A 54,081-nucleotide genomic window follows, 5' to 3' on the forward strand; every position below is an offset into this window, starting at 1 on the left:
TCCCCGAGCCTGAGCGTGCCATCGACAAGCCGTTCCTGATGCCGATCGAAGACGTGTTCTCGATCTCTGGCCGCGGTACCGTTGTTACTGGTCGTGTCGAGCGTGGCATCGTCAAGGTCCAGGAAGAAATCGAGATCGTTGGTATCCGTGCCACGACCAAGACTACCTGCACCGGCGTTGAAATGTTCCGCAAGCTGCTAGACGAAGGTCGTGCTGGTGAGAACGTTGGCGTGCTGCTGCGCGGCACCAAGCGTGATGATGTCGAGCGTGGTCAGGTTCTGGCCAAGCCGGGCACCATCAAGCCGCACACTAAGTTCGAAGGCGAAGTGTACGTGCTGAGCAAGGAAGAAGGCGGTCGCCACACTCCGTTCTTCAAGGGCTACCGTCCGCAGTTCTACTTCCGTACTACTGACGTAACCGGTAACTGCGAGCTGCCGGAAGGCGTGGAAATGGTCATGCCGGGCGACAACATCAAGATGGTTGTCACCCTGATCGCTCCGATCGCCATGGAAGACGGCCTGCGCTTCGCGATTCGCGAAGGTGGTCGTACCGTTGGTGCCGGCGTGGTTGCCAAGATCATCGAATAATCAATCGGTGGTAAAAAAGGGCCCCCTGGGGCCCTTTTTCTATTATTGATCATTTATTGACACCCCCTGGACGCATCCGTACAATTGCGCCTCCTTTTACCGGGCGTATTGCGTTTGGTAGGGATGGCTAATTGGAGTCTGAGGTCAAAATGCAAAACCAACAAATCCGTATTCGGTTGAAGGCTTTTGACCATCGCCTGATCGATCAATCAACCCAGGAAATCGTGGAAACCGCGAAACGTACTGGTGCTCAGGTGCGTGGTCCGATACCACTGCCGACCCGCAAAGAGCGGTTCACCGTTCTGGTTTCTCCGCACGTCAACAAGGACGCGCGCGACCAGTACGAGATCCGCACTCATAAGCGTGTGCTGGACATTGTTCAGCCAACCGACAAAACCGTCGATGCGCTGATGAAGCTTGATCTTGCGGCTGGCGTGGAAGTGCAGATCAGCCTCGGCTAAAACCTTGAGTTTTAGTCGTGTAACGCTCTGAAATGGGCGGCCATAGCGGGTGAAAGCCCCGTACACTCAAGAGGTTACAATATGACTATTGGTGTAGTCGGTCGTAAGTGCGGCATGACCCGCATTTTCACCGAAGATGGTGTCTCTGTTCCGGTTACGGTCATTGAGATCGAGCCGAATCGTGTCACCCAGTTCAAGAATGAAGAGAGCGATGGCTATCGCGCCGTGCAGGTCACTGTCGGCGAGCGTCGCGCCTCGCGTGTCTCCAAGGCTCAGGCTGGTCACTTCGCTAAGGCGAATGTCGCTGCCGGTCGTGGGGTCTGGGAATTCCGCCTCGATGGCGAAGAGTTCCAGGCGGGCGATCAGATCAATGCCGAGATTTTTCAGGCTGGACAGATGGTGGATGTCACCGGTCAGTCCAAGGGTAAAGGCTTTGCCGGCACCATCAAGCGCTGGAACTTCCGTGGTCAGGACAATACACACGGTAACTCCGTATCCCACCGCGTTCCGGGTTCGATTGGCCAGTGCCAGACTCCGGGTCGTGTTTTCAAGGGCAAGAAGATGTCCGGGCACATGGGCGCCGAGCGCGTAACCGTGCAGTCCCTGGAAATCGTGCGTGTCGATGCCGAGCGTAACTTGCTATTGGTCAAGGGCGCAGTGCCCGGCGCCACTGGTGGTGACGTGATCGTGCGTCCGGCCGCCAAGGCTCGCGGGTAAGGGGGAGTTCACATGCAATTGAATGTTAATGGCGCACAAGCCATAGAAGTCTCCGAGCGTACCTTTGGTGGTGAGTTCAACGAGACGCTGGTGCACCAAGCAGTCGTCGCCTACATGGCTGGCGGCCGTCAGGGTAGTAAGCAGCAAAAGACTCGCTCCGATGTGTCCGGTGGCGGCAAGCGTCCCTGGCGCCAGAAGGGCACTGGCCGTGCACGTGCCGGTACTTCGCGTGGACCGATCTGGCGTGGCGGCGGTGTAACTTTCGCAGCTCGTCCGCAGAACCATGAGCAGAAACTCAACAAGAAGATGTACCGCGCAGCGCTACGCTCCATTCTTTCCGAGTTGGTTCGTTCCGAGCGTCTGGTAGTCGTTGAAGATTTCGCCGTCGACAGCCCTAAGACCAAGCTGCTTGCTAACAAGCTGACTGGTATGGGTCTGAATGACGTACTGATCGTTTCCGATGCTGTCGATCAGAACCTGTATTTGGCGGCTCGCAACCTGCCGCACGTCGATGTTCGTGACGTTCAAGGTTCCGATCCAGTCAGCCTGATCGCCTATGACAAGGTGTTGATCACCGTGTCGGCTGTGAAGAAATTCGAGGAGCTGCTGGGATGAACCAGGAACGCGTATTCAAAGTCCTGCTTGGTCCGCACGTCTCCGAGAAGGCAACCATGCTGGCTGACAGCAAGAGCCAGTTCGTTTTCAAGGTTGCTACTGATGCAACCAAGCTGGAAATCAAGAAGGCCGTCGAAAGCCTGTTCAACGTGAAGGTCGCCAAGGTCAGTACCCTGAATGTTCAGGGTAAGACCAAGCGTACCGCTCGCGGTCTGGGCAAGCGCAACGACTGGAAGAAGGCATACATTGCGCTTCAGCCGGGCCAGGATCTCGATTTCTCCGGCAACGCTGAGTAAGGAAGGGGTGCATCATGGCAATCGTTAAATGCAAACCGACTTCCGCAGGCCGCCGTTTTGTGGTCAAGGTGGTCGGTCAGGAGCTGCACAAAGGCGCTCCTTATGCTCCGCTGCTCGAGAAGAAGTCAAAGTCCGGCGGCCGTAACAACAACGGCCGTATCACCACTCGTCACGTTGGTGGTGGTCACAAGCAGCATTACCGTCTGGTCGATTTTCGTCGCAATAAGGATGGCATTCCCGCTGTCGTTGAGCGCATCGAATACGATCCGAACCGTACTGCGCACATTGCGTTGCTGAAGTATGCCGACGGCGAGCGCCGCTACATCATCGCCCCCAAGGGCGTAAGTGCTGGCGATCAGTTGGTGTCTGGCATCAATGCGCCAATCAAGGCTGGTAACAGCCTGCCGCTGCGCAACATTCCGCTGGGTTCTACCATCCACGGTGTGGAGCTGAAGCCGGGCAAAGGTGCCCAGATCGCTCGTTCCGCTGGTGCGTCGGCTCAGTTGGTGGCGCGTGAGGGTGCATACGTGACGCTGCGTCTTCGCTCCGGCGAAACACGCAAGGTGCTGGCTGAATGCCGCGCCACTCTGGGTGAGGTATCGAACGCCGAGCATAGCCTGCGTTCGCTGGGTAAAGCCGGTGCCAAGCGCTGGCGTGGCGTTCGTCCGACCGTTCGCGGTGTGGCGATGAACCCGGTCGATCACCCGCATGGTGGTGGTGAAGGTCGTACCTCTGGTGGTCGTCATCCGGTGTCGCCGTGGGGCTTCCCGACTAAGGGCGCGAAGACTCGCTCGAACAAGCGCACCGATAACATGATCGTCCGTCGCCGCAAGTAACTAGAGGGATACGACAGTGCCACGTTCTCTGAAAAAAGGTCCTTTTATCGATCTTCACCTACTGAAGAAGGTCGAGGTGGCAGCGGAAAAGAATGATCGCAAGCCGGTGAAAACCTGGTCGCGTCGTTCGATGATCCTGCCGCAAATGGTCGGTCTGACCATCGCTGTGCATAACGGTCGCCAACACGTCCCCGTTCTCGTGAACGAAGACATGGTCGGTCATAAACTCGGCGAGTTCGCTGGTACCCGCACCTATCGCGGGCACGTAGCGGACAAGAAAGGCAAGCGCTAAGGGGTAAGGAAAGATGGAAGTAGCCGCTAAGTTGTCGGGCGCTCGCATCTCCGCCCAGAAAGCCCGCCTGGTCGCCGACCAGATCCGCGGGAAAGGGGTGGGCGAAGCGCTCAACCTGTTGGCTTTCAGCAGTAAGAAAGCCGCCGAGATCATGAAGAAAGTGCTGGAGTCGGCCGTGGCCAACGCCGAGCACAACGAAGGCGCTGACGTGGACGACCTGAAGGTTTCCACTGTTTTCGTCAACGAAGGGCGTTCGCTTAAGCGCATCATGCCGCGTGCCAAAGGCCGCGCTGATCGCATCGTCAAGCGGTCTTGCCATATCACTGTCAAGGTTGCGGACAAGTAACGGAGTCGATCAGATGGGTCAGAAAGTACATCCCACTGGCATTCGCCTGGGAATCGTCAAGGAGCACACCTCCGTCTGGTACGCAGACGGTCGTACGTACGCCGATTATCTGCTTGCAGATCTGAACGTGCGCGAGTACCTCCAAGACAAATTAAAAAGCGCGTCCGTAAGCCGTATCGATATCCATCGCCCGGCTCAGACAGCACGCATCACCATCCACACCGCTCGTCCCGGCATCGTGATCGGCAAGAAGGGTGAGGATGTAGAGAAGCTGCGTCAGGACCTGACCAAGCAAATGGGTGTGCCTGTGCACATCAACATCGAAGAAATCCGCAAGCCGGAGCTCGATGCAATGCTGGTAGCACAGAACGTTGCTCAGCAGCTGGAGCGTCGTGTGATGTTCCGTCGCGCCATGAAGCGCGCCGTACAGAACGCGATCCGCATTGGTGCCAAAGGCATCAAGATCCAGGTGAGCGGTCGTCTGGGTGGGGCTGAAATCGCCCGTACGGAATGGTATCGGGAAGGTCGTGTGCCGCTGCACACCCTGCGTGCCGATATCGACTACAACACCTACGAAGCACACACCACTTACGGTGTGATCGGCGTCAAGGTCTGGATCTTCAAGGGTGAGGTCATTGGTGGCCGCCACGAAGAACTCAAGCCGCAAGCGCCTGCGCCTCGTAAAAAAGCTGCCAAGTAAGGAGTACGCCAAATGTTGCAACCAAAGCGTACAAAATTCCGCAAGCAGATGACTGGCCACAATCGTGGTCTGGCTCAGCGCGGTAGCAAGGTCAGCTTCGGCGAGTTCGCTCTGAAGTCTGTTTCCCGTGGTCGTCTGACTGCCCGCCAGATCGAGTCCGCACGTCGTGCGCTGACTCGTCACGTCAAGCGTGGCGGCAAGATCTGGATCCGCGTGTTCCCCGACAAGCCTGTCACCAAGAAGCCTCTGGAAGTCCGGATGGGTAAAGGTAAGGGTAACGTCGAGTACTGGGTAGCCCAGATTCAACCGGGCAAGGTGCTCTACGAGATCGAGGGTGTTTCCGAAGAGCTGGCGCGTGAGGCTTTCGCCCTGGCTGCTGCAAAGCTGCCGCTCGCCACCTCCTTTGTTAAGCGGACGGTGATGTGATGAAAGCGAATGAGCTTCGTGAAAAATCCGCTCAGCAGCTGAACGAGCAGTTGCTCGAGCTGCTGCGCGACCAGTTCAATCTGCGTATGCAGAAAGCAACTGGCCAGTTGGGGCAGTCTCACCTGCTCTCACAAGTCAAGCGCGACATCGCTCGTGTCAAGACTGTGCTCAACCAGCAGGCAGGTAAGTGATCATGGCTGAAGTTGAAAAGACTGTCCGCACGCTGACTGGCCGCGTCGTCAGCGACAAAATGGACAAAACCATCACCGTATTGATCGAGCGTCGCGTCAAGCACCCGATCTACGGTAAATACGTGAAGCGTTCGACCAAACTGCACGCACACGACGAAACCAACCAGTGCCGTATCGGTGACAAAGTCACGATTCGCGAGACTCGTCCTCTGGCGAAGACCAAGTGCTGGATGCTGGTTGATGTCGTTGAACGTGCCGTCGAAGTCTAAGGGCTAGGGGTCGGAGAAATTATATGATTCAGACTCAATCAATGCTCGATGTGGCGGACAACAGTGGCGCTCGTCGTGTCATGTGTATCAAGGTCCTGGGCGGTTCACACCGCCGTTATGCCGGCATCGGTGACATCATCAAGGTTACCGTCAAGGAAGCGATTCCGCGTGGCAAGGTCAAGAAAGGCCAGGTGATGACCGCTGTTGTGGTCCGTACCCGTCACGGTGTTCGTCGTCCGGACGGTTCCATCATTCGCTTCGATGGCAACGCTGCTGTTCTGCTGAACAACAAGCAAGAGCCTATCGGTACCCGTATTTTCGGGCCGGTGACGCGTGAGCTTCGTAACGAGAAGTTCATGAAAATCGTCTCGCTCGCGCCTGAAGTGCTCTAAGGAGTAGCCGCATGCAAAAGATTCGTCGCAACGACGAGATCATCGTCATCGCCGGCAAGGACAAGGGCAAGCGCGGTAAGGTGCTTCGGGTTCTCGCTGACGACCGCTTGGTCGTTGGTGGCATCAACCTCGTAAAGCGTCATACCAAGCCGAACCCAATGTCGGGCGTTCAGGGCGGTATCGTCGAGAAAGAGGCGCCTCTGCACGCCTCTAACGTCGCTATTTTCAATGGTGAAACCAACAAGGCTGATCGCGTTGGCTTCAAGATTGAAGACGGCAAGAAAATTCGTGTCTTCAAGTCGACCCAAAAGCCGGTTGAAGCTTGAGACTGCTAGGTAGATAACCATGGCACGACTAAAAGAAGTTTATCGGAAGCAAATCGCTCCCAAGCTGAAAGAAGAGCTTCAGCTTGGCAACGTGATGGAAGTTCCGCGCATCACCAAGATCACCCTGAATATGGGTATCGGCGAAGCGATCGGTGATAAGAAAATCATCGATAACGCAGTTGCCGACCTGGAGAAGATCACCGGTCAGAAGGTCGTGGTGACCCACGCTCGGAAATCCATTGCGGGCTTTAAGGTTCGTGAAGGCTGGCCGATCGGTGTCAAGGTCACGCTGCGCAATGATCGCATGTATGAATTCCTGGATCGTCTGCTCGCCATTTCCCTGCCTCGGGTTCGCGATTTCCGCGGCCTGAATGCCAAGTCCTTCGATGGTCGTGGCAACTACAGCATGGGTGTAAAAGAGCAGATCATCTTCCCGGAAATCGATTACGACAAGATCGATGCCCTGCGTGGTCTGGACATTACGCTGACCACTACTGCTCGGACGGACGAAGAGGGGCGCGCGCTGCTGCGTGCTTTCAACTTCCCGTTCCGTAACTGATAGGAGTAGGAAATGGCTAAGCAAAGCATGAAGAACCGTGAGCTGAAGCGTCAGCAAACGGTTGCTAAGTACGCCCAGAAGCGTGCAGCGCTGAAAGCTGTCATCGCTAATCCCGAGTCGTCTCCTGAGGCGCGTTGGGAGGCCCAGGTCGCCCTGCAGAAGCAGCCGCGTGATGCCAGCGCTTCGCGTCTGCGCAATCGTTGCCGTCTGACGGGTCGTCCGCATGGTGTGTATCGCAAGTTTGGTCTTGCGCGCAGCATGTTGCGTCAGGCCGCAATGCGTGGCGACGTACCGGGCCTGGTAAAAGCCAGCTGGTAACGAGGTTCCGGCATTGCTACCGGAACTGCCGCTATCGAATCAAGCCCCTCATGGGGCTTGATTCGTTTCTGGACTGTCTCTAGAATGTCCGGCTCGCCCGACTCACGCCTTTCGAGGCGCGTTCATCTAGTAGGCGACACGAGCCCTCGCGGGCTTATTTTTTAGAATTAGGAGCCAAGAGCCCATGAGTATGCAGGACCCGTTAGCGGACATGCTAACTCGTATCCGTAATGCCCAGATGGCCGAAAAGTCCGTCGTAAGCATGCCGTCTTCCACTTTGAAGGTGGCTGTAGCCAACGTTCTTCAAGGTGAAGGCTATATCGCAGGATACAACGTCAGCAGCGATGCCAAGCCGCAGCTGTCTATCGAGCTGAAGTACTTCGAAGGTCGTCCGGTTATCGAAGAGCTGAAGCGCGTAAGCCGTCCTGGCCTTCGCCAGTACAAATCCGTTGATCAGTTGCCGAAAGTTCGTGGCGGTCTGGGTGTTTCGATCGTGTCCACCAATAAAGGTGTGATGACTGATCGTGCTGCTCGCGCTGCTGGCGTTGGCGGCGAAGTGCTCTGCACAGTGTTCTAAGGGGGGATAAGCATGTCTCGCGTTGCTAAGAACCCCGTCAAGCTGCCCGCTGGTGTTGAATTCAACATGTCTGGCCAGCAGCTTTCGGTGAAGGGTGCCAAGGGCGCTCTTGAACTGAACGTACACTCCTCTGTGGAAGTGATCCATGAGGCTGGTGAGCTCCGTTTTGCTGCGCGTAATGGCGATCAGCAGAACCGTGCCATGGCCGGTACCACCCGTGCGCTGGTTAACAACATGGTGATTGGCGTCAGCCAAGGCTTCGAGCGCAAGCTTCAGCTGGTTGGTGTTGGTTACAAGGCGCAAGCCAAAGGTCAAGTGCTGTCCCTGGCTCTCGGCTTCTCGCACCCGGTGGAATATGAGCTGCCGCAAGGCGTTACCGCTGAGACCCCCAGCCAGACCGATATCCTGATCAAGGGTGTCGATAAGCAACTGGTCGGTCAGGTGGCTGCTGAAATCCGTGACTTCCGTCGCCCTGAGCCTTACAAGGGCAAAGGCGTACGTTACTCGGACGAAGTGGTCCGTCGTAAAGAAGCTAAGAAGAAGTAGGGCATAGCAAATGAGCGTAAAGAAAGTTACTCGTCTGCGTCGCGCTCGCAAGGCACGCCTGAAGATGCGCGAGCTGGAAGTCGTACGCCTTTGTGTGTACCGCTCTTCCCAGCACATCTACGCCCAGGTCCTTTCGGCCGACGGCGGCAAGGTCCTGGCCAGTGCCTCGACTCTCGACAAAGAACTGCGCGGCGGTGCCACCGGCAACGTCGACGCTGCCAAGAAAGTTGGTCAGCTGGTCGCTGAGCGTGCTAAGGCCGCAGGTGTCACCCAGGTGGCGTTCGACCGTTCTGGCTTCAAGTACCATGGTCGTGTCAAGGCACTGGCTGATGCTGCTCGTGAAGGCGGGCTGGAGTTCTAAGTTATGGCATATAACGAGCAAAAGCGCGACGAAGGCTACATTGAGAAGCTGGTTCAAGTTAACCGCGTCGCCAAGACAGTAAAAGGTGGTCGCATCTTCACCTTCACCGCACTGACTGTAGTAGGTGATGGTAAAGGTCGCGTAGGTTTCGGTCGTGGCAAGTCCCGCGAAGTGCCGGCTGCCATTCAGAAGGCCATGGAAGCGGCTCGCCGCAACATGATCCAGGTTGACCTGAACGGTACTACCCTGCAGTACGCGACCAAGGCCGCGCATGGCGCCTCCAAGGTTTACATGCAGCCTGCTTCGGAAGGTACCGGTGTCATCGCCGGTGGTGCAATGCGCGCCATTCTTGAAGTCGCTGGCGTGCAGAACGTCTTGGCCAAGTGCTACGGCTCTACCAACCCGGTCAACGTGGTTCACGCTACGTTCAAAGGTCTGAAAGCCATGCAGTCGCCTGAGTCGATCGCTGCCAAGCGTGGCAAGAGCGTTGAGGAGATTTCCTGATCATGGCTAACACCGTCAAGGTCACGCTGATCAAAAGCGTCAGCGGTCGTATTCCTAATCACAAGCTTTGCGTCAAGGGTCTCGGCCTGCGTCGCATTGGTCATACCGTTGAGGTTCAGGACACTCCTGAAAACCGCGGCATGATCAACAAGGCTTACTACATGCTCCGTGTGGAGGGCTAAGCCATGCAACTGAACGATCTGCGTTCTGCGCCGGGCGCCCGTCGCGAAAAGCTGCGTCCGGGCCGTGGTATCGGCAGCGGCCTCGGCAAGACCGGTGGCCGTGGTCACAAAGGTCAGACTTCCCGCTCCGGCGGCAAGATCGCTCCCGGGTTCGAGGGCGGCCAGCAGCCGTTGCACCGCCGTCTGCCGAAGTTCGGCTTCGTCTCGCTGAAAGCCATGGATCGCGCCGAGGTGCGTACATCCGAACTGGCAAAGGTTCAGGGCGACGTAGTTACTCTGCAGAGCCTCAAGGATGCCGACATCATCAATCAGAACGTTCAGCGTGTAAAAGTCATGCTGTCGGGCGAGGTTGGTCGTGCGGTAACTCTGAAGGGCATCGCCGCCACTAAAGGTGCGCGTGCGGCTATCGAAGCAGCTGGCGGCAAGTTCGAGGAATAAATGGCTAAGCAAGGTGCTCTCTCCGCTCTGAGTAACGGCGGGCTGTCCGAACTCTGGGCTCGTCTGCGTTTTCTGCTGATGGCGATCATCGTCTATCGGATTGGAGCGCATATCCCGGTGCCGGGTATCAATCCCGACAGGTTGGCCGAGCTGTTCCGTCAGAACGAAGGGACCATCCTTAGCCTGTTCAATATGTTTTCCGGTGGTGCGCTGGAGCGCATGAGTATCTTTGCGTTGGGGATCATGCCGTACATTTCGGCGTCGATCATCATGCAGCTCATGACCGCCGTCAGCCCTCAGTTGGAGCAGTTGAAGAAAGAGGGTGAGGCCGGTCGCCGCAAGATCAGCCAGTACACGCGTTACGGTACGCTGGTGCTTGCCGTGGTGCAGGCTATTGGCATGTCGGTCGGCCTCGCCGGACAGGGAGTCGCATTCAGCAATGACTTCGGCTTCTACTTCGTGGCAATCACCACCTTTGTGGCTGGTGCGATGTTCATGATGTGGCTGGGCGAGCAGATCACCGAGCGGGGTGTCGGTAACGGCATTTCGATGTTGATCTTTGCAGGTATCGTTGCGGGTCTTCCGGGTGCGCTGGGGCAGTCCTTCGAGTCCGCGCGGCAGGGTGATGTGAATATCATCGCGCTGCTGGCTGTTGGGCTGGTGGCTGTTGCCATCATCGGTTTTGTGGTCTTCATCGAGCGTGGGCAGCGGCGTATCGCCGTGCACTATGCCAAGCGTCAGCAGGGTCGTAAGGTCTTTGCTGCGCAGACGAGCCACCTGCCGCTGAAGGTCAACATGGCTGGAGTTATTCCGGCCATCTTCGCCAGTAGCATTCTGCTGTTCCCGGCTTCGCTGGGACAGTGGTTCGGTCAGTCGGAGAGCATGGGTTGGTTGGCTGATATTTCTCAGTCGATCGCTCCTGGTCAGCCGTTGAATATCCTGTTGTTCAGCGCCGGTATCATCTTCTTCTGCTTCTTCTACACGGCATTGATGTTCAATCCGAAAGATGTTGCGGAAAATCTGAAGAAGTCCGGTGCGTTTATCCCGGGGATTCGGCCTGGCGAGCAGTCGGCGCGCTATATTGATGGCGTATTGACTCGCTTGACCATGTTCGGCGCCCTGTACATGACGGCTGTATGCTTGCTGCCTCAGTTCCTTGTGGTTGCTGCAAATGTGCCGTTCTACCTTGGCGGGACATCGTTGCTGATTGTGGTCGTGGTTGTAATGGACTTCATGTCTCAAGTGCAGTCGCACCTCATGTCTCACCAGTACGATTCCCTGATGAAAAAAGCCAACCTGAAGGGCTATGGCAGCGGAATGCTCCGCTGAAGGTAGTTCGTAAGGTTCCAGGAGTTGTCATGAAAGTTCGTGCATCGGTCAAAAAACTGTGCCGCAACTGCAAAATCGTCCGTCGCGAAGGCGTCATTCGGGTGATCTGCAGTGCAGAACCGCGTCACAAGCAGCGCCAAGGCTGATTGTGAGCTAAGGCTCGAGCCCGGTAGCTAGTGCGCTGCCGGGTTGATTATTTGTTATTACAGCGTTAGTATCTCGCGCCCTTTTCTTGGCTTCCGGGGCGTTGGGTAGCTGTCAATTGGAGTTTCACTGAATGGCCCGTATTGCAGGCGTAAACATTCCAGATAACAAGCACACTGTTATCTCGCTGACCTACATCTATGGTGTTGGTCGCACTCGCGCGCAGACTATCTGCGCAGCTACCGGCGTAAACCCGGCAGCGAAAATCAAAGATCTCTCCGACGAGCAGGTCGAACTGCTGCGCGGCGAAGTGGCAAAGTTCATCGTTGAGGGTGATCTGCGTCGCGAAGTCAACATGAAGATCAAGCGCTTGATGGACCTAGGTTGCTACCGCGGCCTGCGTCATCGTCGTGGTCTGCCGGTGCGCGGTCAGCGTACCAAGACCAACGCCCGCACCCGTAAGGGCCCGCGCAAGCCGATCCGCAAGTAATCGCGTAGGAATTTAAGTAATGGCAAAACCTGCTGCTCGTCCTCGTAAAAAAGTCAAAAAGACAGTGGTTGATGGCATCGCCCATATCCATGCGTCTTTCAATAACACCATCATCACGATCACCGATCGCCAGGGCAACGCATTGTCCTGGGCTACTTCCGGTGGCTCGGGCTTCCGTGGTTCGCGTAAAAGCACCCCGTTCGCTGCTCAGGTAGCTGCTGAGCGCGCCGGTCAGGCCGCTCTGGAATATGGTCTCAAGAACCTTGATGTCAACGTCAAAGGTCCAGGCCCGGGTCGTGAATCCGCTGTTCGTGCTTTGAACGGTTGTGGTTATAAAATCGCCAGCATCACCGACGTGACGCCGATCCCGCATAACGGGTGCCGTCCGCCGAAGAAGCGTCGCGTGTAATCAGGAGACAGTGAAGAATGGCTCGTTATATTGGTCCCAAGTGCAAACTGTCTCGTCGTGAAGGCACCGATCTCTTTCTGAAGAGTGGTGCGCGCGCGCTCGAATCGAAATGCAACATTGAAACCCCGCCAGGTGTTCACGGCCAGCGCCGTGGACGTCTGTCTGATTACGGTACTCAGCTGCGTGAAAAGCAGAAGGTCCGTCGTATCTATGGCGTGCTCGAGCGCCAGTTCAGCGGTTACTACAAGGAAGCGGCTAGCCGCAAGGGCGCTACCGGCGAGAATTTGCTGCAACTGCTGGAGTGCCGTCTGGATAACGTGGTTTACCGAATGGGCTTCGGCTCTACTCGTGCTGAATCGCGTCAGCTGGTTTCCCACAAGGCAATCAGTGTAAATGGCAAGACCGTGAACGTTCCGTCCTACCAGGTCAAAGCTGGTGACGTGGTTGCCGTTCGCGAGAAGTGCCGTAACCAGCTGCGTATCGCCCAAGCCCTGGAACTGTGCGTACAGCGCGGTCGTGTTGAGTGGGTCGAAGTAGATGCCGACAAGAAATCCGGCGTTTTCAAGAATGTTCCGGCTCGCAGTGATCTGTCCGCCGACATCAACGAAAACCTGATTGTCGAGCTCTACTCCAAGTAAGGGCTAGAAAATAGGTGTATCCATGCAGATTTCGGTAAATGAGTTCCTGACCCCCCGCCATATCGATGTGCAGGTGGTCAGTCCGACCCGTGCCAAGATCACGCTCGAACCTCTCGAGCGTGGTTTCGGCCATACCCTGGGCAACGCGCTGCGTCGTATTCTGTTGTCCTCCATGCCCGGCTGTGCTGTGGTCGAGGCTGAGATCGACGGTGTGCTCCACGAGTACAGCGCTATCGAGGGCGTGCAGGAAGATGTCATTGAAATCCTGCTCAATCTCAAAGGTATCGCCATCAAGCTGCACGGCCGTGATGAAGTGACCTTGAGCCTGGTGAAGAAGGGCGCGGGCGCTGTTACCGCTGCCGATATCCAGCTGGATCACGATGTCGAAATCGTCAATGGCGATCATCTGATCGCCAACCTGGCGGCTAATGGTTCGATCAACATGAAGCTCAAGGTCGCTCGCGGCCGTGGTTACGAGCCTGCTGATGCGCGTCAGAGCGACGAGGACGAAAGCCGTAGCATCGGTCGTCTGCAGCTCGACGCCACCTTCAGCCCGGTCCGTCGCGTGGCTTATGTGGTCGAAAACGCTCGTGTCGAGCAGCGTACCAACCTGGACAAGCTGGTCATTGACCTGGAAACCAATGGCACTTTGGATCCCGAAGAGGCGATCCGTCGTGCCGCGACTATTCTGCAGCAGCAGCTGGCCGCATTTGTCGACCTCAAGGGAGACAGCGAGCCGGTAGTAGTTGAGCAGGAAGACGAGATCGATCCGATCCTGCTGCGTCCGGTTGATGATCTGGAGCTGACCGTTCGTTCGGCCAACTGCCTCAAAGCAGAAAACATCTACTACATCGGTGATCTGATTCAGCGCACCGAAGTCGAGCTGTTGAAAACGCCGAACTTGGGCAAGAAGTCTCTGACCGAAATCAAAGACGTTCTGGCCTCTCGTGGTCTGTCCCTGGGCATGCGTCTCGACAATTGGCCGCCGGCAAGTCTCAAGAAGGACGATAAGGCTACGGCCTGATCGCCCATAGTCACCGAACTGATCGTTTGGTAAGGAATTTCAATCATGCGTCATCGTAAAAGTGGCCGTCATCTCAGCCGCACAAGCGCACACCGCAAGGCCATGTTCCAGAACATGGCGGTGTCGCTGTTCGAGCACGAACTGATCAAAACAACCCTGCCTAAGGCCAAGGAACTGCGTCGCGTTGCCGAGCCGCTGATCACCCTGGCCAAGGAAGACAGCGTCGCCAACCGTCGCCTGGCTTTCGACCGTACTCGCTCGAAGGCTATCGTTGGCAAACTGTTCAATGACCTGGGTCCGCGTTATGCCACCCGCCAGGGTGGTTACCTGCGTATTCTCAAGTGCGGTTTCCGCGCTGGGGACAATGCGCCCATGGCTTATGTGGAGCTGGTTGACCGTCCGGTTACCGGAGAAATCGAAGCAGCTGAGTAAGCTAGCTTCGTCAAGAAAACCGAGCCTTCAGGCTCGGTTTTTTTTCGTCTAAAGATTTTGGCTATCGGTAGCGTTGATCTTGATCATTAGAGTGTATTGGTTGCGATTCATATGATGGCACTCAACCAGCCGGTGACGTGACCGACACTGGATAGTTCTCGAATTGCCACGGAGTAGTAGCCATGACCGATCAGCCCAAACTCACTACCGTCGCCGGTGCCCCGGTAGCCGAAAACCAGAATTCCATGACCGCCGGTCCGCGCGGTCCCATGTTGCTGCAGGACGTGTGGTTTCTAGAGAAGCTCGCACATTTCGATCGTGAAGTGATCCCTGAGCGGCGTATGCATGCCAAAGGCTCTGGCGCCTTTGGTGAGTTCGTTGTTACTCATGACATTACCCGCTACACCAAGGCGGTAATTTTCTCGGAAGTGGGCAAAAAGACACCGATGTTTGCGCGGTTCTCTACCGTTGCCGGCGAGCGCGGTGCTGCCGATGCCGAACGTGACATCCGCGGCTATGCCCTGAAGTTCTACACCGAGCAAGGCAACTGGGACATGGTCGGCAACAACACGCCAGTGTTCTTTTTCCGCGATCCACTGAAATTCCCCGATCTGAACCATGCGGTCAAGCGCGACCCGCGCACCAACATGCGTAGTGCCAACAATAATTGGGACTTCTGGACCGGCCTGCCGGAGGCGCTGCACCAGATTACCTATGTGATGGGCGACCGTGGGATACCGGCCTCCTACCGGCACATGCATGGTTTCGGCTCGCACACCTACAGCTTTATCAGCGCCGATCACCAGCGGTACTGGGTCAAGTTCCATTTCAAAACCCAGCAGGGCATCAAGAACCTCACCGACGCCGAAGCAGCAGCTATCGTTGCTGGCGATCGTGAAAGCTCTCAGCGTGACCTGTTCGAGGCAATCGAGCGTGGCGATTTCCCTCGCTGGACCATGTACGTACAAGTAATGTCCGAAGCTGAGGCGGCAAGCTATCGTTTCCATCCGTTCGATCTGACTAAGGTCTGGTCGAAGAAGGATTACCCGCTGATCGAAGTGGGTTACTACGAGCTCAACCGCAACGCCGACAATTACTTCCAGGATGTGGAGCAGGCGGCATTCACGCCCGCGAACGTGGTGCCGGGCATCAGCTTCTCGCCGGACCGCATGCTTCAGGGGCGCCTGTTTTCCTACGGCGATGCGCAGCGCTACCGCTTGGGCGTCAACCACCACCAGATCCCGGTGAACGCGCCGCGCTGCCCAGTGCACAGCTTCCATCGCGATGGCGCGATGCGGATCGATGGCAACCACGGTGGTCGCTTGCATTACCAGCCGAACACTTACGGGGAATGGCGTGAGCAGCCAGACTTCAGCGAGCCGCCGTTGGCGCTCGAAGGCGCCGCCGCCCGTTACGATTACCGGTTGGACGATGCGGACTACTTCACTCAGCCAGGCGATCTGTTCCGGTTGATGGAGGCGGACGAGCAGCAGCGTCTATTCGAGAACACAGCGCGGGCGATGGGGGATGCGGCACGGCATATCAAGCTGCGGCATATCAAGCACTGCTACTTGGCTGATCCAGCCTACGGTACCGGTATCGCCAAGGCGTTGGACCTCCCTGTCGAGGAAGCGCTGGCTTAAGCCTTCTGTGACGAAATAGCCCGCAGCATGCTGCGGGCTTTCGTATCGGGTCGGATTTACGATAGGGCCCGGGGCAAACCTGTAGCGTTCATTTATGCCGGGCTTGATCACGCTCAAGCAACGGCTTAAGAAAGTGACCGGTATGCGACTGCGGCATCTCGGCAACGTTTTCGGGGGTGCCCGTAGCGATGATCTGACCGCCTTTCGAGCCCCCTTCGGGGCCGAGATCCACCAGCCAGTCCGCCGTCTTGATCACGTCCAGATTGTGCTCGATGACTACCACCGTATTGCCGTGATCGCGAAGGCGGTGCAACACATCCAGCAACTGCTGGATATCGGCGAAGTGCAACCCCGTGGTGGGCTCGTCGAGGATGTACAGCGTCTTGCCGGTATCCCGTTTGGACAGCTCGCGCGACAGCTTGACCCGTTGTGCCTCGCCTCCTGATAGGGTGGTCGCGCTCTGTCCGAGCTTGATGTAGGACAGCCCCACATCGATTAGCGTCTGCAGCTTGCGTGCGACGGCTGGCACCGGATCGAAGAATTCCCGCGCCTCTTCGATGGTCATATCCAGCACTTCGGTAATGCTTTTGCCTTTGTACTTCACTTCCAGCGTTTCGCGGTTGTAGCGCTTGCCCTTGCACACATCACAGGGCACGTAGATGTCCGGTAGGAAGTGCATCTCCACCTTGATTACGCCGTCGCCCTGACAGGCTTCGCAGCGTCCGCCCTTGACGTTGAAGGAGAAGCGTCCAGGACCGTAGCCACGCGAGCGAGCTTCTGGCACGCCGGCAAACAGTTCGCGGATCGGCGTGAACAGTCCGGTATAGGTCGCCGGGTTAGAGCGTGGTGTGCGTCCTATCGGGCTCTGATCGATGTCCACGACCTTGTCCAGATGCTGCAGGCCATCGAACGAATCATGGGGTGCCACCTCGAGCGTCGTCGCGCCGTTCAAGGCCGTGGCGGTGATCGGAAAGAGTGTGTTGTTGATCAGCGTCGACTTGCCCGACCCGGATACTCCAGTGATACAGGTGAGCAGGCCGACTGGAATTTCTAGATCGACGTTGCGCAGATTGTTGCCGCGTGCGCCCTTGAGCCTGAGCAGCTTGCTCGTATCGCGAGGGGTGCGTTGCGCGGGGTAGAGAATATTTACCCGGCCGGAAAGATAGCCGCCGGTCAGCGAGACGGGATTGTTCATTACCTCGTCCGGCGTGCCTTGCGCCACGATCTGTCCACCATGCACGCCGGCGCCGGGGCCTATGTCGACCACGTAGTCGGCGAGGCGTATGGCGTCTTCATCATGCTCGACGACAATCACCGTATTGCCGATGTCGCGCAGGTGACGCAGGGTGCCGAGCAGGCGTTCATTGTCGCGCTGATGGAGGCCGATAGAGGGTTCGTCGAGGATGTACATGACCCCGACCAGACCGGCACCGATCTGGCTGGCCAGGCGGATGCGCTGAGCTTCGCCGCCGGACAGGGTGTCGGCGCTGCGGTCCAGCGTCAGGTAGTCGAGGCCTACGTTGACCAGGAACTGCAGCCGTTCGCGAATCTCCTTGAGAATCTTGTCGGCGATCTCACCGCGACGTCCGGTGAGCGAGAGGTCACCGAAATACTCGGTGGCATCGCCGATCGGCAGGCCAGTCACCGCCGGCAGGGTCTTGTCCCCGACCCATACATGGCGTGCTTCGCGACGCAGGCGGGTGCCGCAGCATTCCGGGCAGGGCTGAGTACTGAGATATTTGCCCAGTTCTTCACGTACCGAATTGGATTCGGTTTCACGGTAGCGGCGCTCGAGGTTGGGGATGATCCCCTCGAAGGGGTGAGAGCGTTTGACGATATCGCCGCGGTCGTTCAGATAGCGGAAGTCCACATTCTCCTTTCCACTGCCGCGCAAGACGACTTTCTGCTGCTCCGCCGGCAGGGAGTCGAATGGCTCGTCAAGACTGAAACCATAATGCGATGCGAGCGAGCCGAGCATCTGGAAGTAATAGACGTTGCGCCGATCCCAGCCGCGAATGGCGCCCTCAGCCAGGGTCAGCTCGCCATTGACCAGGCGTTTGGCATCGAAGAACTGTTTGACGCCCAGGCCGTCGCAGGTCGGGCATGCGCCGGCCGGGTTGTTGAACGAGAACAGCTTGGGCTCGAGCTCGCTGATCGAATGCCCGCAAATTGGGCAGGCGAAGCGGGCTGAGAAAATCATTTCCTCAGTGTCACTCTCGTCGTCCATCGAGGCGACCAGGGCGATGCCATCGGCGAGCTTGAGTGCCGTCTCGAAGGATTCGGCGAGACGCTGCTGCAAGTCGCTGCGCACTTTGAAACGATCCACCACGACATCGATGGAGTGCTTCTTTTGCTTATCGAGTTTCGGCAGTTCATCGAGTTCGTAGAGCCGCCCGTTGATCCTCGCCCGTACGAAGCCCTGCGCGCGCAGCTCATCGAACACCGCCAGATGCTCGCCCTTGCGTTCGCGAATGACGGGGGCGAGCAGCATCAGCTTGCGGCCTTCCGGTAGTGCCAGCACCTGATCGACCATCTGGCTGACCGTCTGGGCTTCCAGCGGTGCATCGTGATCCGGACAGCGCGGCGTACCGACGCGTGCATAGAGCAAGCGCAGGTAATCGTAGATCTCGGTAATGGTGCCGACGGTCGACCGGGGATTGTGGGAAGTCGACTTCTGCTCGATGGAGATGGCCGGGGAGAGGCCTTCGATGGTGTCGACGTCGGGCTTTTCCATCATCGATAGAAATTGCCGGGCGTACGCCGAGAGCGATTCGACATAGCGCCGCTGACCTTCGGCATAAAGCGTATCGAAGGCCAGCGAGGATTTGCCGGAACCCGACAGACCCGTGATCACGATCAGCTTGTCGCGTGGCAGGGTCAGGTCGATGTTTTTTAGGTTATGGGTACGAGCCCCACGAATCAGAATCTTGTCCAAAGCAGCCTCGCGTCGCGGGCGAAAACCCGAAATTATACGGCCAGGTGCGACACAGCGGCAAAGTAGCCAGCCTGTGCCGAACCGCGGGATGGCTGTTAGAATCGCCGCCGGTTCATTCAGGCGAGACCCCACATGCAGGATCCCTACAGCGAGCGCATGAGCGCCAGCGAAACTCGCGCAGCATCCGGGCTGGCCCTGGTTTTCGCGTTTCGCATGCTCGGCATGTTCATGGTGCTGCCAGTACTGGCGACCTATGGCATGGAGCTGCAGGGAGCCACACCGGCACTGATCGGTCTCGCTATCGGTGCCTATGGTTTGACCCAGGCGGTGCTACAAATTCCGTTCGGCATGCTTTCTGATCGAATTGGCCGTCTGCCGGTGATCTACTTTGGCTTGCTGATCTTTGCCGCGGGTGCGGTACTCGCCGCGACGGCTGATTCCGTTTGGGGCGTCATCGCCGGCCGCGTGCTGCAGGGAGCTGGCGCCATTTCCGCGGCGGTGATGGCGCTGCTGTCTGATCTCACCCGCGAGCAGCATCGCACCAAGGCGATGGCGATGATCGGTATGAGCATTGGTGTTTCATTCGCTGTGGCGATGATTCTCGGGCCGCTGCTGACGCGTGCGTTCGGTCTGTCCGGCCTGTTCTGGGCGACGGCGGGGATGGCGCTGCTGGGTATGCTGGTCGTCGCCACGTTGCCGCGCGCCCATCGTCATCTGCGCCATCGTGAGTCGGGTGTGGCCAGGCAGGCGCTCGGCGAGACGCTGCGTCATCCGAGCCTCCTGCGCCTGGATTTCAGCATCTTCGTATTGCATGCGATTCTCATGGCCAGTTTCGTCGCATTGCCGCTGGCCTTGGTGGACGAAGCGGCGCTGCCCAGGGATGAGCACTGGTGGGTCTATCTCACCGCCCTGGTGGTCGGATTCTTCGGCATGGTGCCCTTCATCATTTATGGCGAAAAAAAGCGGCAGATGAAGCGCGTCGTCTTGGGCGCCGTGGGGGTTCTGCTATTCGCCGAGCTGTTCTTCTGGTGGCTCGGTCACGGGCTCTGGGCATTGGTCGTCGGCATGATCGTGTTCTTCATCGCATTCAATCTGCTGGAAGCCTCCTTGCCTTCGCTGATCAGCAAGGTGGCGCCGGCCGGTGGCAAGGGTACGGCGATGGGTGTTTACTCAACGAGCCAGTTTCTCGGTGCCGGTATTGGCGGCGTCTTGGGTGGATGGTTTTACCAGCAGGGTGGCCTTGCGCTGGTTTTCGCCGGCTGCGCCGTGCTCTGCGGGCTGTGGCTGATGGTGGTCTGGGGCATGCGCGAGCCGCCTTACGTCACCGGTTTGCGGCTGCCATTGTCGACCGATGCGTTGCGAAACCCCGCCCTTGCCGAGCATATATTGGCGGTGCCTGGTGTGTCGGATGCTGTGGTGATTGCCGATGAGTCGGCCGCCTACGTTAAGGTCGACATGCAGGTGTTGGATCGGGAAGCGCTCGACCGCCTGGTCGCCTGAACACCCTTTCGCTGATGCGGGCCGGGCGCGCCTCTCGCTGCCGACTGTGCCTCTGCCTGAGACCATCCCGGTTGGCCGGCAAGGGGCGGTGAGGTAAGATTCACGGCCATTGGCTTTCGCTCCGTCACGGAGCGCTCTCCAGTGAGCCAACCCAAACTCATGTTCAAACAAAGGAGTTACCCATGGCCAGAGGGGTGAATAAAGTCATCTTGATCGGCAATGTCGGCGGCGACCCGGAAACCCGCTACATGCCCAATGGCAATGCGGTGACCAACATTACGCTGGCCACCACCGACAGCTGGAAGGACAAGCAGACCGGCCAGCAGCAAGAGCGCACCGAGTGGCACCGTGTCGTGTTGTTCGGCAAGGTGGCTGAAATCGCTGGCGAGTACCTGCGCAAGGGCTCGCAGTGCTACATCGAAGGCCGCCTGCAAACCCGCGAATGGGAAAAGGACGGCGTCAAGCGCTACACCACCGAGATTGTGGTTGATATGGGCGGCACCATGCAGCTGCTCGGCGGCCGTGGTGGCAGTTCCGACGATGCGCCACGTCAATCCCAGCCGCGTCCGCAACGCGAGCCGCAACAGCAGTCGCGCCCGCAGTCTCAGCCGCAGCCAGCTCAGCAGCCGGCACCGGACTACGACAGCTTCGACGACGATATCCCGTTCTAGAGTTCTCTCCATGCGAATGCGCCTGATGCTGTTGGGCGGCGGCAATGCCCTGGGTCAGGCGCTTATCCGCCTCGGCGCCGAGGAAGATATAAGCTTCCTCGCACCGCGCCCGCCCGACCAGGGTTGGGACGCGCCCAGCCTGACCAAATTGCTCGACGACAATCGCCCGGATGTCGTGATCAACCTCGCCTATTATTTCGACTGGTTTCAGATCGGCCATGTCGATGAAGCTGTGCTTGCCCATCAGGAGCGAGCGGTAGAGCGGTTGGCAGAGCTTTGCCAGCATCACGAGTTCGTACTGATGCAGCCCTCCAGCTACCGCGTGTTTGATGGCGCTCGCACCACCGCTTACAGCGAGAAGGACGAAGTGGCGCCGCTGGATGCGCGCAGCCGTGCGCTCTGGCGTATCGAGCAGAGCGTTCGCGCGCTCTGCCCGCGACACGTTCTGCTGCGGTTCGGTTGGTTGCTGGACGATAGTTCGGACGGTTTGCTTGGGCGGTTTCTGCAGCGTCTCGAACAGGACGATGAGCTGTCTGTTGCTGATGACCGCCGTGGCAATCCGACGCCTGTCGACGATGCGGCGCGTGTCATCCTTGCCGTGCTGAAGCAGCTGGACTGTAGGGCGCCGCTGTGGGGCACCTATCACTATGGTGGGCACGAGGCGTCGACACCATTGGTGGTCGGTCAGGCGCTGCTTGCCGAGGCCGCCCACCATCGTCAGTTGAAAATCGATAGCCTGACCCCGGTCGCGCACGCAAGCTGTCCAGACGCTCAGGACGAGCCGCAGCATGGTGTGCTGGCCTGCAAGAAAATCTTCAATACTTTCGGAATCAAGCCGCGCGCCTGGCGTACCGGATTGCCGAGCCTCCTGGAGCGTTACTACCGACATGGTTGAATCACCGATTCTGGTTACCGGGGGCGCCGGTTTCATCGGCTCGAACCTCGTCGATGCATTGGTTGCTCGCGGCTATGCGGTGCGGGTGCTGGACAACTTGTCCACGGGCAAACGCAGCAACCTGCCGGACGGTGTGCGCGTGGAGTTGATCGAGGGCGACGTCGCCGACGCGCAGGTCATGCGGCGGGCTGTCCGTGGCGTGCGAGCCGTGGTGCATCTGGCTGCCGTGGCATCGGTGCAAGCATCGGTCGATGACCCGGTGGGTACACACCAGAGCAATCTGGTCGGCACGTTGAACCTGTGCGAGGCCATGCGCGACGAAGGTATTCGCCGAGTCGTCTTTGCGTCGAGCGCTGCCGTCTACGGCAACAATGGCGAAGGGCAGCCCATTGATGAAGAAACCCCGAAAGCGCCGCTGACACCTTATGCGGCGGACAAGCTTGCCAGCGAGCATTACCTGGATTTCTACCGCCGCCAGCATGGACTGGAGCCGGTCATCTTCCGGTTCTTCAATATCTTCGGCCCTCGTCAGGACCCTTCATCGCCGTACTCCGGGGTGATCAGCATCTTCACCGAGCGTGCGCAGAAAGGCCTGCCGATCGCGGTGTTCGGCGACGGCGAACAGACCCGCGATTTCCTTTACGTCGGCGATCTGGTCGAGGTGCTGGTGCAGGCGCTGGAGAGCACTGAAGTGGACGCGGGTGCGATCAATGTCGGGCTCAATCGCGCCACTTCGCTGAACGAGTTGCTGGCGTCCATTGGCGATGTGCTGGGCGGGCTGCCGCCGGTCAGTTACCAGGCGGCGCGAAGTGGCGATATCCGCCACTCGCGAGCCGACAATGCACGCCTGCTGCAGCGCTTTCGGTTGCCGGAGCCAGCGACTGATATGCGGATGGGGCTGGCGAAATTGCTGGGTCGCTAGTAAAGCTGCGAAATGGAAAAAGGCGCCCTAGGGCGCCTTTGCTTTGCTCAACGATCCGGTGGTTCTGGTTTCGTCAGAATTTGTAGCCGAGACCGACCATGTAGACCATCGGGTCGACATCTACATCGACCTTAACTTTGGCTCCGCCATAGCTCGTTGTGCCGGTAGTGTCGATATCGATATAGCGTACCTGAGCGTTGATCATCACGTTCTCGGTCAGCATGTAATCTATGCCCACTTGGGCCGCTAAGCCCCATGAATCCTTCATGTCCAGCCCGTTGAAGCCCTTGCCCTCAGCTTCGCTGGTGAGCTTGTCGTCAAAGAACCATGTGTAGTTGATCCCCGCACCGAGGTAGGGCTGGAATGCGGACTTGCTGTCGAGCGGGTAGTAAACGAGGCTGAGGGTCGGCGGTAGGTGCTTGAGTTCGCCCAACTTTCCGTTCAGGCCTGCAAACCCGCCAGGCATGCCGGAAACCCCCACGTCGTGGGTGAAGGGGCTTGCAGCGAGCAATTCAATGCCGATCTTGTCGGTCAACATATAGGCGAAGTTCAGGCCCAGCTGGGTGTCGCTATCGAGGGTAGCCTTTGTTCCTGGAACGCTGGTCGAAAGCGCGCCTACATAGATATCGCCGCTATCCTCATGCGGATCAACCGTAATGGCACCGGCGCGCAGAATCACATCACCCGCCTGATGGGCCTGGGCGAGGGGGGCGGCGAGGGCCATGGCCAGCACGGAAGCGGTAAACAGGGTCTTGCGCATAATGAGCTCCATCGAGACGTGATCTGTTGCGTTGGAGCCATGGTAGGGCGCGCTACTCCGCCGAATTTGATCCAGCTCAACGAAACGCTTCGCTTTGCCTGGGCTGCGACGTATTGCCCTGGGTTGCCTTCCTTTGTTCACCTAGATGATAATGTTTCTCTTTCGAGTTTGACCTTCGTCTGCAAGGATCCATTTAATGCAAGCCCTTATCCCCCGCCTCTTGGCGGTCGCCGTGTTGCCATGCTGCGTTCAGCTTCACGCAGCTCCGCTGGATGCTGCACTGGACGAAAGTCAGCGTCTGGCAGCGGAGGCCAAGGCATCGCAAGCACGCATCGAGCAGCTCGACGATGCCACTCGGCAGATGCTCAACGACTATCGCAACGCTGTGCAGCAGGCGGAGGCGCTGGAGGCCTATAACAAGCAGCTGACCGAGCTCACCGCGGGGCAACGTAAGGAACTCGAAGGTTTTCAGCGTCAGCTGGACAGTATCGAGCGCACCCAGGAGGCCGTTGCGCCTCAGATGGGGCAGATGATCGATGTGCTCGAAGAGTTCATCGCGGCGGACTTGCCGTTCCTTCCCGACGAGCGCGCCGACCGCCTGGCCAGCTTGCAGGACATGCAGGCGCGCGCGGATATCAGTCTGGCCGAGAAATACCGTCGAATCCTCGAGGCCTATCAGATCGAAAGCGATTACGGCAGAACGCTGGAGGCCTGGCGCGGCGAGCTGCCGGTCGAGGGCGGCAGCCGTAGCGTTGAATTTCTGCGTCTAGGACGGACGATGCTCTATTACCAGACACTCGATGCGCATGAGAGCGGTTGGTGGAATCCCCAAACCGGTGCGTGGGAGACGCTTGATGCAAGCGCCCGCCGGCCAATCACCAAGGCAATTGCCATTGCGCGTCAGCAGCAAGCGCCCAGCTGGCTCGAACTGCCGGTGAAGACCCTGGCCAAGGAGGCGACGCAATGAACCGTTTATTGACCGTTTTGCTGATCGGCTTGTTGCCGGCGCTGGCTCAGGCAGCCGAACCGCTGACTCCAGATCAGCTGCTGCAACGCATTCGCAGCGAGCGCGCCACGGAGGTCCAGGCCATGCAGGCGCGTGAGCAGGCGTTTATCCAGAATCGCAGTGAGCAAGCGCAACTGCTGGCACGAGCCAACGCCGCGCTTGAAAAGCAGAAGGCCGAAGCCGAGCGTTTGAAAGCCGAGTTCGATCGTCAGGAGGCCGAACTGGCCGAGCAGGAAACACTACTGGCACAGCGGGTTGGACATCTTGGCGAGCTGTTCGGCGTGGTTCGCCAGAGCGCAGGTGATATCGCTGGCCAGTGGCAGGACAGCCTGCTCAACGCGCAGTATCCGGATCGACTGGCGCGGCTGAAGGCGCTGGCCGAAAGCCGTGCGCTTCCGTCCGCAGAAGATCTGGATGGCTTTTGGATGACCTTGCTTGAGGACCTTGCCGCCAGTGGGCGAGTCGAGCGGGTTGAGCTACCGGTCGTGGGCGCCGACGGTCAGCGCAGCGTTGAATCGGTGCTACGGGTCGGTGCTTTCTCCGTATTCACTGATGATGCCTTCCTGCGTTACGACAGTGATGCCGGTGAGCTTCTGGCTCCGGCGCGGCAGCCTGCCGGGTTGGGCCTGGTCGATGATTACCTGAGCGACGGCGACGCGCTGGCGACCCTGCCGATCGATCCAACCCGCGGCTCGTTGCTGGCACAGCTGCAGCGCCAGCCGCAATTATGGGATCGGGTTCAGCAGGGCGGTCTAGTCGGCTGGGTGATCTTGGTGCTCGGCGCCATCGGCCTGCTGTTGGCGATCTGGCGCATGGTCTACCTGACTGGTGTCGGGCGCGGTGTGGGCCGGCAGATGAATGAGCTGAACAAGCCGCGCGATGACAACCCGCTAGGCCGCATCATTGGAGTGCTCGGACCTAAGCCGCAATTGTCCGATCTGGAAACCCTCGAACTGAAACTCGACGAAGCGATTCTTCAGGAAACGCCGCCGCTGGAGCGTGGGCAACCGCTACTCAAACTCCTGGCCGCCGTAGCGCCGCTGCTCGGGTTGCTGGGTACCGTGACCGGCATGATCGTGACCTTCCAAGCCATTACCCAAAGCGGTGGCGGTGATTCGCGGCTGATGGCTGACGGCATCTCCCAGGCGCTGGTGACTACGGTGCTGGGGCTGGTTGTGGCGATTCCGCTGTTGTTTCTGCATAGCTTGCTGGCCAGCCGCAGCAAGGCGCTGATTCAATTGCTGGAACAACAAAGCGCCGGCCTGATCGCGCTGCATCTGTCGGGAACACCGCGCCGTGAATGATCTGCATGGTAGCTGGCTGCGTCTGGTCGATAGCGGACACGCGCTGCTCGACTTCATGGCTGCGGGTGGCGTGGTGATGTGGGCGCTGGCTGGATTGTGCGTGCTCTATTGGACGCTGGTGTTCGAACGCCTGTGGTTCATGCGGCGGGTCTTTCCGCGCTGGGCCGAGACACGTCGCCAGGCTTGGGCGCGGCTGGGCGATGAGCCCGGTAGCTGGCAGCGCGCGGTGCGCAGTACCTGGCTGGCCCAGGCCCAGCAGCAGCTCTCCGGCCCGTTGCGGATGAGCAAGACCCTGGTGGCGATGTGTCCGCTGCTCGGCCTGCTTGGCACCGTCAGCGGCATGATCGCGGTATTCGACGTGCTGGCGCTCAACGGCACCGGCAACCCTCGTGGCATGGCCGCGGGCGTCTGGCAGGCGACCCTGCCGACTATGGCCGGCATGGTGCTGGCCATCACTGGACTGTTCAGCCTGGCGCGCCTCGAGCGAATCGCGCGCCTGGCTCTCGACCGGCTGGCCGACCAGCTGCGTCACGATTGAGGATTAACGGATGCGTATGCGTCGTCACCACCAGCAGGAAGAAGACACCGGCATCGACCTGACGCCGATGCTCGACGTGGTCTTCATCATGCTGATCTTCTTCATCGTCACCAGCTCCTTCATCAAGGAGTCCGGTGTCGAAGTTCAACGCCCGCAAGCCGATACCGCCAGCGCGCAGGACAAGGGCAACATCCTGATTGCGGTAACGGCTGAAGGTCAGGTCTGGATAGACAAGCAGGCGGTGGATGTACGCAGTGTGCGTGCGCACGTCGAGCGCATGCGCGTCGACCAGCCCGAGGGCGCCGTGGTGGTGCAGGCCGATCAGGATGCGCGCACCGGTCTCGTGGTTCAGGTCATGGATCAGGCGCGTCTGGCCGGGGTCCGGGACGTGGCGCTCGCTGCCAGTTCAGGAGTTCAGTGATGGTCCGCGGACTGGGCCGGATCGGATTGTCGTTCGTCGCCGCCTGTGTGGTGGCGTTGTTGTTGTTCGCCTTGATGTTGAGCATGGTCACGCCACCGCGCAGTGAGGTTGCAGACGATCCTGTGGCGATCGCCAATTTCGTGCGCATGGACAGCCGCAACGAAAGCGCCTCTACTCGTTCGCGGCAGCAGGCTCCAGAGCCGCCGCAACCGAAGACACCACAACCGCCAACCCCGCCCACGCCGAGCATGGCCAGCCCAAGCGCCAACTTGCCGAAACTCGACCTGCAGCTGCCGAACATCGACAGTGGACTGTCCGTCGCCAGCGCGCCAGCGCCGAGCCTGAGCGGTCTGACCGCAGCGGCACCGGCCGCAACGCCGGCGCCTCCACCCGCTGCGGCCGCAGTTGGGGAAGCAGCGGCGCCATCCGGCGGCCCAGAGCAGGAAGTCATGCCGCTGAATGATGTACGCCCCGAATATCCGTATCGCGCTCGCCAGCGTGGCATCGAAGGTCATATCAAGCTGGCCTTTACCATCACGCCAGCTGGCAAGGTCGAGAACATCCGTGTTCTGGAAGCCTCGCCACGCAATGTGTTCGATCGTGAAGCTCGCCGTGCCGCGGCGCGCTGGCGTTTCGCGCCGCGTACCGAAAACGGCGCGGCGGTATCGCGTGAAGCGGTAAAAACTCTGCACTTCCGCCTGCAAGGAGAACGCTGACATGTCTCGTTTGCTGCTGTTGATCTCATTGTTGTTCGCTGTCTCGACGCAGGCGGCCCAGACCATCGACCCGTTGGTGTTCAAGGCGCTTGAGCGCGCGCAGACCGCGCAGGAAAAAGGCGATTACAACGCCGCGCGAAACGCGCTTACGCAAGCCGAGGCCAAAGTCGGCAGTGTCGAAGAGGCGCTGTTGTGGCGTAGCCGGGCGTATCTGGCCTGGGCCGAAGGCAACAACCGTCAGGCGCTGGAGTTGCTCGACAAGGCGATCACGAGCGGCAAACTGGACGAGACGATGCTGCCCAACGAGCGGCTCAATCTGGCGAAACTCAATCTGATCGAGCGCCGTTATGCCAAGGTGATCAGCCTGCTGGGTTCGCCGGCCGAGGCAAGCGAGGAAGTACTGCAAATGCTGGTGCAGGCCTATCAGGGCCTCGGCCAGCACAGCAAGGCATTGCCGCTGGCCGAGCGCTACGTGCAGGCCAACCCCAGCGCGGCGGATACCTGGCTGCAGTTCCTGGTTGCGGGCAACGCCGAGCTGAAGCGTTATGAGACAGCGGAGCGGTGGCAGCGCAAGTTGCTGTCGCGCCATCCGAATGAGGCCAAGATTTGGCGTCAACTGGCCGGGCTGCAGCAGATGGCGGGTGATGAGGACAAGGCGCTTGCCACGCTGCGTGCCGCGCATGCCAAAGGCCTGCGTTTCAGTGAATCGGAGCTGGATAATCTGGTGCTGCTGGCCAGCGCTGCGGATCAGCCCTGGCAGGGTGCCAAGCTGCTTGAAGGGATGCTTGAGTCGCGTTTGCTGGCGAGCAATGCCAGCCGTCACGAGCGCTTGGGCATGCTCTGGTGGCAGGCGCGCGAGCGGGCTGCTGCCGCGACGATCTATCGTCAGCTGGCCGCGCAGACGGCGAGCGCCAAGTTTTGGATGAATGTGGCTCAGCTGGAGCTTGAGCAGGCCCGCTGGCAGGCCGGGCTCGACGCTCTGAAGCAAGCCGAGCGGGCCGGAGCAGAGCGGCGCCAGGTACGCGCTTGGCGTGAATGGGCCGAAGGTGAGCTGAGTTTCGAGCGCGAGCGTCAGATCGCCCGCGTCAACTGAAACGTAAGCGAGTCATCGTAGGGTGCGCTCCGCGCACCGACGTTGATGTATATGGACGCCCCCTCTGGACCATTTCGCTCTTTGATCCGCTCGGTGCGTGGAACGCACCCTCAAAGCTTGAGCTTCGTACCCGGCGCGCCGCGTCCCCGGGAAGCGGACAGCGCTGCCTCCTTATTCCAGCTCGTAGAAATAGATCTTCTCTGCCGACATTCGATACCCGGCTTCGGCCAATTCGCTGCTGGCGTGCTCGACGCGAAGCGGACCTTCGATCCAGAAGGGCTGATAGAGCTGATCGACCTTCACACCCAACTCGCTGGTGGCATGCACGATTTGGTTCGAGGGTGGTGGTGGAACGTGAATGCACGCACCGAAATAAGGCACCAGCAGAAACTCGGTAACGCGACCGTCCTCACTCATGTCCAGCGGCACGATGTAGCCCGGCAACTTCGCCTGGATGCCGTCCAGTGCTTCGACCACTGGTGCGGCGGGAGATTGTTGCGTGGCGGCTGGGCCGGTTTCGGCAGCCAGCGCATCGGCCAGTTGCGACATATCGTGCATCGCGACGGGAGGCGGGGGTGGCGGGGCGTCGGCGGGAATCAGGTCCGACCACTGCAACTCGCGCATATCGGCGATTGCGAGATTGGCCGCAAGGATCAGCAGGGCAGCAAGCAACAGATTTGGCACGGTCATCCTCATAGTCGTATCGACAGGCCATCGGCCAGCGACTGCCGATAAGCACGCCAGGCGGGCACGCTGCCCATCAGCAGCCCGGCCAGCAGTATCGCGGCAAGCAGCGACCATTCATAAGCGCTGGGCCAAGCCAGCGGCAGGTAAAGGCCGTACTCGGCCTGCAGCGGCGTCTGGGCCACGGCGATGGCTACATATAGCAACAACAGCCCGAGCAGCACACCGGCCAGCGCCAGGCTGAAGGCCTCGGCCACCAGCAGGCCGCCGATATGCCAGGGCCGAGCGCCTACCGAACGCAGGATTGCCATCTCCCGGCGTCGCTCGTTGAGGCTGGTCAGGATCGCCGTCAGCATTCCGATGAGTCCGGTCAGCACGACAAACAGCGAAACCACGAACAGTGCCTTTTCCGCCGTGCCCATCAGGCTCCAGAGCTCCTGCAGGGCGACGCCGGGCAGTATCGCCAGCAGCGGTTCGCCGCGATACTGGTTGATCTCGCGCTGCAGGGTGAAGGTCGCGATCCTGCTGTTCAGGCCGAGCAGAAATGCGGTGATCTGTTGCGGTTGCAACGCGAGCTGGCGCGCCTGTTCGGCATCGATACGCGCAGCGCCCCGCGCCGGCATGCCGTTCTGCCAGTCGATATGCAGCGCTTCCATCCCAGCGAGGTTGATGTGCAAGGTGCGATCGACCGGTGTCCCGGTGCGTTGCAGGATGCCCACCACACGGAACGGTTTGTCGTCGTGCTTGATCAGGCTGACCGTCGCGACTCCGTGTGCCAGCACCAGCTGTTCGTTCAGCGTGTAGTTCAATGCCCGAGCGACCTCGGCGCCAAGGACCACTTCGAAGGGGTCGTCGGCAAAGGGCCGGCCTTCGGCAAGTTGCAGGGCTTGCTTGCGGCCGTAGCGGTAATGTTCGAAATAGTCAGCGCTGGTGCCTAGCACACGATAGCCACGGTGGGAGTCACCCAGCGAGATGGGAACCGCCCAGTCCACCCGCGGATGCTGGGCGAAATGCTCGAAGCTGTCCCAGCGAATGTTGTTGGTCGCGTTGCCGATACGAAACACCGAGTACAGCAACAGATTCACCGAGCCGGAGCGGGCGCCGACGATCAGGTCGGTGCCGCTGATGGTGCTGGCAAAGCTGGCGCGGGCTTCGGTGCGCACGCGCTCGACAGCGAGCAACAGGCACACCGACAGGGCGATGGCGAATACCGTGAGCAGGGCGGTGAAGCGGCGATTGATCAGGCTCGCCAGGGCCAGACGCAACAGGTACACGATCAAACCTCCGCGGCGCGGCTGGCGCGGTTGAGGTCGCTCAGCGACAGGCTGCGGTCGAACAGCGGCGCCAGGCTCTGGTCGTGGCTGACGAACAACAGGCTCGAACCGGCTTCGCGGCATTCGGCGAACAACAACTGGAGAAAGGCTTCGCGGCTGTCCGCATCCAGCGCCGAAGTGGGTTCGTCGGCAATGACCAGCTCCGGTTGGCCGATCAACGCCCGCGCCGCGGCGACACGTTGCTGCTGTCCGATGGACAGCGCTTCGGCGCGTCGTTCGAACAGCGCTTCGGATAGCCCAAGATGCGCTAACAGGCTGGCGGTCGCCTGCGCAACGCTACCGTGACGCTGACGGGCACGCTCGGCTCGGAGGGTCGAAAAGCGGCAAGGCAGGCTGACGTTCTCAGCGACAGAAAGAAATGGCAGCAGATTGAATTGCTGAAAGATATAGCCGGTGTGATCGACCCGATAGCGATCCCGTGAACCGGAAGACAGCGTGGCGAGATCCGAACCGAGCAGGCGAACCGTTCCGCGCTGGGCTTTCTGCACGCCGCCGATCAGGCCGAGCAGTGTGGTTTTGCCACTGCCGGACGGTCCTTTGAGAAACAAACTCTGGTTTCGCTCCAGTTCGAAGTGGGGAATGTCGAGCAGCTCCGTCTGGCCAGGCCAGGCGAAGCCGAGTTCGTTGAGTTCGAGCAGTGGAGCGGTCATTGAATGTTCTGGATCGTTACGGGCGATTCGGGAGTTTACTGACTCATGATCGGGTTGCGGCAGGCCGCGTCGGGTCAGAAGTCCAGCTGTGGATGTTCGGTAGTCAGCTGCGCGCCGCGCTGGCCGTTTGGACCGATCAGTTGTGTCTGGATCTGCTCGGTAGCCGGAAAGGCTTCAAACAGCTTCTGCAGATTGATTCCCTGCAGCGCCTCGGGATTCATGCAGTTATAGCGGTAGCGAGCATGAATGTCGCTGTGCTGGCTGTCATGGTCGTGATGTTCATGCGCGTGCTCAGCCGTTTCGGCGTTTGGGTGGAACAGCGGGCTTTCTAGCTCGACCGTTTTCAACTCGCAGCCGGCGGACGCAGGTAAACCAAACAGTGCGGCTGGCTGTTCCAGCTGCTTGCGCGCGTCGGCAACCTTGCGCTCGTCCGCCGTGCTGCCCGGCGCATGCTCGAAGCCGACCAGATTCATCGCCGGGCTGCGCAGTTCGATGTCCAGCTCAGCGCGTTCCAATGCGATATCCAGCTCCGCCGCGCCATGTACATGGGCGCCCAGGTTGTCCTGCTGATGATCGGGTGCCGGGTGTGCCTGGGCGAGGGTGGATAACAGGATGAAGGGTAGTGCGAGCGAAAGGTGATACATGGCGAACTCCCGGCTTTAAAGTGGTTACGTTATAACAAAGGCGTATCGAGACTGGCCAGCCCGTTGATAGTCATGTGACCATGCCGTGGCTTTTCGGGAGATGAGAGATGATTCGAATTCGTGGGCATATCGGTGAGTTGCCGGTGGATCTTAGTGTGGAACTGGATGAACAGGATTGGGCACAGCTGGCGCGGCAGCTGCCGGCGAGCGCCAACGTGCAGAGTATGCAGGCATCAACCGAAGACGGCATCGACCCGCACTGGCTCGGCGCTCAGCAATTGTTACGCGATGTGGGGCGAATGGAGGGGCCGCAGCTGTTGGCCGAGCTGGAAGCCCTGAGCGGCAGCGCGCAGGTGGCGAAGCGCCTGTTGGTGCGCCTGCGCCACAATGCTCAGGTCAAGGTGCAGAGCAGCGCCGACGCGCCGATCTACAGTTGGGTGGGCGAGGGGGATTGATCGCTCAGAGACGACTTGCCTGAAAGGTGTCGCAGCGGCCCGGCTCGCCACTGTCGAAGCCGGTACGGAACCACTTCACCCTCTGCGCCGAGGTGCCATGGGTGAAGGCATCCGGCACGACGCGTCCCTGGCTCTGCTTCTGCAGGTTGTCGTCGCCGATGGCATTGGCCGCATTCAGGGCTTCTTCCAGATCGCCTTCTTCGAGCCAGTCATGGCGCTGCTGCGCATGGTATGCCCAGACACCCGCGAAGCAATCGGCCTGCAGCTCCTGGCGAACCAGCAAACCGTTGTCGCCTTCCATGCGGGCACCACGCTGGCGTGCGGCCTGCATCTGCTGTGACACGCCTAGTAACGTCTGCACGTGATGACCCACTTCGTGAGCGATGACGTATGCCTGAGCGAAATCCCCTGCCGCGGAGAACCGTGAGGCCATCTCGTCGAAGAATTGCAGATCAAGGTACACCTGGCGGTCGCCAGGGCAATAGAAGGGTCCGACCGCCGAACTGGCGAAGCCACATGCCGAATTGACGCCGCCACGGAAGAGCACCAGCGTTGGGTCGCGGTACTGCTCGCCGGCTTGCTGAAACAAAGCGCGCCAGGTGTCTTCGGTATCTCCCAGGATCGCCTGGACGAAGGCCACCTGCGGATCGTCGCCGCGCGCCGGTGTGTCGCTCTGCTGAGTGGGAGCCGGGCCTGCCTGGTTGGCCAGCTGGCCAAGAATCTGCAGTGGATCCTGGCCGGACAACAGTCCGATCACGACCACCACCGCCACGCCCGCCAGACTCAGACGGCCGCCCCCGATGCCGCCACGTCGGCCACGAGCATCCACCACGTTGTCACTGCGTCGTGCTTTCTTCCAACGCATACATGAGTCCTTCTACCAGGCAGTGCTGGTGGATAGACCTCTCATGTTGGCCGCTAATTCAGCCGACGGCTTGCGCTTCGTCTGTTTTCGCTCAACGCACCGGGTAGTCGGTGAGTACCGACTGTTCGCCGTCTTTGCTCAGGCCAATGACCTGATAGGCATCCTTGCGGTCGCCCATCTCCATACCTGGGGAGCCCATGGGCATGCCGGGCACAGCCGCGCCTATCAGATCCGGCTGAGCGCGAAGCTTGAGAATATCGCTGGCAGGTACATGGCCTTCAACGAACTTGCCGTCGATCACGCCGGTGTGGCAGGAGCCCAGGCGGTGCGGCACGCCAAGCTTGGCTTTGACCGATGCCATGTCGGTTTCGACGTGATCGGTCACTTCGAAGCCGTTTTCCTCGAGATGCTTGATCCAGGACTTGCAGCAGCCACAGTTGGCGTCGCGGTGTACATCGATGGCGATGGGCTCGGCTGCCTGAGCAAGGCTGGCGAAAAGGGCGGTAGCGAACAGAAGACGGCGCATGGAAATTCTCCGGGCGGGATTCGCGGCAGCATACCGCCAAGACGCCTTGGTGCCCAAGTACCGGCCTGTGTGCAAATGTCGCAGTTTCGGGCGCATTGATTAGTTGTGGGGCGAACCAAAGCGGGGCGTTTCGGTCCGATGACCACTGTGGTGCGCAGCCGCTATCAGGAGAGTTTTCGATGCGTTTTGCCCGTTTCGTTCTGATTGTTCAGGCCGTGGTCATGATTGGTTTGAGCCTGGCTTATTGGCTGCGGCCTTATGAGATGGCCAATATGAACGGGATGCTGCTGATGGAGACCGCCTCGGTCAGCCATATGCGCGTCTATTACGGTGGGTTGCAGTTGGGGCTGGCGCTGTTTCTGCTCTGGGCCATGCGCGCGCCGGAGCGTGTCCGGGCGGCGCTGACGATGCTGGTGATCACCATGCTGGCGCTGGTTGCGGGGCGGCTTGGATCCTTGTGGCTGGACGGCGGTGAGTTGATCGGTTTCGACCTGGCCTCGTTGATCTATCGGGTAGGTGCTGCGTTGCTCGCTGCAGTCGCGTTGCTGCTGATGCGTGAACGCTCGGTGGGTGTGCCTGTTACCGAGCCAGAAGTGGAACCCCGGCCCAAACGGCCTCTGATCGATGACGGGCCGCCCAAGCCGTTTCGCCTGGGTGACGGACCAGAGGCGCCAGCCGGCCCTGAGCCTGCGTCAGGCCTTGAGCCGTTTCGGCGGGGTGATCCAGACGGCCCACCGCTGGAAACCCCGTCGGATTCGCCCGTCAGATAACGAGTCCGCGCGTTGCTGCTGGGTTCAGGCGTTAGCCGCGGCGCACCAGCAGCACGCCCGATTCCATGTGGTGGGTATAGGGGAATTGGTCGAACAGCGCGCAGCGTTCGATGCGATGAGTGTCGTGCAGCTGGGCGATGTTCTGCGCCAGTGTCTCTGGGTTGCAGGAGATGTAAAGGATGCGCTCGAAGCGGCGCGTCAGTTCGCAGGTTTCCAGGTCCATGCCGGCGCGGGGCGGGTCGACGAAAACGCTGCCGAAGTCATAGCTCTTCAGGTCGATGTCAGCCAGCCGGCGGAACGGGCGCACCTCGTTCAGCGCCTGGGTCAGTTCCTCGGCGGAGAGGCGCACCAGGCTGACGTTGTCGATGCCATTGTCGTCGAGGTTGCTTAGTGCGGCATTCACCGAGGACTTGCTGATCTCGGTGGCCAGTACCTTGCGCACGCGGGTGGCCAGCGGCAGGGTGAAGTTGCCGTTGCCGCAGTAGAGCTCCAGCAGGTCGTCGTCGCGCTCGCCCAACGCCTCGAACGCCCAGTTCAGCATCTTCTGGCAGACCTTGCCGTTGGGCTGGGTGAAGGCGCCTTCCGGTTGGCGGTAGCGGAAGGTGCGGCCAGCAACTACCAACTCCTCTTCCACGTAATCGAGGCCTACAACGATGCGCTTGCCCTTCGAGCGTCCAACTATGCTCACGCCGAGTTGAGCCGCCAGCCGTTCGGCCTCGACCTGCCAGGCCTCGTCCAGCGGACGATGATAGGCGAGGGTGATCAATGCATCGCCCGCCAGGGTGGTGAGAAATTCCACTTGGAACAGCTTGAAACTCAGTGCTTCGCTGGCCTGCCAGGCGGCTTTCAGTTGCGGCATCAACTCGTTGATGCGGCGGCTGGCGATGGGAAAGTCGTCGATCAGGATCGGCGTTCGGTTATCGCCCGGCTCGAACATGGCGTAATGGCGCTGACCAGCCTCGCGCCACAGACGGAATTCGGTGCGCAGCCGGTAGTGCTCGCGCGGCGAATCGAAGACTTCCGGCGCCGGCGCGTCGAACGGCGTCAGCAGCTCGCGCAGCCGCTCGGCCTTGGTGGCGAGTTGAGTGTCGTAGGTGGCGGGGTCGAAGCGAAGATGAGTCATGGTGGCGGCCGTTGCGTGGTGGCCGCGGCGTGTCCGCGCGGCGATCGATGACGAAGGCTGGGCTCGCGCCCACCGATGGGGGCGCCGATTGTACGGAGCTGGGGCGGTATTGTCAGGGGCTGCGGGTGGGTGAGGTGGGGCGGGATGGGGCGGAAAAGGTGGGCTTGAAGCGGACCGCCGCCCGGCCCACGCTACCGTGTATGACCTTGTAGGGTGGGCTTTAGCCCACCGATAACAGTGCATGACCTCGTAGGGCGGACCGAGCGGCGGTCCGCTTCAGCCCACCGATAACACCGCTAGCTCAGCCGTTGAAAAAGCCCAGCTTGATCACGAACAGAATCGACAGGATCCACATTGCCGGGCTCAGTTCGCGCCAGCGACCGGCCAGCAGCTTGACCGCGGTCCAGGCGATGAAGCCGAAGGCGATGCCGTTGGCGATGGAGAAGGTCAGTGGCATGGCCAGGGCGGCAACCACCACCGGCGCGGCGACGGTCATGTCGTCCCAGTCGATGCCGGCCAGGCTGCTCATCATCAGCACGGCGACGAACAGCAGGGCCGGCGCCGTGGCATAAGCCGGCACGGCACCGGCCAGCGGCGCGAAGAACAGGCTGAGCAGGAACAGCAGCGCGACCACGCAGGCGGTCAAGCCGGTGCGGCCGCCGGTACTGATGCCGGCGGCGGATTCGATGTAGCTGGTGGTGGTGGAGGTGCCGAGCGCCGCACCGGCCATGGTCGCGGTGCTATCGGCCAGCAGCGCGCGGCCCAGGCGCGGCATCTTGCCGTCCTTGTCCAGCAGATTGGCCTTCTGCGCCACGCCGATCAGGGTGCCGGAGGTGTCGAACAGATCGACGAAGAGAAAGGCGAAGATCACGCTGATCAGGCCGATATCCAGCGCGCCGGCGATATCCAGCTGCATGAAGGTCGGCGCCAGCGATGGCGGCATCGAGACCACGGCATCGAGCTCCGACAGCCCGAGCAGGATCGACAGGCCGGTCACCAGCAGGATGCCAATCATCACCGCGCCAGTGACCTTGCGGTACGCCAGCGCAGCGATGACGAAGAAGCCCAGGCAGGCCAGCAGGGGGCCGCCGGCAGAAAGGTCGCCCAGGCCCACCAGGGTGGCCGGGTTGTCCACCACGATGCCGGCGTTCTTCAGCGCGATGATCGCCAGGAACAGGCCAATGCCTGCCGCAATGCCGGCGCGCAGGGGCAGTGGAATGCTGTTGATGATCCATTCGCGGATCTTGAAGATCGACAGCAGGAAGAAGATCGCACCGGAGAGGAACACTGCACCCAGCGCCGTCTGCCAGGTGTAACCCATGGTCAGCACCACGGTGTAGGTGAAGAAGGCGTTCAGGCCCATGCCCGGTGCCAGCGCGATCGGGTAGTTGGCGAGCAGCCCCATGATTGCCGAACCGATGGCACCGGCGAGACAGGTAGCGACGAACACCGCGCCGTGATCCATGCCGGTTTCGGCGAGGATGCTCGGGTTGACGAAGAGGATGTAGGCCATCGTCAGGAAGGTGGTGATACCGGCCAAAACCTCGGTGCGCAGCGTGGTGTTGTGCGCCTTCAGTTGGAACAGCTTCTCCAGCATGGTGAATCCCCTTGTGTGCCGGTCGTGGCCTGGCGGTTGGGTGATGTCTGCCTCTCGGGGGCAGTCTCGCTATAGCAAAGCCTATAAGCGGGTTACTCGCCAAGGCGGCGCATCTTACACCGGGCCCGCGGCGGGTTGAATTTCCCATTGCGTGACCAGCGGGTTCCACCAGCTGGCACATCGATTGCCATCGCCTACCGGCATTCGCTCACGGGCCGCCCCGTCATCCGGCTGAACGTTCTTCCCGCCTGGGCAGTCGTACGCCAAGACGCACGGACAGCGCACCAGATGCCTGAGGTCCTCGGCGAACCTGCGCAGAACAGGTCGCGGATGACTCCCGAACCGTGAGGCTGCCATGAGCGAAACATCTTCCGCTGCAGGTGGGATTGCCGCCTGCTCCATTACCCTTGAGTTGAATGGCGAGAGCCGCCAAGTCGAGGTCTACCCCTGGACCACGCTGCTCGATCTGCTGCGCGAACAGCTGTCATTGACCGGCACCAAAAAGGGCTGCGACCACGGTCAATGCGGCGCCTGTACGGTGTTGCTCAATGGCAAACGGATCAATTCCTGCCTGACCCTGGCGATCATGCACGACGGTGCGCAGCTGACCACTATCGAGGGCTTGGCCCGAGGCGAAGAACTGCATCCGATGCAGGCTGCCTTCGTCAGCCACGACGCCTTTCAGTGCGGCTATTGCACGCCAGGGCAGATTTGCTCGGCGGTGGGGCTGGTCGCCGAAGGTCACGCTCGGACACGCGATGAGCTACGCGAACAGATGAGCGGCAACCTGTGCCGCTGCGGCGCCTATCCGAACATCCTCGCCGCCATTGAAGACGTGATGCCGCAGACCCGCGACCGCCTGACTGCCGTGCGGGAGGTGAAGCCGTGAACCCTTTCAGCTATGCGCGCCCCGCCGCGATCGACGAAGCCATAAGTCTGTTTCGCCCGGACAGCCGCTATATCGCCGGCGGCACCAATCTGCTCGATCTGATGAAGGAAAACGTTACCCGTCCGGCGCAGCTGATCGACATCACCCAGCTGCCGATGAGTGATATCGAGGAAACTGCCGATGGCGGTCTACGTATCGGCGCACTGGTGAGCAATTCGGATCTGGCCTGGCATCCGCGGGTGCAACAACACTATCCGCTGCTGTCCCAAGCGATTCTCGCCGGCGCCTCGCCGCAGCTGCGCAACATGGCCACCACTGGCGGCAACCTGTTGCAGCGCACCCGTTGTTACTACTTTTATGACAGCGCCACGCCGTGCAACAAACGTGAGCCCGGCAGCGGCTGTCCGGCGCGTGATGGCCTCAATCGCATTCACGCGATTCTCGGCCACAGCGAGGCCTGCATCGCGGTGCATCCCTCCGACATGTGCGTGGCGCTGGCGGCACTGGAGGCCGTAGTGATTGTGCAGGGCCCGCAGGGCGAGCGGCGTATTGCCTTTGCTGATTTCCATCGCTTGCCCGATGAGACGCCGGAGCGCGACAACACGCTGGCCGAGGGTGAACTGGTCACTGCAGTCGAGCTGCCGGCGCAGGGCTTTTCCGCACATTGCAGCTACCTCAAGCTGCGCGACCGCGCCTCCTATGCCTTTGCACTGGTCTCGGTCGCAGCCGCGCTGGAGCTGGACGGCGACACCATTCGCAGCGCCCGCATCGCCATGGGCGGCGTGGCGCATAAGCCGTGGCGCAAGCATGAAGCTGAAGCGCTGCTGATCGGCAAGGCGCCGGATGAGCCCGCCTTCACCGCAGCGGCCGATGCCCTGCTCGAAGGCGCCAGCGGCTTCGAGCACAACGCCTTCAAGATCGAGCTGAGCCGGCGCGCCATCGTCCGCGCCCTGACCGACGCCGCCAAAGGAGCCGCCCGATGAAACCCGCCACTTCCCCTTTTGGCCAGCCCATCGATCGCGTCGACGGACCGCTCAAGGTCACCGGCCAGGCACGCTATGCCGGCGAATTCCATGTGCCGGGCCTGCTCTATGGCAGCGTCGTCAACAGCGGCATTGCACGTGGTCGGATCGTCAGCATCGATGCCAGCGCGGCCGAGGCGGTGCCCGGCGTGGTGCTGGTGCTGACCCACCAGAATCGCCCGCCAATCGCCAGCTATGACGAACCCTACGAGGACGACGATGCGGCGGAGGGCTCGCCATTCCGTCCGCTGTTCAACGACCGCATCCTCTACAGCGGCCAGCCGATTGCGCTGGTGGTGGCGGAAAACCTTGAGCTGGCCCGTTATGCCGGCAGCCTGGTGCGGGTGGAATACGATCGCGAGCCCCACCGGACCGATCTGCTCAGTGAGCTGGAAAGCGCACACAAGGCGCCGGCCGAGCTGCCGCCACCGCGCGGCGACGTGGACGCCGCGCTGCGTGGCGCACCACTCAGGCTCGATTTGGAATACAGCACGCCGGTGGAACATCACAACCCGATGGAGCCGCACGCATCCACCGTTCACTACCTGCCTGAAGGCAAGCTGGAAATCTACGACAAGACCCAGGGCGTGCAGAACTGCATGCGCTATGTGGAAGGTGTGTTCGGCATGGAGGGCAAGATCCGCGTGCTTTCGCCCTTCGTCGGCGGCGCTTTTGGTTCCGGCCTGCGACCGCAGCATCAGCTGCCGCTGGCAGTGATGGCGGCGCTCAAGCTCAAGCGCTCGGTGCGCGTTACGCTCAAGCGCCAGCAGATGTTCACATTTGGTTATCGCCCGCGGACCGTGCAGCGTTTTGCCATCGGCGCGGCGGCCAACGGCCAGCTGGAGGCGATCGCCCACCAGGCGATCGGCCAGACGTCGTCGTTCGAAGACTTCACCGAACATGAAGTCGAGTGGTCGGGGATGCTTTATCAATGTCCCAACGTGAAGCTGGACTACCAGCTGGTGCCGCTGGACGTTTACACCCCTCTGGACATGCGCGCGCCCGGCGCGGCCATCGGTGTATTCGCCCTGGAATGTGCCATGGATGAGCTGGCCTATGCGGCAAAGGCCGATCCGCTAACGCTGCGCCTGACCAACTATGCCGAGCGCAACGGTAACGAGGACAAGCCCTATTCCAGCAAGGAACTGCGCCAGTGTTACGAGCAGGGCGCCGAACGCTTCGGTTGGTCGCGCCGGTCGATGGAGCCGCGTTCCATGCGCGACGGTAATCAGCTGATCGGCTGGGGACTGGCCACCGGCGTCTGGGAGGCGATGCAGATGCCGGCCAGCGCCAAGGCCTGCATCGAGCCGGATGGCCGGCTCGTGGTTAGCAGCGCCACGGCGGATATCGGCACTGGCACCTACACGGTGATGACGCAGATCGCGGCGGCCGCTATGGGACTGCCGATGGAGCGCGTGGAGTTCCGTCTGGGCGATTCGAACCTTTCCCAGGCTCCGCTGGAGGGCGGCTCGGCGACCGTTTCCTCGGTGGGGAGCGCTGTGCAGCAGGCCTGTGAAGCGCTGTGCCAGAAGATACTGGATACCGCGCAGCAGACACCGGTGTCGCCGTTCACCGGAGCCAAACTCGACGACGTGGAGTTCGTCGACGGCCAGATGCGGCTGAAGGCGGCGCCCGCGCACAGCGTCGAGATCGAGCAGGTCGTCGCGGTCACTGGCGTACTCGAGGCCGAGGTGAGCATCGAACCGGGCGAGAAGCGCAACGAATATTCCACCGCCACGCATTCGGCCGTGTTCGTCGAAGTGCGGGTGGACGAGACGTTGGGTACCGTCAAGGTGAGCCGCGTGGTCAGCGCTGTGGCAGCCGGGCGCGTCGTCAACCCGAAAACAGCCGGTAACCAGATCGCTGGCGGCGTGGTCTGGGGCATCAGCCAGGCGCTGCACGAGGAGACCATGATCGACCACGCGCTGGGCCGCTACATGAACCACAACCTTTCCGAGTATCACGTTCCGGTGAACGCCGATATCGGTGAGGTGGACGTGATCTTCGTCGAGGAAAAGGACGAGATCGTCAACGCGCTCGGCTCCAAAGGCGTCGGCGAGATCGGCAATGTCGGTGTCGCGGCAGCGGTGGCCAACGCCATCTACCACGCCACCGGCAAGCGGGTACGGGATCTGCCGATCACGATGGATAAGTTGCTCTAGGGCGGCTGGAAGCTGTAAGCGTCTCTGGTGGGTTGAAGCCCACCCTACATTGGCGGGCGCGGAACGCTACATCCCGTAGGGTGGACTTTAGACCACCACCATAGAGTGATACTGGCAGCCTCTTGGTGTCTGAAGCGGAGCGCCGCCCGGCCCACCCTGCGTGCTCAGGCGAACCGGTGCCTCGCTCACGCCTTGATCGCCCGTAGGATCACGAACTTGGGCGTGGCGGCGACTTGCTCGACCTTGCCGAACAGCCGTTTGAGTTTCAGGTGATAACCCAAGTGGCGGTTGCCGACGATCCACAGCTCGCCACCCTTGCTCAGTGCGGATTTTGCCTGGGTAAACATGCGCCAGGCGAGGAAGTCGCCGACCACCTGTTGCTGGTGAAAGGGAGGGTTGCACAGCACCAGATCCAGTGAGTCCGCCGGCTGTTCGGCCAGACCGTCACCGGCGCGAATGTCCGCGGGGCGTTCGCCGAGGATCGCCTGCCAGTTCTCGCGGGCCGACTGCACCGCCATATAGCTTTCATCCACCAGCGTCAGTTGCGCCTGCGGATTGCTCAGCGCATAGACGATGCCGAGCACGCCGTTGCCGCAGCCCAGATCCGCCACGCGCAGAGCGCCGAGTGCCTTGGGCAGGTGCGGCAGGAAGGCGCGCGTGCCGATGTCCAGGTCTTCGCGACAGAACAGGTTGGCGTGGTTGGTCAATTCGATGGCTGGCTGACCGAGACGGTAGCGCGTGGGGTAGGGCGATATTGGTACCGGTTTTTCGACGGGTGTCGCCGTCAGCAAACGCGCTTTCTTCACCGCCAGCGAAGCCTGCACCGGGCCGATGTACTTCTCCAGCAGATCGCCTGCTGCGCGCGGCAGATGCTTGATCATCGCAGCGGCGATTACCTGAGCGCCGGGTGCCAGCTGGCCGTACAAACGAATCAGCTGTTCTTCCAGCAGTGCCAGGGTCTTGGGCACGCGAATCAACACCAAATCGAACGGGCCGCCGGCGACCTGGCTGGCGGGCATGAAGGCAACGCTGTCGGCCGGCATGCCGTTGCGTGCCAGATTCTTCTGCAACGCCAGGTGTGCGAGATGGGAGTCGCCGCTGCTGGTCACCTTCGCGTGCGGTGCCAGCGAGGCGGCCAGGGCGCCGAAGCCGTCGTTGAGTACCAGCACCCGCGCGTCGACCGGCAACCCCTGCGCGTGTAGATGTGCGAGCAGATACTCGTCGGCGGCATCGAACGCCTGTAGCGGTTCGTTCGGTTGCTCGGGCTGGCGGATCAGGTCGAGGCGCGCATACGGGGATTCGAGAATAGGCATAAGAACTGGCGGTGTTTGTTGGCGTCGGAAAGGTGTATCAAGGGCCTAACCCTCGAATCCGCAGATGTCCGCGAAGGGAGCGAAGTATGACCGTCAGCGAAGAGAAGTTCACCCGCCAGCGCCTGCTCGAGGTGCAGACGTGGACGCCCAGCCTGTTCACCCTGCGCACCACGCGCGATCCGGGCTTCAGATTCACGGCCGGACAGTTCGCCCGGCTGGGTGTGCGCAAGCCCAGTGGCAGCATCGTCTGGCGGGCCTATTCGATGGTGTCGGCACCGCACGACGAGTTTCTCGACTTCTTCTCCATCGTTGTGCCGGACGGCGAGTTCACCAGCGAGCTGAGTCGCCTCGAACCCGGCGATGAGTTGTTGATCGACAAGCAGGCGTTCGGCTTTCTGACCCTGGACCGCTTCCCCGATGGCCGTGATCTCTGGTTGCTGGCCACCGGTACCGGGCTGGCGCCGTTTCTCTCGATCCTGCAGGGCTTGGAGGTGTGGGAGCGCTTCGAGCGCATCGTGCTGGTCTACAGCGCACGTACCGAATCGGAGCTGGCGTATCAGCAACTGATCCGCGAACTGCCGGAGCGCGAATATCTGGATGGGCTGGGCAGCAAGCTGACCTATCTGCCGGTCGTTACCCGCGAGCAGGTGCCTGGCGCGCTGAACGGACGCATCACCACGCTGATCGAAAACGGCGAACTGGAGCGCGCCGCCGATCTGAAGCTGGAGCCGGAGCATTCGCGCATCATGCTCTGCGGCAACCCGCAGATGATTGAAGATACCCGCACCATCCTCAAGACACGCGACCTCAACCTGGCGCTAACCCGCAGGCCGGGTCAGGTGGCGGTGGAGAATTATTGGTAAGGGAAAACCGAAAAGCGCTGGAGGCTTTAAGGCTGGACGAAGAAGCGTAGGGTGGACTTCAGCCCAATGTTCCGAGCTTGAGGCTGTCGTGGTGGGCTAAAGCCCACCCTACGGTTGCGGGCGCATTTGGTGTCAATAGGTAGGGTGGGCTTCAGCCCACCAACCTTGCTGTTGTCGCGGTGGACTGAGGCGGAACGCCGCCGGCCCGCCCTACAAAGCCAGCCTTAGAAAACGAAAAACCCCCGCCGGACGATCCGGCAGGGGCTTTGCTTTCAGCTTCAGGCTTCCAGCTGCTTTTAAACCACGCCCTGCGCCAGCATGGCGTCCGCAACCTTGACGAAGCCGGCGATGTTGGCGCCTTTGACGTAGTTGATGCGGCCGTTTTCTTCGCCGTAGGCGACGCAGGCGTGATGGATGGACTGCATGATGCTGTGCAGCTTGGTGTCCACCTCGCCGGCGGTCCAGTGCAGGCGCATGGCGTTCTGGCTCATTTCCAGGCCGCTACAGGCCACGCCGCCGGCGTTGGAGGCTTTGCCCGGCGCGTAGAGGATGCCGGCCTCGATGAACAGATCCACCGCTTCCAGGGTGGAAGGCATGTTGGCGCCCTCGGCCACACAGATGCAGCCGTTTTTCAGCAGTGTGCGGGCATCTTCGCCGTCCAGTTCGTTCTGAGTGGCGCAGGGCAGGGCGATGTCGCACGGCAGGCCCCACGGGCGCTGGTCGGCCAGATAGGACACGCCGAAGTGAGCACCCATTTCTTCCAGGCGACCGCGACGCACGTTTTTCAGGTCCATGAGGTAGGCCCACTGCTCTTCGGTCATGCCGTCAGCGAAATGCAGGGTGCCGCCCGAGTCGGAAAGGGAAATGACCTTGCCGCCCATCTCCATGACCTTCTGCGCGGCGTATTGCGCGACGTTGCCGGAGCCGGAAATCGAGACTCGCTTGCCTTCGAAGCTGCTGCGTACGCTCTTGAGCATTTCTTCTGCGAAGTAGACGCAGCCGTAGCCGGTGGCTTCCGGGCGAATCAGGCTGCCGCCGTAGGCCAGGCCCTTGCCGGTAAGGACCGAAGTGAACTGGTTGGACAGGCGTTTGTACTGGCCGAACATGAAGCCGATTTCACGTCCGCCGACACCGATGTCACCAGCCGGCACGTCGAGGTCGGCGCCGATGTGGCGATACAACTCGCTCATGAACGACTGGCAGAAGCGCATGACTTCGTTGTCGCTCTTGCCCTTGGGGTTGAAGTCCGAGCCGCCCTTGCCGCCGCCCATGGGTAGCGAGGTCAGGGAATTCTTGAAGACCTGTTCGAACGCGAGAAATTTAAGAACGCCGACGTTGACCGAAGGGTGGAAGCGCAGGCCGCCTTTGTAGGGGCCGATGGCGCTGTTCATCTGAATGCGGAAACCGCGGTTGACCCGTACCTGACCCTGGTCGTCGACCCAGGGCACCCGGAACATGATTGCCCGCTCGGGCTCGACCATCCGCTCCAGAATCCCGGCTTGCATGTAGCGCGGGTTGGCTTCCAGAAAGGGCCAGAGGCTGCGAACGACCTCTTCTACGGCCTGATGGAACTCTGGTTGGTGGGGGTCGCGCTGCTTAACACGGGCAAGAAAGGCGTCAACGGATTCGATCATTTAAAGAGCCCTCGTCGGACCGCTAGCAGCAGTCATTAAAATTTTTTTGGGCGGCGACTCTAACAAACAACTTTTGCACCGTGAAGGTGCCACATGGTCCGAAGTGTCGCATCTTGGTGCGTGAATGGTCCGGTGCGGCTGTGAACTGCGCGCCGCGAAGCAAGGAACTTCGGTGCGCCCGTATGACCGAAAAAAGAAGGCGTGCGTGCCTTGGCGCGGCGCTGGGGGTCTGTCGCTGGCCTCGAATTTTTAACTGCCGGAAGAAAACCAAGGGGTGCAAGTGATTGTCGTGATCATGGGTGTATCTGGAAGCGGCAAAACGACCATTGGCGAGCAGTTGGCCGCTCGTCTGGGGTGCGGTTTCTCGGATGCCGATGAGTATCACGGACCTGCCAACAAGGCGAAAATGGCCGCCGGAATCCCGCTCACCGATGAGGATCGCCAGCCTTGGTTGCAAGCGATGCATGAAGCCATCGCCGAACGGGCACGCCAGGGAAGGGATCATGTGTTCGCCTGCTCGGCGCTCAAACGTCGATATCGCGATGTGCTGCGTGGCGAAGTTGCCGATGTGAGACTGGTTTTTCTGCAGGGGCCTCGTGACGTGCTGGAGGAGCGCATCGCCAATCGTCGCGGGCATTTTTTCGCATCTGCGCTGTTGGATGATCAGCTCGCCAATCTCGAGCCGCCAGAGAAGAGCGAGGCGCTGATCATGGATATCCGCCATGAACCGGACGCGCTCGTCGAGCAGATCGTCAAGGCGCTTGCTGCGACAGGATGCAACCAGGACTAGCGTTATGGCTCGCTTGGCCCGCATCGAGGCTCGGCCCTTCTGACCAGTAAGAAAGCCGATACGAAAACGGAGCCTTTCGGCTCCGTTTGCGTTACTGCGCCAACTTCTTGTATTTGACGCGATGCGGCTGAGCGGCGGCGTCGCCCAAGCGCTTCTTGCGGTCGGCCTCGTACTCGGTGTAGTTCCCCTCGAAGAAGACGATATCGCCGTTGTCCTCGTAGGAGAGGATGTGCGTGGCGACCCGGTCCAGGAACCAGCGGTCGTGGGAAATCACGATCGCCGCGCCGGGGAAGTCCAGCAAGGCTTCTTCCAGTGAACGCAACGTTTCCACGTCGAGGTCGTTGGACGGTTCATCGAGCAGCAGCACGTTGGCGCCTTCCTTGAGCGTCAACGCCAGATGCAGGCGACCGCGCTCACCACCGGACAGGTCCTTGACGAACTTCTGCTGGTCACCGCCCTTGAAGTTGAAACGCCCCACGTAGGTGCGCGACGGCACTTCATAGCTGCCGATGCGGATCATGTCGGAGCCGTCGGACACCGCTTCCCACACCGTCTTGCTGCCATCCAGGTCCTCGCGGCTCTGGTCCACGCAGGCGACCTGCACGGTGTCGCCGATTTCGATGCTGCCCGAGTCCGGCTGCTCCTTGCCCATGATCATGCGGAACAGCGTCGATTTGCCCGCGCCGTTGCCGCCGATCACGCCGACGATGGCACCCTTGGGCATGCTGAACGAAAGGTCTTCGATCAGTACGCGATCGCCGTAGCCCTTGGTCACGTTCTTGAAGTCGATGACCTTGTCGCCCAGGCGCGGCCCGGCCGGGATGTAGATTTCGTTGGTTTCGCTGCGCTTCTGGAATTCCTGCGATTGCATTTCCTCGAAGCGCTGCAAGCGTGCCTTGGACTTGGACTGGCGGGCCTTGGCGCCTTTACGCACCCACTCCAGTTCTTCCTTCATGGCCTTCTCATGGGCCGACTGCTGTTTGGATTCCTGGGCCAGACGGTTGGATTTGGTTTCCAGCCAACCGGAGTAGTTGCCTTCGTAAGGGATGCCCGCGCCGCGGTCGAGTTCGAGAATCCAGCCAGCGACGTTGTCGAGGAAGTAACGGTCGTGGGTGATCGCAACCACGGTGCCGGGGAAGTCGTGGAGGAAGTGTTCCAGCCAGGCCACCGAGTCGGCGTCCAGGTGGTTGGTCGGTTCGTCCAGCAGCAGCATGTCGGGCGCCGAGAGCAGCAGGCGGCACAGCGCGACACGGCGCTTTTCGCCACCGGACAGGTGCTCGACCTTGGCGTCCCAGGGCGGCAGACGCAGGGCGTCGGCGGCTACTTCCAGCTGGCGCTCCAGGTTGTGGCCGTCGCTGGCCTGCAGGATGGCTTCGAGCTTGGCCTGTTCGGCGGCCAGCTTGTCGAAGTCGGCATCGGGTTCAGCGTAGGCAGCGTAGACCTCATCGAGGCGCGCCTGGGCGTCCTTGATGCTGCTGACTGCTTCTTCAACCACGTCGCGAACCGTTTTGCTCGGGTCGAGCTCGGGTTCCTGGGGCAGGTAACCCACGTTCAGATCGGGCATCGCCCGCGCCTCTCCGTCGAACTCCTTGTCGACGCCGGCCATGATTCTCAACAGCGTGGATTTACCCGCGCCGTTGAGACCGAGCACGCCGATCTTGGCGCCAGGGAAAAAGGACAGGGAAATGTTCTTGAGAATCTCGCGTTTCGGCGGAACGACCTTGCTCAGCCGATGCATGGTATAGACGTAAGAGCCTGTTTTGCCTGATTTGTCACTTTTGGACATGGTTTGATTCGCCTTTAATCCTGTGTCTTCAGTGCTTTGAATGGTAGCGGCAAGCGCTTAAATTAGGAAAATAAAACGTTAGGTTTGCGCTGGCCAGCCGATGCGCCTGACTATACTTAGAAAAAGTTAATTTTTATGAGGGAGCAACATGGGTTTGCAAGTCATAGAGCAGGTGGTGAATGCTGCTCGAAGAAAGATGCTGGTGCAAGACTGCATCCCGGTCTACTACCCCAACCTATACATCACCATGGAGCACTCGGGCAGAGCCCTCGAAACAACCAAGAAGTACCTTGAGCATCTGGCTGTGTTTGAGGAGTTTCTGGCGTTTTCCTCCATTGATCTGATTTCTCACCTCGAACAGCGCCCTCACAGCCGGTACCTGACAGACAGTGAGCTTTCAAGGTTTGTGTCGGACGCGGGGTTCAGCAAGGAAACCTTGGCCATGAAGTATGCGGGGATGCGCTTGCATCCGACCGCCTACAAATCCGTTGGCAAAGTCCATGCGCAGCAGCGAATCGAGGCGGTACGCGACTATCTGGCCTTCCTCTATGACAAGTTGGGTGATCACTCAACACGATATGAGGCGGTTGACGATCTGAAGAAGCGCATCAACCGCAAGATCAAAGCGGCCAGCCCTGCGTGGAAAAAAACGCGAACGGACGAAATGAAGGGGCTTACTGCCCAGGAGCGAACTCGGTTGCTGGAAATCATGCATCCGAATAGCGCCGAGAATCCCTTTTCAGATGACGCCATCAGGCTGCGTAACTACATCATTTTGCTGTTGGGTCTCGACATGGGGCTGCGACGCTCCGAGATGCTGCTGATCAAGACCAGAGATATTCACTGGCACAGTCGTCAACTGGCGGTGGTCAACCTCGAGGATGAGAGCATCGATCCACGAACCATGGCCCCGCAATTCAAAACCCACGAGCGCATGCTGGTGATGACCGATGACCTGTATGACGCGATCACTGAGTACGAATCGAAATATCGCCACAGAAAGCCCCGTAGCGGCACATCGCAAGCAAGGAAGCATCCGTTTTTGCTGGTGGCGCACAAGCGAAATGAGGGCGGGCCTCTGACCATCAAGGCAGTGGATGGCGTTCTGTCGAGGGTTCGAGAAATAGCGCCGGAACTGGCTCATGTGCACCCGCATATTCTCAGGCATGACGCGGTCTACACCATGCTGGAAAGCATGCGTGAGGAGCTGGCAGCGCTCACGCCGGAGGATCGCACCACGCAAGTTCAAAAGACCCTGACATGGATGTTCGGCTGGAGTCCCGAGTCGAACATGCCCGGCCTCTACGGCGCAAAGTTCTGGAAGGAGGAGGCAGACAAAGCGATACAGAAACGGGCCGAGCGGTTTACGTCCAGCCGTCATAAGGCCGGCATGACACCAGGAGGTTCAGCGTGAACATCGCCGTCGAAGCACTTCAGGCCCCCACAAAGGACAGCCTCGATGCATGGCTGAGCACGCCTCGCCTGGCGAAATGTGGGGAGGTGTTCACACCGACTCACCCCATGTGGAAACCCGATAAATCGGCCACACACCCAGTCAACTGGAAAGCGGCCCTCGCCTGCGTCTCGCCGGATTGGCAGCCCTGGTTGCACGCCGCCATGGCCTATCGAATGGCTGATCATGCAACGGGCTCGGTTGCTAAAGTCGCCAGTGTGTTGTCGCGGGCTGCTCAGGCCGGTCTTGACCCGCTCAACGAGGATCACCTGATCGCTCTGCGGGAGCGCTTTAACGTCAGCGAGTTCAGTCAGTTAGCCGCTTTCATGGCGTTTTGGCGCGACTGCGAATCCCTCGAACAACGTCCGCCGCAATCCCTGATCGAGGCCTACCAGGCACTGCCCAGAAAAAAGAAATCCAGCCACGATGTGATCCTCAGCCTGGACCCCGAACAGGGCCCGTTCACCCAGGTGGAGCAGGACGCGCTGCACCAATGGATACATGAGCAGTTCTGTCACGGTCAGCTAGATCCCGACCAATACCTGTATCTGCGCCTGTTGATGATTTACGGGCAGCGTGGCGCTCAGGTGCGCATGATGGTGTTTGGTGATTTAACGAAGACCGATCAGGGCTGCAAGGTCAGGTTTCATTGGGCAAAGCAAAAACACGGCGAGGCGGGTTGGCGAGCCAAGTCCGAAACCTTCAGTCTGGATGAGGACCTGTACAACACCGTGCAGGCCTACAAGGCCATGGTTCTGGCGCAACTCTGGCAAACCTATCCAGACCGCGCCTACTGGGATGCAGCCATTGAGAATGTGCCGCTCTTTCGTCGGAAGATAGATGATGAAGCAGAATTTTTGGAACGGGTGAATCCCCCTGTTTTACTCGATAGCCCTCTGCAAAAAGCCCTCGAAGAGGCGCCGCAGCCAATCTTTCATGTTGGAGCAGGCACGGTTCAGGCATGGCTTGATCGCATCGAGCGGATGGAGGGCTTTCCAATTTCGCCTCGCACCCATCAGCCGCTGAAAGTGACGCGGGGGCACCGGTTCAGGCACACCCTCGGCACGGACTTGTCCAATGCCGGGCTGGATGAGTGGACGATGGCCAGCGCATTGATGCACAACAATACTCGGACAGTACGAAAGTACCGCCAGGTGTCGCCGGAGCTGCTGGCCTTGATCGACGCGAAGATGAGCGACCATCTGGCCTTGGTTGTGAATGCGTTCACCGGGATCATCGTCACGGATCGCACCTCAGCAAAAAACGGGGATCGAGCGGATCGACAAATCGAGGATCTGGCAGTGTGCGGTGCCACTGCCGCCTGCCATCTCGATGCGCCCTTTACCTGTTACGCATGCGGAAAATTCCAACCCCTTCTGTACGCCAATCACCGCGCGGTTCTTGAGCGATTGGAACGTCGGCGGGCGCAAACCATTGCCACGGATAAAACGACCGGCGTGCTCTGGGATCGGGCCATTCTGGCGTGCCGCAAGGTGATTCTGGATTGTGAGGCCACGCGCCAATCAGGGAGGAAAGGCGAATGACCGATGCGTTTGATTCTGAACTGACGAACAACATTGTTGATTTCAAGCCCAGGAGCCAACTGGCTACGGAGGCTCAGCTCACGGCGTTTATCGAATGGGCAAAACAGACCCTGCCCAAAGGCATTCCCAGTCGCGTGCACTCGAGTATTTGCTGGGAAGACGGCAGTTGGCACAAGCATGGCGTCCATAGCTGTAGCTTCACGGCGCTGGGATCGACCAACGCAGCCCCAAAGGCGATACAGGCACCCTTCACGGAGTTTGCCAAGGCCATCATGGTGTACCGACGGGTGTATTTGCAGAAAAAGGCAATTAAAGACTGGCTGACTGCCCTGAAGGTGCTGGAAGCCGCCTTGGTCGAGCTGACCGGCACGCGGGATGTGACGCAGGTGTCCGCCGCTGTCTGCAATAAAGCGTGCGAGCACCTGAGTCGTCACTGGGCAAAATGCAACAACGCATACGTTAGCAGCAAGGCACTTGAGGCGCTCATCACCCTGATGCGGGCCAAAAAACTGCTCAAGGCCGATTTTCGGTGGACCTCTCCGCTGACGATGAAGTCGCGTGGCACGCTCAAGCAGCAAAAAGCGGATCGGGAACAGAAACTGCCCAACCCCGAAGCGATCAAAGCGCTCGGGGAAGTGTTCACTAACGAATTGACCCGCCCTCTGGATATCGTTGTGACATCCGCCTGTGCGCTGTTGCTGAGCGCCCCGAGTCGCGTGGGTGAGTTGGCGGATGTTGAATTGGATTGTCGGGTGTTCAAAGAGGATACCCACGGCAACCGGCGCATGTTCCTGCGCTGGTACGCGGAAAAGGTAAACCAGGTCACGCTGAAGCCAGTCGTTAAGCCCGAGATGGAGCCGGTCGTCGAGCGGGTCATCACCTTACTGAAACCGATCACCGATGAGGCGCGGGCTTACGCCGCCTGGCTGGAAGAGCATCCCGATGAGTTTCCGCCCCATGAAGGGCTGCCACTCAAGGGGCCTGATGAACCGCTTACCTATGCCGAAGCCTGTGCCGCGCTGAAACTCAGTGTTCATGAGAGCCACAACCCGCGAACAACATTCCAAAATGGTTTCCTAAAACCCATGGAGAAGAAAAAGGCGCTCAGCCCCGCCGCCCGAGCCCTCTTGGCCGAGATTCGTGATGGTTTGGATGCCAGTAGAGGGAAGCGGATATACGTGAAGGACAAGCCAGGAGTCCAGGGTGTTGAGTTTGACGACCGGTGTGTGATCACGCTGCGCACGCTCAATGCGCTGCTGCGTGAGAAGTATCTCCCAAAGGATTTTCCCTACACCACGCCGTACACGGAGGGCAAGGCGCGGGTGAAGTTTCGTGATGCCTTGTTCACCGTGCGCACGGGAGCGCTGGCTGAAGACGCAGGTGGCACTGCTGTGACGCACGGGTTTGGCGTAGAGATCGCGGCGAACCCTAACCGAATGAAGGCGCAATTGGGCGGTTCGAACAAACCGAAAAGGAAAAGCCTGTTCGAGCGCTATGGCTATCCCGGCGTCAAGGTCAACACGCATGCGTTTCGGCACGAATTGAACACGCGGATGCACGAGGCCGGTCTGTCGCAGCTCCTGATTGACGCCTTCTCTGGACGCACGACGATGGGGTCTATCTACAACCATGAGACCATCGAGGATCGTACTCAAAGGGTTGCGGCTTACCACCCCAAAACGAAGCACAGCACCGCTGCTCAGCGTCTGGACAAGGTCAAAACCAATCAGCCGCTGACCCTGGCGGAGGTGAGGGAACTGCGCGAGGGTGAGCAAGACCGCATTATCCATCAAACCCATCTCGGCGTTTGTGCACACAACTTCGCATCCGAGCCCTGTCCGAAAATGGGTGCCTGTTTGGACTGCGGGCGGCTCGGTTGCGTCAAAGGGGATGACGTGAAGCTGGGCAACCTCATGGAAGAACGCGACGACCTTCAACGCCGCCTAGATAAAGCCATGGATGCGCAGTCTCGTGGTGTGTTTGGAGCATCAGAGTCTGCCAAAAAACTGGGTGAGAAGCTCTTTAAGTGCGAGGCGCTCATCCAAACGCTGGAAAACCCCGAACTCGAAAACGGTGACATTGTGTGGAACGCCGACAACGGTTGGACGCTGACCAAGAACGCCGCCGCAATGTCGGGGTTGATCGAAGTCAAAGTCATTGAAGAGAACCAGGCGCAAGAGGCGTTGCCATCGTTGGATGACGTCTTAGCTTTGCTTGATGAGATCGAGGGTTAACGATGGGGCATTTAACGCCAAAGGATGAGAAACGCATCATTAAGCTGATTGAGGAATGGTCAGAGCCGAAGCTGACTTGGCCTTTGCTCGTTGAGGCCTGCAAAGAGAAACTGGGTATCAGTCGTGCTCGCCAGTCCCTGATGAATCTACCTGCCGTGGATTTAGCGATGAAGAATTGCAAGGCGGCATTGAAGGCTCAGAAGCTGAAGCCGGGCTGGATTAGCGATATTCAGGCCGCTAACGAGCACATTGAGAAACTGACAGCGAACAATCAGAAGCTGTTAGCTGCTGTTCGAGATATGCGTAGCCGGTTTTTGATTTGGCAAGCCAATGCGGATATGCACGGGCTAACGCAATCGATGTTGGAGCGGCCGGTTTCACAGCTTCAAAAGAAGATCTGATCCGGTGTTCGGAAACTTGTACCTGGAAAAGACTCATGGCAGCTACGTCCTGAAATTCAAGCACTCGGATCATGCTCCGCGCTACGTTCTGGAAGGGGACGAATTGATGATCCGGCCGTATTGCAAGCCATAATCAGGGATGCGGGTACCAGAGGAGCAAAAGTCGCAGATCACATAATCATGGCTACCGTCGCCAGCGATTTAATTTCCATGCTCACACCTGAATAATTTTCTTGTGAATGAAGCGGTCTGTTGCAGCTGGCCAACAATGACCGCTTTTGACCGCTTTGAGCCTTTCGGATTAGGCAGGAATCGGCCCAGAGTGTGTAAAAACATCCCGGTAAACCCTTGCTATGATTTCCGAGAATCTCATCGCAAGGGACGCCCATGAAACGGTTTATCCAGGGTGAACATCGAGGTCAAAGCACCTTACTTCCCGAAAGCCTCGACGACTACGTCAGCGATACCAATCCGGTTCGGGTGGTTGACGTTTTCGTCGATGAACTCGATTTGGCCAATCTAGGTTTTGATGG

Annotated in this window: 64 protein-coding genes and 1 pseudogene (1 of these 65 only partly in view); 52 read left to right on the plus strand and 13 right to left on the minus strand. The window is 60.0% G+C overall.

The features are described from left to right. The 30 genes from V6943_RS19435 to V6943_RS19580 all read left to right on the plus strand — a co-directional run. The coding region (locus V6943_RS19435) for an EF-Tu C-terminal domain-related protein (protein ID WP_340555114.1) at positions 1-587 on the plus strand (587 nt) is incomplete at its 5' end. A 149-nt stretch (positions 588-736) separates the two neighbouring features. Then, entirely contained in the window at positions 737-1,048 is a 312-nt protein-coding gene (gene rpsJ, locus V6943_RS19440) for a 30S ribosomal protein S10 (protein ID WP_003186070.1), read from the plus strand. A gap of 81 nt (positions 1,049-1,129) precedes the next feature. Continuing rightward, positions 1,130-1,765 carry a 50S ribosomal protein L3 gene (gene rplC, locus V6943_RS19445; RefSeq protein ID WP_131651938.1) on the plus strand — a complete coding sequence of 212 codons (636 nt, stop codon included), beginning with the start codon at positions 1,130-1,132 and terminating at the stop codon, positions 1,763-1,765. Between the two features lie 12 nt (positions 1,766-1,777). Continuing rightward, a complete protein-coding gene (gene rplD / locus V6943_RS19450; protein ID WP_131651937.1) occupies positions 1,778-2,380 on the plus strand; it encodes a 50S ribosomal protein L4 in 603 nt (200 codons plus the stop codon). After that, a complete protein-coding gene (gene rplW, locus V6943_RS19455) occupies positions 2,377-2,676 on the plus strand; it encodes a 50S ribosomal protein L23 (protein ID WP_021209378.1) in 300 nt (99 codons plus the stop codon). The genes rplD and rplW overlap by 4 nt, the downstream gene beginning before the upstream one ends. A 14-nt stretch (positions 2,677-2,690) precedes the next feature. Then, complete coding sequence (rplB, locus tag V6943_RS19460; protein WP_131651936.1) at positions 2,691-3,512, plus strand: 50S ribosomal protein L2; 822 nt, start codon at positions 2,691-2,693, stop codon at positions 3,510-3,512. A 16-nt stretch (positions 3,513-3,528) separates the two neighbouring features. Beyond that, positions 3,529-3,804, plus strand: a complete 276-nt coding sequence (rpsS, locus tag V6943_RS19465; RefSeq protein ID WP_014854225.1) for a 30S ribosomal protein S19 — start codon at positions 3,529-3,531, stop codon at positions 3,802-3,804. Positions 3,805-3,817: 13 nt separating this feature from the next. After that, positions 3,818-4,150 carry a 50S ribosomal protein L22 gene (rplV, locus tag V6943_RS19470; RefSeq protein WP_131651935.1) on the plus strand — a complete coding sequence of 111 codons (333 nt, stop codon included), beginning with the start codon at positions 3,818-3,820 and terminating at the stop codon, positions 4,148-4,150. Positions 4,151-4,163: 13 nt separating this feature from the next. Beyond that, positions 4,164-4,850 (plus strand): 30S ribosomal protein S3, encoded by a 687-nt coding sequence (gene rpsC / locus V6943_RS19475; protein ID WP_131651934.1) that lies wholly within the window; start codon positions 4,164-4,166, stop codon positions 4,848-4,850. Between the two features lie 12 nt (positions 4,851-4,862). Further along, entirely contained in the window at positions 4,863-5,276 is a 414-nt protein-coding gene (rplP, locus tag V6943_RS19480) for a 50S ribosomal protein L16 (protein WP_014854222.1), read from the plus strand. Then, positions 5,276-5,467 (plus strand): 50S ribosomal protein L29, encoded by a 192-nt coding sequence (gene rpmC / locus V6943_RS19485; protein ID WP_003289209.1) that lies wholly within the window; start codon positions 5,276-5,278, stop codon positions 5,465-5,467. The genes rplP and rpmC overlap by 1 nt, the downstream gene beginning before the upstream one ends. Before the next feature lie 2 nt (positions 5,468-5,469). Further along, a complete protein-coding gene (rpsQ, locus tag V6943_RS19490) occupies positions 5,470-5,736 on the plus strand; it encodes a 30S ribosomal protein S17 (RefSeq protein WP_014854221.1) in 267 nt (88 codons plus the stop codon). Between the two features lie 23 nt (positions 5,737-5,759). Then, on the plus strand, positions 5,760-6,128 hold the full coding sequence (rplN, locus tag V6943_RS19495; RefSeq protein WP_014854220.1) for a 50S ribosomal protein L14: 369 nt from the start codon (positions 5,760-5,762) through the stop codon (positions 6,126-6,128). 11 nt (positions 6,129-6,139) lie between these two features. After that, a complete protein-coding gene (gene rplX / locus V6943_RS19500; RefSeq protein ID WP_131651933.1) occupies positions 6,140-6,454 on the plus strand; it encodes a 50S ribosomal protein L24 in 315 nt (104 codons plus the stop codon). A gap of 19 nt (positions 6,455-6,473) precedes the next feature. After that, entirely contained in the window at positions 6,474-7,013 is a 540-nt protein-coding gene (gene rplE, locus V6943_RS19505; RefSeq protein WP_131651932.1) for a 50S ribosomal protein L5, read from the plus strand. A 12-nt stretch (positions 7,014-7,025) separates the two neighbouring features. Continuing rightward, positions 7,026-7,331, plus strand: coding sequence for a 30S ribosomal protein S14 (gene rpsN / locus V6943_RS19510; protein WP_131651931.1), 306 nt, complete (start codon positions 7,026-7,028; stop codon positions 7,329-7,331). A gap of 184 nt (positions 7,332-7,515) precedes the next feature. After that, complete coding sequence (gene rpsH, locus V6943_RS19515) at positions 7,516-7,908, plus strand: 30S ribosomal protein S8 (RefSeq protein WP_003281824.1); 393 nt, start codon at positions 7,516-7,518, stop codon at positions 7,906-7,908. A 12-nt stretch (positions 7,909-7,920) separates the two neighbouring features. After that, entirely contained in the window at positions 7,921-8,454 is a 534-nt protein-coding gene (gene rplF / locus V6943_RS19520; RefSeq protein ID WP_019339968.1) for a 50S ribosomal protein L6, read from the plus strand. Between the two features lie 10 nt (positions 8,455-8,464). Then, entirely contained in the window at positions 8,465-8,815 is a 351-nt protein-coding gene (gene rplR, locus V6943_RS19525) for a 50S ribosomal protein L18 (protein WP_131651930.1), read from the plus strand. Between the two features lie 3 nt (positions 8,816-8,818). Beyond that, the gene (rpsE, locus tag V6943_RS19530; protein ID WP_019339966.1) at positions 8,819-9,319 is read left to right on the plus strand and encodes a 30S ribosomal protein S5; all 501 of its coding nucleotides are present in this window, start codon (positions 8,819-8,821) and stop codon (positions 9,317-9,319) included. Between the two features lie 2 nt (positions 9,320-9,321). Next, positions 9,322-9,501 (plus strand): 50S ribosomal protein L30, encoded by a 180-nt coding sequence (gene rpmD, locus V6943_RS19535; RefSeq protein ID WP_003281818.1) that lies wholly within the window; start codon positions 9,322-9,324, stop codon positions 9,499-9,501. A gap of 3 nt (positions 9,502-9,504) precedes the next feature. Next, on the plus strand, positions 9,505-9,939 hold the full coding sequence (rplO, locus tag V6943_RS19540; protein WP_045160597.1) for a 50S ribosomal protein L15: 435 nt from the start codon (positions 9,505-9,507) through the stop codon (positions 9,937-9,939). Further along, positions 9,940-11,268, plus strand: a complete 1,329-nt coding sequence (secY, locus tag V6943_RS19545; RefSeq protein ID WP_131651929.1) for a preprotein translocase subunit SecY — start codon at positions 9,940-9,942, stop codon at positions 11,266-11,268. 29 nt (positions 11,269-11,297) lie between these two features. Beyond that, entirely contained in the window at positions 11,298-11,414 is a 117-nt protein-coding gene (gene rpmJ, locus V6943_RS19550) for a 50S ribosomal protein L36 (protein ID WP_021209367.1), read from the plus strand. 131 nt (positions 11,415-11,545) lie between these two features. Then, positions 11,546-11,902, plus strand: coding sequence for a 30S ribosomal protein S13 (rpsM, locus tag V6943_RS19555; protein WP_014854208.1), 357 nt, complete (start codon positions 11,546-11,548; stop codon positions 11,900-11,902). A 19-nt stretch (positions 11,903-11,921) separates the two neighbouring features. After that, positions 11,922-12,311: a 30S ribosomal protein S11 gene (gene rpsK, locus V6943_RS19560; protein ID WP_014854207.1), complete on the plus strand. Its 390-nt coding sequence runs from the start codon at positions 11,922-11,924 to the stop codon at positions 12,309-12,311. Positions 12,312-12,328: 17 nt separating this feature from the next. Then, positions 12,329-12,949: a 30S ribosomal protein S4 gene (gene rpsD, locus V6943_RS19565; RefSeq protein WP_131651928.1), complete on the plus strand. Its 621-nt coding sequence runs from the start codon at positions 12,329-12,331 to the stop codon at positions 12,947-12,949. A gap of 22 nt (positions 12,950-12,971) precedes the next feature. Next, positions 12,972-13,973 (plus strand): DNA-directed RNA polymerase subunit alpha, encoded by a 1,002-nt coding sequence (locus V6943_RS19570; RefSeq protein ID WP_019339960.1) that lies wholly within the window; start codon positions 12,972-12,974, stop codon positions 13,971-13,973. Between the two features lie 45 nt (positions 13,974-14,018). Continuing rightward, positions 14,019-14,405, plus strand: coding sequence for a 50S ribosomal protein L17 (rplQ, locus tag V6943_RS19575; protein WP_340555115.1), 387 nt, complete (start codon positions 14,019-14,021; stop codon positions 14,403-14,405). A gap of 182 nt (positions 14,406-14,587) precedes the next feature. Then, positions 14,588-16,048 carry a catalase gene (locus tag V6943_RS19580; protein WP_340555116.1) on the plus strand — a complete coding sequence of 487 codons (1,461 nt, stop codon included), beginning with the start codon at positions 14,588-14,590 and terminating at the stop codon, positions 16,046-16,048. Between the two features lie 88 nt (positions 16,049-16,136). On the opposite strand, the gene uvrA is transcribed toward V6943_RS19580, so the two are convergent. After that, complete coding sequence (gene uvrA, locus V6943_RS19585; protein WP_340555117.1) at positions 16,137-18,983, minus strand: excinuclease ABC subunit UvrA; 2,847 nt, start codon at positions 18,981-18,983, stop codon at positions 16,137-16,139. A gap of 132 nt (positions 18,984-19,115) precedes the next feature. Here uvrA and V6943_RS19590 point away from each other — a divergent pair, with 132 nt between their 5' ends. The 4 genes from V6943_RS19590 to V6943_RS19605 all read left to right on the plus strand — a co-directional run bounded on the left by V6943_RS19590 (position 19,116) and on the right by V6943_RS19605 (position 22,971). Beyond that, complete coding sequence (locus tag V6943_RS19590; RefSeq protein WP_131651925.1) at positions 19,116-20,483, plus strand: MFS transporter; 1,368 nt, start codon at positions 19,116-19,118, stop codon at positions 20,481-20,483. A 182-nt stretch (positions 20,484-20,665) separates the two neighbouring features. Beyond that, positions 20,666-21,154 carry a single-stranded DNA-binding protein gene (locus V6943_RS19595; protein ID WP_131651924.1) on the plus strand — a complete coding sequence of 163 codons (489 nt, stop codon included), beginning with the start codon at positions 20,666-20,668 and terminating at the stop codon, positions 21,152-21,154. 10 nt (positions 21,155-21,164) lie between these two features. Further along, a complete protein-coding gene (locus V6943_RS19600) occupies positions 21,165-22,049 on the plus strand; it encodes a sugar nucleotide-binding protein (protein WP_131651923.1) in 885 nt (294 codons plus the stop codon). Beyond that, positions 22,042-22,971, plus strand: a complete 930-nt coding sequence (locus V6943_RS19605) for an NAD-dependent epimerase/dehydratase family protein (RefSeq protein ID WP_131651922.1) — start codon at positions 22,042-22,044, stop codon at positions 22,969-22,971. Before V6943_RS19600 ends, V6943_RS19605 begins: the two co-directional genes overlap by 8 nt. Before the next feature lie 73 nt (positions 22,972-23,044). On the opposite strand, the gene V6943_RS19610 is transcribed toward V6943_RS19605, so the two are convergent. Then, positions 23,045-23,731: an OmpW/AlkL family protein gene (locus V6943_RS19610; RefSeq protein ID WP_340555118.1), complete on the minus strand. Its 687-nt coding sequence runs from the start codon at positions 23,729-23,731 to the stop codon at positions 23,045-23,047. 196 nt (positions 23,732-23,927) lie between these two features. On the opposite strand from V6943_RS19610, the gene V6943_RS19615 reads away from it, so the two are divergent. From V6943_RS19615 to V6943_RS19640, 6 genes are read left to right on the plus strand one after another with little or no spacing between them, the layout of a single operon-like run. After that, complete coding sequence (locus tag V6943_RS19615) at positions 23,928-24,698, plus strand: DUF3450 domain-containing protein (RefSeq protein WP_131651920.1); 771 nt, start codon at positions 23,928-23,930, stop codon at positions 24,696-24,698. Continuing rightward, positions 24,695-26,041: a MotA/TolQ/ExbB proton channel family protein gene (locus V6943_RS19620; RefSeq protein WP_340555119.1), complete on the plus strand. Its 1,347-nt coding sequence runs from the start codon at positions 24,695-24,697 to the stop codon at positions 26,039-26,041. The genes V6943_RS19615 and V6943_RS19620 overlap by 4 nt, the downstream gene beginning before the upstream one ends. Before the next feature lie 55 nt (positions 26,042-26,096). Next, positions 26,097-26,579, plus strand: a complete 483-nt coding sequence (locus V6943_RS19625; RefSeq protein ID WP_231752250.1) for a MotA/TolQ/ExbB proton channel family protein — start codon at positions 26,097-26,099, stop codon at positions 26,577-26,579. Between the two features lie 10 nt (positions 26,580-26,589). After that, positions 26,590-27,000 (plus strand): ExbD/TolR family protein, encoded by a 411-nt coding sequence (locus V6943_RS19630; protein ID WP_131651917.1) that lies wholly within the window; start codon positions 26,590-26,592, stop codon positions 26,998-27,000. Then, the gene (locus tag V6943_RS19635) at positions 27,000-27,716 is read left to right on the plus strand and encodes an energy transducer TonB (RefSeq protein WP_131651916.1); all 717 of its coding nucleotides are present in this window, start codon (positions 27,000-27,002) and stop codon (positions 27,714-27,716) included. The genes V6943_RS19630 and V6943_RS19635 overlap by 1 nt, the downstream gene beginning before the upstream one ends. Position 27,717: 1 nt before the next feature. Next, entirely contained in the window at positions 27,718-28,809 is a 1,092-nt protein-coding gene (locus V6943_RS19640; RefSeq protein ID WP_340555120.1) for a tetratricopeptide repeat protein, read from the plus strand. Between the two features lie 171 nt (positions 28,810-28,980). Here the strand turns inward: V6943_RS19640 and V6943_RS19645 are convergent, their stop codons facing one another. From V6943_RS19645 to V6943_RS19660, 4 genes are all read right to left on the minus strand, one after another. Next, positions 28,981-29,493, minus strand: coding sequence for a DUF3299 domain-containing protein (locus tag V6943_RS19645; RefSeq protein ID WP_340555134.1), 513 nt, complete (start codon positions 29,491-29,493; stop codon positions 28,981-28,983). A gap of 8 nt (positions 29,494-29,501) precedes the next feature. Further along, the gene (locus V6943_RS19650) at positions 29,502-30,767 is read right to left on the minus strand and encodes an ABC transporter permease (protein ID WP_340555121.1); all 1,266 of its coding nucleotides are present in this window, start codon (positions 30,765-30,767) and stop codon (positions 29,502-29,504) included. A gap of 2 nt (positions 30,768-30,769) precedes the next feature. After that, complete coding sequence (locus V6943_RS19655) at positions 30,770-31,477, minus strand: ABC transporter ATP-binding protein (protein ID WP_340555122.1); 708 nt, start codon at positions 31,475-31,477, stop codon at positions 30,770-30,772. A gap of 74 nt (positions 31,478-31,551) precedes the next feature. Next, positions 31,552-32,121, minus strand: coding sequence for a DUF2796 domain-containing protein (locus tag V6943_RS19660; protein WP_340555123.1), 570 nt, complete (start codon positions 32,119-32,121; stop codon positions 31,552-31,554). 107 nt (positions 32,122-32,228) lie between these two features. Here V6943_RS19660 and V6943_RS19665 point away from each other — a divergent pair, with 107 nt between their 5' ends. After that, on the plus strand, positions 32,229-32,576 hold the full coding sequence (locus V6943_RS19665; protein ID WP_340555124.1) for a hypothetical protein: 348 nt from the start codon (positions 32,229-32,231) through the stop codon (positions 32,574-32,576). 4 nt (positions 32,577-32,580) lie between these two features. Here the strand turns inward: V6943_RS19665 and ypfJ are convergent, their stop codons facing one another. Continuing rightward, positions 32,581-33,441, minus strand: coding sequence for a KPN_02809 family neutral zinc metallopeptidase (gene ypfJ, locus V6943_RS19670; RefSeq protein WP_131651910.1), 861 nt, complete (start codon positions 33,439-33,441; stop codon positions 32,581-32,583). A gap of 91 nt (positions 33,442-33,532) precedes the next feature. Then, entirely contained in the window at positions 33,533-33,967 is a 435-nt protein-coding gene (locus V6943_RS19675; protein ID WP_340555125.1) for a DUF411 domain-containing protein, read from the minus strand. Positions 33,968-34,146: 179 nt separating this feature from the next. On the opposite strand from V6943_RS19675, the gene V6943_RS19680 reads away from it, so the two are divergent. Beyond that, positions 34,147-34,737 (plus strand): DUF4345 domain-containing protein, encoded by a 591-nt coding sequence (locus V6943_RS19680; RefSeq protein WP_340555126.1) that lies wholly within the window; start codon positions 34,147-34,149, stop codon positions 34,735-34,737. Positions 34,738-34,768: 31 nt separating this feature from the next. Here V6943_RS19680 and trmA read toward each other — a convergent pair whose 3' ends face one another. Further along, complete coding sequence (gene trmA / locus V6943_RS19685; protein ID WP_340555127.1) at positions 34,769-35,860, minus strand: tRNA (uridine(54)-C5)-methyltransferase TrmA; 1,092 nt, start codon at positions 35,858-35,860, stop codon at positions 34,769-34,771. 301 nt (positions 35,861-36,161) lie between these two features. After that, the gene (locus V6943_RS19690; RefSeq protein WP_131651906.1) at positions 36,162-37,457 is read right to left on the minus strand and encodes an NCS2 family permease; all 1,296 of its coding nucleotides are present in this window, start codon (positions 37,455-37,457) and stop codon (positions 36,162-36,164) included. A gap of 355 nt (positions 37,458-37,812) precedes the next feature. Here V6943_RS19690 and V6943_RS19695 point away from each other — a divergent pair, with 355 nt between their 5' ends. From V6943_RS19695 to V6943_RS19705, 3 genes are read left to right on the plus strand one after another with little or no spacing between them, the layout of a single operon-like run. Continuing rightward, a complete protein-coding gene (locus tag V6943_RS19695; RefSeq protein ID WP_340555128.1) occupies positions 37,813-38,346 on the plus strand; it encodes a (2Fe-2S)-binding protein in 534 nt (177 codons plus the stop codon). Beyond that, positions 38,343-39,329 (plus strand): FAD binding domain-containing protein, encoded by a 987-nt coding sequence (locus tag V6943_RS19700; protein WP_340555129.1) that lies wholly within the window; start codon positions 38,343-38,345, stop codon positions 39,327-39,329. Before V6943_RS19695 ends, V6943_RS19700 begins: the two co-directional genes overlap by 4 nt. After that, entirely contained in the window at positions 39,326-41,530 is a 2,205-nt protein-coding gene (locus tag V6943_RS19705) for a xanthine dehydrogenase family protein molybdopterin-binding subunit (RefSeq protein WP_340555130.1), read from the plus strand. Before V6943_RS19700 ends, V6943_RS19705 begins: the two co-directional genes overlap by 4 nt. Before the next feature lie 185 nt (positions 41,531-41,715). On the opposite strand, the gene V6943_RS19710 is transcribed toward V6943_RS19705, so the two are convergent. Further along, positions 41,716-42,843 carry a methyltransferase gene (locus tag V6943_RS19710; RefSeq protein WP_340555131.1) on the minus strand — a complete coding sequence of 376 codons (1,128 nt, stop codon included), beginning with the start codon at positions 42,841-42,843 and terminating at the stop codon, positions 41,716-41,718. 86 nt (positions 42,844-42,929) lie between these two features. Between V6943_RS19710 and V6943_RS19715 the strand changes: the two genes are divergently transcribed. Further along, positions 42,930-43,706 (plus strand): ferredoxin--NADP reductase, encoded by a 777-nt coding sequence (locus tag V6943_RS19715; protein ID WP_340555132.1) that lies wholly within the window; start codon positions 42,930-42,932, stop codon positions 43,704-43,706. A gap of 296 nt (positions 43,707-44,002) precedes the next feature. Here the strand turns inward: V6943_RS19715 and gdhA are convergent, their stop codons facing one another. After that, positions 44,003-45,340: an NADP-specific glutamate dehydrogenase gene (gene gdhA, locus V6943_RS19720; protein ID WP_131651900.1), complete on the minus strand. Its 1,338-nt coding sequence runs from the start codon at positions 45,338-45,340 to the stop codon at positions 44,003-44,005. Positions 45,341-45,620: 280 nt separating this feature from the next. Here gdhA and V6943_RS19725 point away from each other — a divergent pair, with 280 nt between their 5' ends. Continuing rightward, positions 45,621-46,130, plus strand: coding sequence for a gluconokinase (locus V6943_RS19725; RefSeq protein WP_131651899.1), 510 nt, complete (start codon positions 45,621-45,623; stop codon positions 46,128-46,130). A 91-nt stretch (positions 46,131-46,221) separates the two neighbouring features. On the opposite strand, the gene ettA is transcribed toward V6943_RS19725, so the two are convergent. Next, complete coding sequence (gene ettA / locus V6943_RS19730) at positions 46,222-47,916, minus strand: energy-dependent translational throttle protein EttA (RefSeq protein WP_340555133.1); 1,695 nt, start codon at positions 47,914-47,916, stop codon at positions 46,222-46,224. A gap of 148 nt (positions 47,917-48,064) precedes the next feature. On the opposite strand from ettA, the gene V6943_RS19735 reads away from it, so the two are divergent. From V6943_RS19735 to V6943_RS19755, 5 genes and pseudogenes are all read left to right on the plus strand, one after another. Then, a complete protein-coding gene (locus V6943_RS19735) occupies positions 48,065-49,330 on the plus strand; it encodes a site-specific integrase (protein WP_222910700.1) in 1,266 nt (421 codons plus the stop codon). Continuing rightward, positions 49,327-50,913 (plus strand): tyrosine-type recombinase/integrase, encoded by a 1,587-nt coding sequence (locus V6943_RS19740; RefSeq protein WP_256058794.1) that lies wholly within the window; start codon positions 49,327-49,329, stop codon positions 50,911-50,913. The genes V6943_RS19735 and V6943_RS19740 overlap by 4 nt, the downstream gene beginning before the upstream one ends. Beyond that, positions 50,910-53,147 (plus strand): hypothetical protein, encoded by a 2,238-nt coding sequence (locus V6943_RS19745; protein ID WP_256058795.1) that lies wholly within the window; start codon positions 50,910-50,912, stop codon positions 53,145-53,147. Before V6943_RS19740 ends, V6943_RS19745 begins: the two co-directional genes overlap by 4 nt. Before the next feature lie 2 nt (positions 53,148-53,149). Beyond that, entirely contained in the window at positions 53,150-53,548 is a 399-nt protein-coding gene (locus V6943_RS19750) for a hypothetical protein (RefSeq protein ID WP_256058796.1), read from the plus strand. 387 nt (positions 53,549-53,935) lie between these two features. After that, positions 53,936-54,081 (plus strand): annotated as a pseudogene (locus V6943_RS19755) (transposase) (its annotated part continues 184 nt past the right edge of the window); the annotation flags it as partial.

It is taken from the genome of Pseudomonas sp. CBC3, assembly GCF_037967085.1.
Lineage (GTDB): Bacteria > Pseudomonadota > Gammaproteobacteria > Pseudomonadales > Pseudomonadaceae > Stutzerimonas.

Excerpts from the sequence above, each read along its gene's own strand:
- rpsJ (WP_003186070.1), top strand. The coding sequence starts at position 737 with ATGCAAAACCAACAAATCCGTATTCGGTTGAAGGCTTTTGACCATCGC.
- rplC (WP_131651938.1), top strand. The coding sequence starts at position 1,130 with ATGACTATTGGTGTAGTCGGTCGTAAGTGCGGCATGACCCGCATTTTC.
- rplD (WP_131651937.1), top strand. The coding sequence starts at position 1,778 with ATGCAATTGAATGTTAATGGCGCACAAGCCATAGAAGTCTCCGAGCGT.
- rplW (WP_021209378.1), top strand. The coding sequence starts at position 2,377 with ATGAACCAGGAACGCGTATTCAAAGTCCTGCTTGGTCCGCACGTCTCC.
- rplB (WP_131651936.1), top strand. The coding sequence starts at position 2,691 with ATGGCAATCGTTAAATGCAAACCGACTTCCGCAGGCCGCCGTTTTGTG.
- rplV (WP_131651935.1), top strand. The coding sequence starts at position 3,818 with ATGGAAGTAGCCGCTAAGTTGTCGGGCGCTCGCATCTCCGCCCAGAAA.
- rpsC (WP_131651934.1), top strand. The coding sequence starts at position 4,164 with ATGGGTCAGAAAGTACATCCCACTGGCATTCGCCTGGGAATCGTCAAG.
- rplP (WP_014854222.1), top strand. The coding sequence starts at position 4,863 with ATGTTGCAACCAAAGCGTACAAAATTCCGCAAGCAGATGACTGGCCAC.
- rpmC (WP_003289209.1), top strand. The coding sequence starts at position 5,276 with ATGAAAGCGAATGAGCTTCGTGAAAAATCCGCTCAGCAGCTGAACGAG.
- rpsQ (WP_014854221.1), top strand. The coding sequence starts at position 5,470 with ATGGCTGAAGTTGAAAAGACTGTCCGCACGCTGACTGGCCGCGTCGTC.
- rplN (WP_014854220.1), top strand. The coding sequence starts at position 5,760 with ATGATTCAGACTCAATCAATGCTCGATGTGGCGGACAACAGTGGCGCT.
- rplX (WP_131651933.1), top strand. The coding sequence starts at position 6,140 with ATGCAAAAGATTCGTCGCAACGACGAGATCATCGTCATCGCCGGCAAG.
- rplE (WP_131651932.1), top strand. The coding sequence starts at position 6,474 with ATGGCACGACTAAAAGAAGTTTATCGGAAGCAAATCGCTCCCAAGCTG.
- rpsN (WP_131651931.1), top strand. The coding sequence starts at position 7,026 with ATGGCTAAGCAAAGCATGAAGAACCGTGAGCTGAAGCGTCAGCAAACG.
- rpsH (WP_003281824.1), top strand. The coding sequence starts at position 7,516 with ATGAGTATGCAGGACCCGTTAGCGGACATGCTAACTCGTATCCGTAAT.
- rplF (WP_019339968.1), top strand. The coding sequence starts at position 7,921 with ATGTCTCGCGTTGCTAAGAACCCCGTCAAGCTGCCCGCTGGTGTTGAA.
- rplR (WP_131651930.1), top strand. The coding sequence starts at position 8,465 with ATGAGCGTAAAGAAAGTTACTCGTCTGCGTCGCGCTCGCAAGGCACGC.
- rpsE (WP_019339966.1), top strand. The coding sequence starts at position 8,819 with ATGGCATATAACGAGCAAAAGCGCGACGAAGGCTACATTGAGAAGCTG.
- rpmD (WP_003281818.1), top strand. The coding sequence starts at position 9,322 with ATGGCTAACACCGTCAAGGTCACGCTGATCAAAAGCGTCAGCGGTCGT.
- rplO (WP_045160597.1), top strand. The coding sequence starts at position 9,505 with ATGCAACTGAACGATCTGCGTTCTGCGCCGGGCGCCCGTCGCGAAAAG.
- secY (WP_131651929.1), top strand. The coding sequence starts at position 9,940 with ATGGCTAAGCAAGGTGCTCTCTCCGCTCTGAGTAACGGCGGGCTGTCC.
- rpmJ (WP_021209367.1), top strand. The coding sequence starts at position 11,298 with ATGAAAGTTCGTGCATCGGTCAAAAAACTGTGCCGCAACTGCAAAATC.
- rpsM (WP_014854208.1), top strand. The coding sequence starts at position 11,546 with ATGGCCCGTATTGCAGGCGTAAACATTCCAGATAACAAGCACACTGTT.
- rpsK (WP_014854207.1), top strand. The coding sequence starts at position 11,922 with ATGGCAAAACCTGCTGCTCGTCCTCGTAAAAAAGTCAAAAAGACAGTG.
- rpsD (WP_131651928.1), top strand. The coding sequence starts at position 12,329 with ATGGCTCGTTATATTGGTCCCAAGTGCAAACTGTCTCGTCGTGAAGGC.
- V6943_RS19570 (WP_019339960.1), top strand. The coding sequence starts at position 12,972 with ATGCAGATTTCGGTAAATGAGTTCCTGACCCCCCGCCATATCGATGTG.
- rplQ (WP_340555115.1), top strand. The coding sequence starts at position 14,019 with ATGCGTCATCGTAAAAGTGGCCGTCATCTCAGCCGCACAAGCGCACAC.
- V6943_RS19580 (WP_340555116.1), top strand. The coding sequence starts at position 14,588 with ATGACCGATCAGCCCAAACTCACTACCGTCGCCGGTGCCCCGGTAGCC.
- V6943_RS19590 (WP_131651925.1), top strand. The coding sequence starts at position 19,116 with ATGCAGGATCCCTACAGCGAGCGCATGAGCGCCAGCGAAACTCGCGCA.
- V6943_RS19595 (WP_131651924.1), top strand. The coding sequence starts at position 20,666 with ATGGCCAGAGGGGTGAATAAAGTCATCTTGATCGGCAATGTCGGCGGC.
- V6943_RS19600 (WP_131651923.1), top strand. The coding sequence starts at position 21,165 with ATGCGAATGCGCCTGATGCTGTTGGGCGGCGGCAATGCCCTGGGTCAG.
- V6943_RS19605 (WP_131651922.1), top strand. The coding sequence starts at position 22,042 with ATGGTTGAATCACCGATTCTGGTTACCGGGGGCGCCGGTTTCATCGGC.
- V6943_RS19610 (WP_340555118.1), bottom strand. The coding sequence starts at position 23,731 with ATGCGCAAGACCCTGTTTACCGCTTCCGTGCTGGCCATGGCCCTCGCC.
- V6943_RS19615 (WP_131651920.1), top strand. The coding sequence starts at position 23,928 with ATGCAAGCCCTTATCCCCCGCCTCTTGGCGGTCGCCGTGTTGCCATGC.
- V6943_RS19620 (WP_340555119.1), top strand. The coding sequence starts at position 24,695 with ATGAACCGTTTATTGACCGTTTTGCTGATCGGCTTGTTGCCGGCGCTG.
- V6943_RS19625 (WP_231752250.1), top strand. The coding sequence starts at position 26,097 with ATGGCTGCGGGTGGCGTGGTGATGTGGGCGCTGGCTGGATTGTGCGTG.
- V6943_RS19630 (WP_131651917.1), top strand. The coding sequence starts at position 26,590 with ATGCGTATGCGTCGTCACCACCAGCAGGAAGAAGACACCGGCATCGAC.
- V6943_RS19635 (WP_131651916.1), top strand. The coding sequence starts at position 27,000 with ATGGTCCGCGGACTGGGCCGGATCGGATTGTCGTTCGTCGCCGCCTGT.
- V6943_RS19640 (WP_340555120.1), top strand. The coding sequence starts at position 27,718 with ATGTCTCGTTTGCTGCTGTTGATCTCATTGTTGTTCGCTGTCTCGACG.
- V6943_RS19655 (WP_340555122.1), bottom strand. The coding sequence starts at position 31,477 with ATGACCGCTCCACTGCTCGAACTCAACGAACTCGGCTTCGCCTGGCCT.
- V6943_RS19660 (WP_340555123.1), bottom strand. The coding sequence starts at position 32,121 with ATGTATCACCTTTCGCTCGCACTACCCTTCATCCTGTTATCCACCCTC.
- V6943_RS19665 (WP_340555124.1), top strand. The coding sequence starts at position 32,229 with ATGATTCGAATTCGTGGGCATATCGGTGAGTTGCCGGTGGATCTTAGT.
- ypfJ (WP_131651910.1), bottom strand. The coding sequence starts at position 33,441 with ATGCGTTGGAAGAAAGCACGACGCAGTGACAACGTGGTGGATGCTCGT.
- V6943_RS19675 (WP_340555125.1), bottom strand. The coding sequence starts at position 33,967 with ATGCGCCGTCTTCTGTTCGCTACCGCCCTTTTCGCCAGCCTTGCTCAG.
- V6943_RS19680 (WP_340555126.1), top strand. The coding sequence starts at position 34,147 with ATGCGTTTTGCCCGTTTCGTTCTGATTGTTCAGGCCGTGGTCATGATT.
- trmA (WP_340555127.1), bottom strand. The coding sequence starts at position 35,860 with ATGACTCATCTTCGCTTCGACCCCGCCACCTACGACACTCAACTCGCC.
- V6943_RS19690 (WP_131651906.1), bottom strand. The coding sequence starts at position 37,457 with ATGCTGGAGAAGCTGTTCCAACTGAAGGCGCACAACACCACGCTGCGC.
- V6943_RS19695 (WP_340555128.1), top strand. The coding sequence starts at position 37,813 with ATGAGCGAAACATCTTCCGCTGCAGGTGGGATTGCCGCCTGCTCCATT.
- V6943_RS19705 (WP_340555130.1), top strand. The coding sequence starts at position 39,326 with ATGAAACCCGCCACTTCCCCTTTTGGCCAGCCCATCGATCGCGTCGAC.
- V6943_RS19710 (WP_340555131.1), bottom strand. The coding sequence starts at position 42,843 with ATGCCTATTCTCGAATCCCCGTATGCGCGCCTCGACCTGATCCGCCAG.
- V6943_RS19715 (WP_340555132.1), top strand. The coding sequence starts at position 42,930 with ATGACCGTCAGCGAAGAGAAGTTCACCCGCCAGCGCCTGCTCGAGGTG.
- gdhA (WP_131651900.1), bottom strand. The coding sequence starts at position 45,340 with ATGATCGAATCCGTTGACGCCTTTCTTGCCCGTGTTAAGCAGCGCGAC.
- ettA (WP_340555133.1), bottom strand. The coding sequence starts at position 47,916 with ATGTCCAAAAGTGACAAATCAGGCAAAACAGGCTCTTACGTCTATACC.
- V6943_RS19735 (WP_222910700.1), top strand. The coding sequence starts at position 48,065 with ATGGGTTTGCAAGTCATAGAGCAGGTGGTGAATGCTGCTCGAAGAAAG.
- V6943_RS19745 (WP_256058795.1), top strand. The coding sequence starts at position 50,910 with ATGACCGATGCGTTTGATTCTGAACTGACGAACAACATTGTTGATTTC.
- V6943_RS19750 (WP_256058796.1), top strand. The coding sequence starts at position 53,150 with ATGGGGCATTTAACGCCAAAGGATGAGAAACGCATCATTAAGCTGATT.